This is a genomic window from Acinetobacter lwoffii (genome assembly GCF_024129355.1).
Classification (GTDB): domain Bacteria; phylum Pseudomonadota; class Gammaproteobacteria; order Pseudomonadales; family Moraxellaceae; genus Acinetobacter; species Acinetobacter lwoffii_I.
Genome location: NZ_JAMXXP010000024.1, coordinates 1 through 46,665, shown reverse-complemented (window position 1 = coordinate 46,665; position 46,665 = coordinate 1). Strand labels below are relative to the sequence as shown.

Here is a 46,665-nt window from a genome sequence, read left to right as displayed (position 1 = left end):
ACGACACAAACGGACAAATCGTTTAAGTTGTTTTCAATTGCAAGTTGACGGATTTTGATCGCAGCAGAAAGACCCGCAGGGCCTGCGCCTACGATGACGACGTCAAACTCCATCGATTCACGTTCGATGTGTTCCATGTAGGACTCCTCATATTACTATTCGGTGGCAACCATAACCGGATGGTTGGGTGCTGCCATAAGTGTTCTTGGTTCCTAGACACAAAAATGCTGGTGTCTTTGATAATCTGGGCTAGTATAGTTTTAAAGCCGGTTTTAGCCAATTGGCTGAAACATATTATTTTTCCGTCATTAAGGTCTTCTTTTATGGATAAGCCAGTACCCAGCACAAATCCGACGAAAAAAGTAACTTATCCCGATGATAAAAATTTAATGGATATCGCACAATACTTAAAAGATGCACAGGGCAGTCACAAAAGGTCAATTCCCCCTTTGGAGCAATGGCAGCCAAAGCATTGTGGCGTCATGGATCTGAAGGTTTTAGCCAACGGCGAATGGTGGCACGAAGGTCAATTGATCAAGCGTCAGCCGATGATTGACCTGTTTGCAACGGTACTCTGGAAAGAAAACGATAAATTCTATCTAAAAACACCGGTAGAAATGATTGAAATTGAAGTTGAAGATGAACCTTTATTTGTCAATCAGGTCGATCAGGTTGAAATTAATGGAAGGATTTATCTGCAACTGGGCACGACCACGCAAGACCTGATTGTTGTTGATGCTGAACATCCAATCTTTATGCGTGAATACAAAGGTGAGTTGCGGCCTTATGTGCATGTGCGTTTTGGGATTAATGCCCTGATTCAGCGTGCGGCATTTTTACATCTGGTCGAGATGGGAGAGCTTGATGAAAATCCGGCAGGCGAAACCGTTTTAAGTTTGAAAAGTGGTGATTTAGACTTGCATTTGAGCACCTGAGGTTTAAGCTTGATCGCTAGAAATTTCAAACAAGCTACCTGCAACGTTATGAGCGCTATTCAACCAATTTCCCAGTTATTAGACCAGATGCCCAATGCCACGGCAGATGCGCCTATTGGCATTTTTGACTCAGGCGTAGGCGGCTTGTCAGTCGCCCTGGAAATTGCCCGCCATTTGCCTAATGAACGCTTTGTCTATTATGCGGATACTGCGCATGTGCCTTATGGCCCGAGAGATGATCAGGAAATTCGTGCCTTGACGGCTCAGGCGATTGAATGGCTTTATCGTCAAGGTTGTAAAGTTGCGGTGGTGGCTTGTAATACCGCTTCCGCTTTTAGTCTGGATTATTTGCGTGACTATTATGGTGAAAACTTTCCGATTATCGGTTTAGTACCCGCACTTAAACCGGCCGTCCTGAATACCCAGTCGAAAACTGTGGCGGTATTGGCCACGCCTGCAACCTTCCGCGGCCAGCTGATTAAAGATGTCATTTCCCGTTTTGCCGAACCGGCTCAAGTCAAAGTCCTGCCTGTGACCAGTCTGGATCTGGTGCCTTTTGTTGAGGCTGGAGAGCAGATGAGTGCAGCCTGTTTGCAGACATTAAAAGAGATTTTACAACCAGTTGTAGATCAGGGCGCTGATTATTTAGTATTAGGATGTACACATTACCCCTTCCTAAAATCGTCAATTCAGTATATTTTTGGTCAAAAGCTGACATTAATTGACTCAGGATTCGCGGTTGCAAGACAAACGGCCCGAATTTTAATTAAAAATGGGTTATTATTTGAGCATGAGTCTAAAGAAAGCGTGAAAATTGAATTGGTGGTGAGTGGGCAGAATGCTGAACAGCTCCGACCGATTTTGCAGCACCTGATTCCGGCCGATTTAAAATGGCAGGTCAGTAATATGAGTGCAGTTTAAAACTCATTTTTATAATTTAAAAAGAAAGATATTTTGATTCTGGGGTGGCCATATTGGGTAAAGAAGCATGTGATGATGCATTTTTTACGCAAATGTACAGGAGAAGAGGATAGCCCATGCTGGATAAACGGTACCAAGTGTTCATCTCAACCTCGGGGGCAGAAATGCAACCGGAGCGTATCATTCTGTCTCAAACACTGGTAGGAATGGGGTTTTTCTCGTGGGGACTGGAACAGCGTACACCGCTGAATACTGCATTTGCACGCCGCCAGATTGATGACTGTGATTATGTCGTGATTCTGCTGGGAAGCCAGTATGGGGAGCAGTCGGTATCGGGTGTCGGCTATATGCATCTCGAATATATTTATGCAGTGACCAAGCAAAAACCGATTATTGTGTTTATGCATGATGATCCGGCATCACGTGAAAGTGCATTGCATGATGCCAAACCGGAATTACAGGAAAAATTCAAGGAATTCCGTCAACTGTTACAGCAGGAAGTGGATCAGGTTTTTACTTACCGCAGCCTGCGCGATCTGGAAATGGCAGTGCGTTTTAACATGCCACAAATGCTGGAGCGCTATCCGGTGACCGGCTGGGTGCGTCCGCAAAACACCCAGGCGCTGCATGACGAGATTGATCAGCTGAAAGCTAAAGTGGCGCAACTGGAACGCGATGGCGGAACTGCAGAAGTCGATCCATTCCTGAGCCTGCCCAAAGTGGCGATGCATGAAATTTTTTCTTTTGAATACCGGATGCATGCTTATCAGGATGGTAATTTTAAAGAAATCAAAGTCCATAAAAAACTGACTTGGGCACAATTGTTGGCGTTATTGGGTTCAACTTTTGTCAATCCGACCCCTGAAGAGTTTTTCTCGAAGCGCATGAATGAATATCTGAATGAAACCGGTCTGCAGGATGCACGGGTGCAGATGCCGCGTGCGCATGCTGTCGCGCGTGCCCAGATGAATATTCGTGCCTTGCATAGTTTAAAAATTCAAATGCGCCAGAATGACTGGATTGTGCCATCCGGTCGTGATGACCGACAGCGCATGCTGTGGCAGATCACGCCAAAAGCGCAAAAGTTGCTGGACAGCAGCTTGCTGGATTTAGATCGCACTTTTCAATATAAGTCAGCGTATTAATCCATAGAGAGAATAAATAAAAAGCTGTTAAAGTACAGGGGTTGATATCCTGACGGACGAACTGAATGTATTCTCCTGCTAAAGCGAAAGTGACGATTATATTGGCAAACTTGGGCACACCAGATGAGCCTACGATTCCAGCGGTACGCCGTTTCCTCAAGCAGTTTTTATCTGATCAGCGTGTGATTGAAATTCCCAAACCGATCTGGCAAATCATTCTGCGCTTATTCATTTTGCCTTTCCGTCCAAAGCGGGTATCACAGGCCTATGCGCAAGTATGGGGACAGGATTCGCCGATGCGTGAAATTCTGTTTGAGCAGGTCGCAGCAGTCAAGACGCATCTCACCCAGCTTTATCCGCAGTTTGAACTGAATGTGGTACCTGCAATGACCTACGGCAATCCGAATATTCAGGATGTCTTGGCACAGGTCTCAGCGCAGCCACAGGAACACGTGATTCTATTTCCCTTGTTTCCACAATATTCTGCCACTTCGACCGCACCTCTATACGATGCAGTGGCGAAATGGGTGGTGAAACAGCGCAATTTACCCGGTTTGACAGTGATCCGGGATTATTATCAACATCCTTTATTTATCCAGTCGCTGGCTCAAAGTGTACGTGACTATCAGGCAATTCATGGTCAGCCAGAGAAATTGTTAATGTCTTTCCACGGCATTCCACAGCCCTATGCCGATAAAGGTGATCCTTATGCCGACCGTTGCCGCATCACGGGCAAGCTGTTAGCTAAAACCCTTGGTTTAAGCGAAGATCAATATGCGATCAGCTTCCAGTCACGTTTTGGCAAGCAGGAATGGATCAAGCCCTATACCGATGTTTTGCTCGAAGATTGGGCCAAGCAAGGGGTGAAATCAGTTCAAGTGATGAGTCCGGCATTTTCCGCGGACTGTCTGGAAACGCTTGAAGAGCTGGCAATCGAAAATGCCGAGACTTTTAAAGCAATAGGCGGAGAAAGCTATAGCTATATTCCGGCATTAAATAGCCGTGAAGATCATTTGCGATTGCTCAACAGTCTACTACAGGCTAATCTGGATGCATTGACACAGACACTTGCCCATTAACTTGCCCGAGGTTTTTCACCCCATGTTACAAGTCAAAATTGTTCCAGTTACTGCATTTCAGCAAAACTGTTCCATCGTTTGGGATGCGGACACTAAAGAAGCCATTTTGATTGATGCAGGGGGCGAACCTGAAAAACTGAAAGCTGAAGTTGAAGCGCTGGGTTTAACGGTTAAAGCCTTGTGGCTCACTCATGGCCATCTGGATCATGCGGGTGCGGTGGGTGCATTAAAAAAGGCTTGGAATGTACCGTTGATTGGACCACATAAAGAAGATGCCTTCTGGCTTGACATGATTCAGGAAGTGTCTGCACGTTATGGCTTCCCGATTCCGGAAAAAGTCGAAGTGACCCAGTGGCTGGAAGGTGGTGAAGTACTCAAACTCGGCAATGAAGAGTTCGAAGTGCGTTTTGCTCCAGGCCATACGCCGGGTCATGTGATGTTCTATAACAAAAATTATGACTTGTTATGGACAGGTGATGTCTTGTTCAAAGGCTCAATCGGGCGGACTGATTTCCCGCGTGGTAACCATCAACAGCTCTTAGATTCAATTCAGCGAGAATGTTTCAGCCTGCCAGATGAAACCCAATTCATTTCAGGACATGGTCCGATTAGCACCATTGGTTTTGAAAAGCAGCATAATCCTTTTGTTGCAGGTAAAGCGGGTTAAAAGCGTAAATAAAAGACCAATACCATTTGGTCTTTTATTTTTATTCTGAAAAGGGATTATTACGAAGTTGACGCGTTTGCATGTGTATGAGCCAAGCGGCAAAAGCAAAAAGCACACCCAATACAATAAATAAACTATCTTGTTGGAAAATGCCGACTCCCAACGAAAGAAGTGCGAGTAGACCAACCCCAATTAATATGATTTTTAAAATAATATAACCCATATTATTGCTCTAAAAATAATGTGAAAATTTAGAATAGAACAATAATGCTAAAGCTTTATGAATGATGTTAATTCGTGTTGCTTTATCTAAGTAATTTTATAAAATCCATATGATTTATTTACTTAATTTCGACAAGATTCTGCTTTCAGACAGAATTTTCGACAGGGAAGACATTTTATTCTTCGCTGTTGTCGGCTTGTGGTGCATCCTGAGTAGGCAAACTATATTCCTCATTGGCCCAAGCGCCTAGATCAATCATCTTGCAACGTTCTGAGCAAAAAGGACGGAATTCATTATCTTCCCATGTGGTCAGCTTGCCACAGCGCGGACAGTTTAAAGTGGTAGGCATGGGACGACTCCAAAGAAAAATAAAGGTTCGATTAGGCAAATATAGCCGCACTTGTTAGACTTATGCGGTTTTTATTAGTTTGATCTGATTATGCCGATTCGTCAATTTCAAGCACAGCGTATGCATGCGCCCCGTGATTTTCAAAGCATCAGTCCTGAACCGGTCTGCGTCGAAGTGGGAGCTGGTAAAGGTAAACATGCCTTGTTATTCAGCAAGAACAATCCCGATACTCAACTGATTGCAATTGAACGTACCCGTGAAAAATTTCTGGCGATGCAAAAACAGCATGCTGTTGAGGGTCAAACTAATTTACAAACCGTTCATGCCGATGCTTTACCGTGGATCGTACATGCACTGTATCCGCAGCAGGTAGAACAATTCTTTATTTTATATCCAAATCCTGAACCGCATAATCCGGCACAGCGCTGGGTCAATATGCCATTTTTTGAGTTTCTGCTTTCACGCCTGAAAACCGGGGGAACGATTACTTTGGCCAGTAATATTCCTGCCTATATCGAAGAAGCAGAAATACAGGTGCGAGAGCTCTGGAAGCTGCCTTTTGTCAAAGAAGTGATTGCTGCAGATTCGGCGCGCACCCATTTTGAAATTAAATATCTGGAACGCGGCGAATTATGCCAGCAACTGATCATCAGCAAGCCTGAAAGTTATGTGACACGTTTTGATGATTTCCAGCCTTTGCAAGGGCAGAATGCCACCGTCTCGGAATAAGCAGATGAGCAAACGCATTGCTATTGTGGGCGCAGGCCCCGCAGGCTTAATGGCAGCAGAAGTGCTCAGTCAGTTTGATTATGAGCTGCATGTCTATGAGCAAAAACCGTCTGCTGCGCGAAAATTCCTGATGGCAGGCAAGACCGGCCTGAATATTTCCCATGCCGAGCCTGTGCCAGAGTTTGTACAACGTTATGATCAGGTGGAGTGGTTGTCCCCTTGGATCAAACAGTGGGATGCGGTCTGGATTCAAGACTGGATGAAACAGCTCGGTATTGAACCTTATATCGGTTCATCTGGCCGGGTATTTCCCACAGAGATGAAAGCCGCGCCCTTGCTGCGTGCCTGGCTCAAGCGTTTGGCCAGTCATGGTATCCAGTTTCATTACCGACATAAAGTCAGCCAGTTGCAGCAGCAACAGCTTGAGCTGCATGATCTGAAAAATAATGAATACCGCATTGAAGATTTTGATGCCATTATTCTGGCTTGTGGCGCAGTGTCTTGGTCAGCGTTGGGTAGTGATGGGGCATGGCAAGCCTGGCTGAAACCGGATGAAATTGAGCCATTTCAGGCCAGTAATGCCGGAGTGGAATATCCCTGGTCTCGGTTTATGCAGCCAGTCTTTGGTCAGCCGCTGAAACGTGTTGCAGCATGGGTTGGGCAAGGTGAAAAGACCATCGGCGATATCGTAATTAGCCATTACGGTCTGGAAAGTGGCCTGATCTATAAGCAGGGTCGGGGTTTACGCGAGCAACTAAAACAGGGGCAGCCGATGCAGCTGCATCTGGACCTCTTCCCAAATCAAAGCATGGAACAGCTTGCGCAAAAATTACAGCCAAGTAAGAAGCAGTCTTTAACTAATGTCTGGCGTAAAGCTGGATTGGACGGTGCCAAGGCGGCCTTAGTACGGGAATTGGTAGCCAAAGCGGTATGGCAAGATGCTGCTGAATTAGCCAAAAAAATTAAACATTTGACCCTTCCACTCACAGGTTTCCGCCCGATTGAAGAGGCGATTAGCTGTGCAGGTGGTGTCAAGCGTGAAGTGTTGTCAGAACAGCTACAATTGAAATCTAACCCACATGTATTTCTTTGCGGAGAAATGCTGGACTGGGATGCACCGACCGGCGGTTATCTACTGACAGCCTGTTTTGCCACAGGGCGTGCAGCGGGTGAAGGTGTGCATCAGTTTCTGACAGCAGATTAAGTCATTTTATAGCTAGGATGATCTAGTATTTATACTGAATGCAGACTCAACAGATCCGGCCTTGTTCATTCACGCTGTTTTAAAGCTGCCAGTTCAGCTTAGATTATTTTTGTATTTTATCTAAGCTGTGTGCCAATCTAGCATCCTAGACTATTCCTTCACTTGCCGGGAAGCTGGTTCTTTCTTGGCGAGATCCGGATATTGCGAACGCCAGCGTTCCAGTTGTTCTTGGGCGTGTAGATATTTCCCTAGACCTTTGACATTCTCACTGGCTTCATTCACGGGTGTAGCTTGAGTCTTGGGAGTATTGAGTAATTTGTCCTGATGTTCCCAGTATTGATACATTAAGCCCTGAATATAACGGCCCTGTTCGGTTTTCAGTTCTAAAGCCTTCAACATATTCAATGCTGACTGGACATGATCACGCTGACGTTGCTGGACAAATTCTTCTGTCATATTTTCATCATCGCGCATGCTGTTTAATTCTTTTTCCAGGTCGCTGCTCATTTCCTGAAAGCGCTGTTCATAATCCGTCAATGCAGCAATATCATGTGGATCATCGGCAGTTTTAGGGAAGTCTTTCAGTGGCTCGGTTTTCAGTTCCTGCATGACTTGATCTGAAGCCGTATTATCTGTTGTCGCTTCAGTCGGAGTTTCGGTCGTTTTCTGGTCACATGCCATCAGCAGCATGGCCGCAGCGAACAACAGCGTTCGTGTCATTCCTGGTATTTTATGCATGATCGCCTCCTGTTTTTAATTACTTTTCTTGAACACATAGATATGGGTGACATAAGGAAAATCGATCATTTCCTCTGCGCTTTTGGCTGTATATTGCTGGATGATCTGTTCAAATTGTTGTTTTAACTGTGCCTGCTGCTGTTCAGGCATGGCTGCAATAAAACTAGTCGAGAGCAGCCGCTTGGATACCACCTGCTCGACACTGCCATGCTGTTGCTGGGTCATTGTGGTTTCTGCATAGGGCTGAAATAGCGTTTGCTGTGCAAAGACCTCGCGCCAGGTGCCGCTATGATAGCGCGGCGTATCGCCTTCCAAGGGGGCAATACAATCGGCCAAGGCCTGAACCCAGTCTGTCCGAGTATCGCGCTGATTCCAGATTAACACCAGATACCCCTGCGGTTTGAGTACCCGGTCTAATTCTTGTAAGGTAGCAGAATCGGCAAACCAGTGAAATGACTGTGCACAAAATACCGCATTCAGGCTATGATCGGGCAGGGGAAGTTGATGGCTAACACCTTCAAGAGCATGAATGTCCGGATGCGCCTGTTTTAATTGAGCCAGCATTTCCGGAACAGGATCAATCGCGATAATGTGCTTACTGAGCGGGCGTAAATAGGGAATAAACTTGCCGGTGCCACTACCCAAATCCAAAAGATGCACATCTGCAGGCAAAGCCAGCGTTTCACTCAGCCATTGGCTGATTTCTGCCGGATAATCGGGACGCACTTGCTGATAGAGCTCAGCCGATGCACTAAAACCCCGTTTTGCTGCAGGATGTAATGATTGTGTCATATTTTGCGCTTTTTAATCTTTTTGATCGATATAAAATAGCATATTCACTTTTTTGACAGCGTTCATTGACTGAATTGTTGTGGAAGGGTTCGATTTACCAGCATGGGAAAGTTATGGACAAGCAGATTGTTTTTGAAGATGAACATATACGCGCGATTTTTATGCCGGGATCCTCTTCAGAACTGATTTTTTCATTTGGCGATTTGATTACCCGTGCCAAGGGCCTCAACATCAATGCAGAAAAGTCATTGGCGAAATTCGAGTTTAATGTGCTTGGCATTATGCCCAAGCATAAATCCTGGTTTCCGCAAGGTTCCATGTGGAACATGTTGCAAGCCATCGCAGATCTGATTGCGCCGTTTCAGCAGCGTATTGCCTATGGTGGCTCGATGGGTGGCTATGCCGCGATTAAATATTCCCGTGCCTTGGGCGTACAACGGGTGGTGGCGATGGTGCCGCAATACTCGATTGATCCGGAAGATGTACACGATGCCCGCTATAACATGTTCTATCAGCCAGAGCTGAATACAAATATGCGGGTTGCAGCCGAAGATATCGATAATGCCTGCGAATATATTATTGTCTATGATCCTTACTGTGCCGAAGATCGGGCCCATTATCTGAAATTAGAGGCGCTGATTCCGCATCATCATGTGCTACATTTGCCTTTTACCGGACATGATGCGATCGCAGTTTTGGCCAGTTCCGAGTTGCTCTATGACTTCTTGGTGCATGAATATGAGCCAAGCTATTTCTATCAGAAAATGCGTCGGGTCAAGAAAAACAGCAAGTTCTATTATCGAAAAGTGATTGAAAATGTCTTGCCACGACACCGGATGGCCTTAGGACACATTCTGAAAAATAACGATCTGCAACTGGATAACCAGTTTTTTGATGCCAGCCAGAAACAGGTAATTTTACGGGAACTTTTGCGCAATAAACAGGTTGATCAGCATGACCTGCTCAAACTGGGCATTCATGTGAATTTGCCGCAGGAAAATCGTCAGTTGCTGTTGGACCAGTATGGGCATGGTCTGGTATTTAATGTCATCAGCCATAAAATCGAAAGTTATGCAGAAGGCGCAATTGCCCTGAACCATAAATTCCTGATTCCGATTTATGCCAAAGGTAATGGTTTATTGAGCATTAACCTGAATGATGAACGTTATCTGGTGGTGATGAACGACCGGCATATCATGAAACTGATCAAGGAACAGGATGAGCTCAGTCTGGGTATGCACCCGATTTTAATGAAGCGTTATAGCGATTTTTATATGTTTAGCTATAAGCAGCTGAATCTGAGTACCAATGAGTATGGTGCTGCTGCTTTTATCAACGATAGTGACAAAAATACGCAGTTTATGACGCACAGCGAGATAGATTAACTAAAATTTTTATAAAAAACAATTACTTGACTTGTTATGAGCTTGGCATAATATAGAGATAAGCGGTATAAATAATAAACCAATTATATCGTTCCCGATGGTTGAAACGAAGAAGGGGATCTCTATGATGCAAGCGACTCGGATGATGCAAGTATGTTTTATCTTCGGTTTGGTTCTACCCAATCTGGCGCATGCAGAAACTGTGCATCCTGCAGTGATCATGGTCAGTGCGTCCATCATCTTTATGATTATTCTGTCTGTGTATGTGGTGTATCGAATTCGCAAGTCACTACGTAATCATATGGATAAACCGCTGGATTAATTGCATCAGGCTGGAAACAGGTTGAAAAGCCTCAATGACTTGTTTTAAATGACAGACATAAATTGTCAAACAGGATTGAGGGAATAGCCATGAAAGCCGTTTATTTAGACTATGCTTCTTTAGACCAGCAGGATTTGGACTTTCAGGCACTGCATGCAGTATTTGATTCACTGGTTTTGTATCCGGCGACCTCGGCTGCCGAGATTGCATCCCGTGTAGCTGGTTTCGATGTCATCATTACGAATAAGGTGATGATCGATGCAGCTACGATTCAGCAATGCCCTCAACTCAAACTCATTTTAATCTCTGCAACCGGCACCAATAATGTCGACCTTGAGGCGGCCAAAGCGCAAGGGATCGTCGTGTGTAACTGTCAGGCTTATGGCACTTCGGCAGTCGCGCAGCATACCATCATGTTGATGCTCAATCTGGCGACTTCATTCCTGTCTTATCAACGTGCATTAGAACAAGGCGAATGGCAAAAAGCCAGTCAGTTCTGTTTGCTGGATGCGCCAATTGTCGAGCTGGCCGGAAAAACATTGGGCATTGTGGGTTATGGCGAACTGGGTCATGCGGTGGCGAAACTGGCCGAGGCCTTTGGCATGAAAGTGCTTATTGCCGCGCTGCCAAATCGTCCGGCGGATGCATCCCGTATCCCATTTACCGAGCTGCTTCCTCAAGTCGATTTTTTAACTTTGCATTGTCCACTCACTGAAGATACCCACCATTTAATCAGTCATGCTGAACTGGATGCAATGAAAAGCAGTGCATTTTTAATTAACTGTGCGCGTGGTGGAATTGTTGATGAAGCGGCATTGGTTGAGGCTCTGCGTGCAGGCAAGATTGCCGGTGCAGCGACGGATGTACTCACGGTAGAGCCACCGAAACAGGGCAATGTACTACTTGATTCAACGATTCCCAACCTGATTGTGACACCGCATAATGCGTGGGGCAGTGTTGATGCACGACAACGGATTGTGGATCAGATGGTGGAAAATGTAGCAGCATTTAAACAAGGTCAGCCGATTCGACAGGTCAATTCATAAATCGTATCGATACAAGGTAATAGTTTTATTTTCTAAAAATAAGAAAAGCCCATCATGGGCTTTTCTTATCAATCGGTTACCGCATAACTGGTCGCTGAACCTGAATCAGATTGAGGCTGCATTTGTGGGGTGGTTGTTTGTTGTGGGGCAGCAGAGGACTCACTTAAAGGCTGCTGAACAATAGGCGCCTGCTGTGAATTGCCACGCCAAACTTCTTTGGTCTGCTGAATTTTCTGACCGGTTTGCTGGGCTGCCTGAGTTGCACCCTGATCTACTTTTTGCAGTGTATCCGAGGTTGCAGACTTGGTATTACTCCAGGCACGGTCTACCCCTGGCTTGATTTTAGCAATGCCTTTTTCCGTTGCTTCACCGACTTTCTCGGCAGTATTAATCACGCCTTCCTGTGCTTTATAAGCAAAGACATGCAGCAGGTTCGGATTTTCACCATAAGGCTTAACCGGTTTAGCAGACTGAGTCGTGGTTTGTGCAAATGCTGGAACAGAAAGCATCAAAGCTGTCGTTAAAATAATTGGGGTTTTGATATTCATTATGGATCGACCTCGAATTCGTCTAAGTGCGGTCTGAGTTTGTTTTTCAGTGTAACGGATAATTGGTCAAAAACAATGAATATCCTGTGAAGAGTGCAGAGCTTTCAGGTTGATCTGTGCCGAAATATTGTAATTTTTAAAGAAAGGGCAGTAGAAATTAGCCCAAGTGTCGAATTGATTTTTAGCAAAATAAAAGCCCTGTTCTTAGACTAGAAACAAGGCGATCTTTTTAGTCACATTGTGTCAGGGCATCTTTGGCGAAATGTTCGCGTAAGCTGACAAAGTTCTTCTGTACCCCTGCATCGTGCAGGTCAAATTTTTGTGCAGTGCTAGTACCGTCGCGCTGGAAAGTCGCTGAGCCGGCATCGATTAGAGTCATGCCTTTAAATGACCATTGTTCAATGACACGGTTATTGCCGATATCGCCGGTAAATTCAATCACGCATTTGTCGAGGAATTTGGTCAGTTTGGCCTTGTTGTTGGTCGTGGCTGGAACTACTTCGAGGTTTTGGACTTCCTGTAAGACGCCAACCTGAAGCTGTGGGATTTTGGGTGCAGATGTACAAGCTGTAACTGCGATACTCGCAAGACCAGTCAGAATGAGTGTTTTAAATTTCATATGATTCTTTCTTGTTGAGTGTTGTTAGTTTGAGTATAGGGAATTGTATGAAATTTCGCTACTTGGATATTAAATCAAACATACAGAACAGCCGAACCGATCTCTACTCCTAAAATAAGAACCTTTATAACCTAAAAGAGTAAGCATATATTGTCGCAGTAAATCACTTACATTGTGTAAGTCTTCAATTGCTGTTTGTGAATAAGTAGGATCTGAGAATGCTAATAAAATACCTTCGTGAATGATTTTATTTCGCTTTTTTAAAATAGTACTTATCTCAGCTCGTCGAATTCTAATAAATTCAAACATCCTTCTCGTCATTTCACTAGAACCACATTTTCCATACTTTTTGTGTATCCATAAACCAGTGTTTTCATCAAAACAATACTCAGTTTTGTCAGGGCATAAATGATTAAGATTTGGATAAGTTGGATGAGAAAAAGATCCACCTTTTTCTTTGTATCCCTGATCTTTGGCAAAAGTATATTTTAGATTTTCAATTAATACGTAATGCAAAATGAGTTTCGATTCTAGTGCTAAATGATACTTATTGGCTTCACATAAATATCCAAAAACAGTGGTTAAAAGACGAGTAGCTTTAATTTTTATAAATCTTTCATAGACTTGTTCAATAAAGAATTTTATGCATTTTCCTCTATTTTCAATAATGTATTTCGGGGGATTAATTAGGATAGCTGAGCAATTTAAGGATTCTATTTTTTGGTTGCTTATTTTGTAGTTACAGCGATAAATTGGACATTGTTGGGCAAAAGATAATAGCCAACATATATTATCTATTGTTTCTAAAACTTTTTCGATTTCTTCTTTAGGAATATTGTTAATACTGACAGTAGTAGTGATTAATGTTTGATTGCAAAAATTAATAGGTTTTAGATTAATATCATGTTGTTTGAATTTAAAACTATAACCATTGCAGGTTATGATCGTCGTATCTTTATATCCATGACCTGAATCATTAACTGAAAACTCCTCACCAGTCATAAACAGATTTATAAGATCAGCTTCTAAATTTATCATTATCCATTTTTTATGAAAAACCCCACTAATTTATAGCGGGGTTTTGTTTAAACTTCAAGCAATTAAAGCTTAGTGCTGTAACACCGAAATATCAGCCACTTTTGTAAACAAGTCACGAAGCTGAGCAAGCATACGTAAACGGTTTGCTTTCAGGTCAGCATCATCAGCCATCACCATTACGCCGTCAAAGAATGCATCCACTGGCGCACGAAGAGCAGCAAGTGCAGACAAGGCAGCAGTGTAGTCTTTAGCAGCAAATAACGGCTCAACCACAGGCGTGATTTTCGCAAGTTCAGCGAACAATGCTTTCTCAGCATCTTCAACCAGATTCGCTTCAACCACAGCACCTTCAGGTGTTGCTTCTTTTGCAAGAATATTCGCAACACGTTTGTTCGCAGCAGCAAGCGCAGCCGCTTCAGGTAATGCACGGAAGTGATTGACCGCATTTACACGTTTGTCAAAATCAAGTGGAGATTTTGGAGACAAGGCTTGAACCGCTTGAATCACATCAACAGCCACGCCTTGGTCTTCGTACTTCGCACGGTAACGACCTTCAAGGAATGCAACAGCATCCGCCAAAGTCTTGTCGTGATCTTTCAATACATCGCCATAAGCAGCCAAAGCCAGCTTGATTAGGTCTTCGATTGACACATCAAGTTCGTTTTCAGTGACAAGACGAAGAATACCAATCGCAGAACGACGAAGTGCAAATGGGTCTTTCGAACCTGTTGGTGCTTGACCAATACCGAAAATACCTGTGAGCGTGTCTAAACGATCCGCAAGGGCAATCGTTGTACCTGTCTTAGTTTTCGGTAAAACGTCGCCAGCGAACTTCGGTAAGTATTGCTCGCCTAAAGACTCAGCCACTTCAGCATTTTCACCTTCAAGACGTGCATAGTAAGTACCCGCAATACCTTGAAGTTCAGGGAATTCACCTACAAGCTCAGAGGTTAAGTCACACTTCGCAAGAAGGGCAGCTTTTTCAGCATCAGCAGCGTTAGCACCTGTAATTGGCGCAAGCGCAACAGCCAATTTCGCAATACGTTCAGACTTGTTCCAAAGCGTACCAAGCTCAGCTTGGAATACCATGTTTGCAAGCTTTTCTTTACGCGATGCAAGCGGTTGCTTTTGATCTTGTAAGAAGAAGAATTCAGCATCTGACAAACGTGGACGAACAACTTTCTCGTTACCTTCAATAATTTGTGTCGGGTCTTTTGACTCAATGTTTGACACAGTAATGAAGTATGGTTGAAGTTTATTGTCAGCATTTACCAAACAGAAGTACTTTTGGTTGTCCTGCATGGTCGTGATCAATGCTTCTTGAGGAACAGCAAGGAAGCGTTCTTCGAAGCTTGCACGAAGCGCAACAGGCCATTCAACCAATGCGGTTACTTCGTCACGAAGATCTGCAGGGACGATTGCAATCGCATTCACTTCATCAGCAAGCGCTTTGACCTGTTGATCGATGATGGCTTGACGCTCTTCAAAAGAAGCCACAACGTGAGCTGCTTTAAGCTTGCTTAAGTATTCGTCAGCGTGCGTTAAAGTGATCGCTTCTGGCGCGTGGAAACGATGACCAAAAGTCACGTTACCGGCTTTGTGATCTTGAATCGTCGCATCAACTACGTCGTTGTCTTTTAACAACACAACCCATTTCACAGGACGTACGAATTCAGTACGGCTCGCCGCAGAACGCATGCGTTTTGCAATTGGCAGGTTGTCTAAAGCATTTTGTAAAATTTGTGGCAATAAAACGTCAAGGCTTTGACCTTTTACGTCTTTTAGATAGCAAACTTTTTCAACTTTACCGGCTTGGAAAGTCGATACTTGATCAACTGTGATGCCTTGACCACGCATAAAGCCTTCAAGTGCTTTAGTCGGGTTGCCTTCAGCATCAAAGGCTGCTTGTTTAGCAGGGCCGTCAAAACGTTTTTGTGTGTCTGCTTGTGCAGCATCAACATTGACGATTTTAAGTGCAAGACGACGTGGTGCTGCATAAGCTTCGATTGAATCAAAAGCAAGACCAGCATCTTTTAAGCCTTTTACGGTTTCTGCATGTAAAGCATCACGTAATTTTTTTAAGCTTTTTGGTGGAAGTTCTTCACAACCCAATTCGAACAAAACGGTATGTTTAGACATTATTTGCTCTCCTTGTTTGCTTCTTTCGCTTCTGCTTCAACTTGCGCTTTTAATTGTGCCAACACTTCATCACGTAATGCGGGTTCAGCCATTGGGAAACCAAGTTCCGCACGTGCTGCTACATAACTTGTTGCAATTGAACGTGCCAAAGTACGTACACGTAAAATGTAACGTTGACGTTCAGTCACAGAAATCGCGCCACGCGCATCCAATAAGTTGAAGCTATGCGATGCTTTCACGACTTGCTCATATGCAGGAAGTGGAAGTTTCGCTTCAATTAAACGTGTTGCTTCAGCTTCATAGAAATCGAACAATTCAAACATTTTTTCAACGTTGGCATATTCGAAGTTATAGGTCGATTGTTCCACTTCATTTTGATGGAACACATCGCCATAAGTTACCGTACCGAACTGGCCTTTGGTCCAAACCAGATCGTAAACTGAATCTACACCTTGCAAGTACATTGCAAGACGTTCAAGACCGTAAGTGATTTCACCAGTCACTGGGTAGCATTCAACACCACCGACTTGCTGGAAGTAGGTGAACTGAGTCACTTCCATACCGTTTAACCAAACTTCCCAACCTAAGCCCCAGGCACCCAGTGTTGGAGATTCCCAGTTGTCTTCTACAAAACGAATGTCGTGTACCAGTGGGTCAATACCGATCGCTTTTAATGAATCAAGATAAAGCTGCTGGATGTTATCCGGGTTTGGCTTAAGCACCACCTGGAATTGGTAATAATGTTGCAAACGGTTCGGGTTTTCACCATAACGGCCATCTTTCGGACGGCGTGACGGTTGAACATAAGCGGCATTCCAGGTTTCAGGACCCAGTGCACGAAGGAAAGTCGCAGTGTGGAATGTCCCTGCACCCATTTCCATATCATAAGGTTGCAAAATGACGCAGCCTTGCTCCGCCCAGTAAGTTTGTAAGGCAAGAATTAAGCCTTGGAAGGTATCAATATGCGATATGGCGCGACTCATGGTCATCCACTTAAAATTAGAGAAAAATTGTGCTCAATTATAAGGACTTTGCAGGGGAGTGGCAAAGGGTTAATGTACGGATACTTTTTTGAAAAAAATAAAACAGGCTTAAAGGATACGCGGCATTTAGAAGCTTACTGCGATTTTAGCTGTACTGGCCGATACAGGCTGATCTGAAAATCAGGAATAAATCAGATGTATGGCATGCTGTTAAGCGGAGAGTCATAAAGTTCAACGGATCTCATACGATTGCGACTCTAAAATTAGTTTAATATTCACGCAATATAATAATGCTTAAAAATAAGGAACTTCATGACCACTTACCAAATTCAATGCCATTTAAAATACAAGGTCGTGCAACCGACAGAATTTATTTTTATGCTTCAGGCGGCACATCATCCTGATCAGAATATTCTCGAAGAAAAACTTAGCTTTAATCTGCCCGTAGCATGGCATGAATTCCAGGATACTCAGCATCAAAACCGTCATGTTCGGCTACAGGTCGAACCCTGTGAGGCTTTTGAGCTGAATTATACGGCGACAGTGGTTCGTCAACCGAGCCTCTCTCTGGAGCTACAGCAAGGTCTGAAAGAAGTAGCCATTCCTAAGCTGCCCGATGAAGTATTACCTTATTTGCTGGCCAGCCGTTATTGTAATTCAGATTTATTGCTGGAAATGGCGAAACGCTCATTTGGCTGGATGACACCGGGCTATACGCGTGTCAAGGCGATTGAACAGTGGATTTATAACAATATTTTTTATGTGTCTGGCAGTTCCGACCAGTTTACCACTGCCACAGATGTACTAGTGCATCGTGCAGGCGTATGCCGTGACTTTGCCCATTTAGGCATTGCGCTGTGCCGTGCCTTGGGAATTCCGGCACGCATGGTGGTCGGTTATGTGGAAATTGAAAAGTTTCTACCCGATTTTCATGCCATTTTTGAAGCGTATTTGGACGGTGGCTGGGTGCAGTTTGATCCGACCCGTTTGGCTCCGGTCGAAAATCTTATTCGGATCGGTACTGGAGTCGATGCCGGAGATGTGGCATTTTCAACCTATTATGGTGAGGTCGAACTGTTAAAAATCCAGCCTCTGATTCAACCTGAAATGAGCCAGTAGGTTGTTTTAAAAATTTTTTGAACAACGATTTAAGCAGCATGGTAAAAAGGATTTTTCTATGCAAATGACTATCGGTGATGAAGTGATCATTCTATAAAAAGTAGGATGAATGTTTTAACCTGAGTGAAATATTGTTTTAAAAAGCATGTATTCGCGAATGGTGAAAAGATGTAAAACACAGATGCCTTTCCTCCTGCTTGGTTCTATAATGCCCAAAATCTATAAACAATAAGATCAGGCGCATTGTGTTTCACTCCCATCTCGACTGGCTCAATACTTTAAAACCCAATTTCAAAGTCCTTCCACTCAAAGACCGGTTGCTCTGCGGAGCTGGCGCACTATTGGGTTTGGTAGTTTCGTCTTTGCTGAGTTTATGGATTCTGGGGGATTTTGAAGCCTGGTATATTGCTCCGATGGGCGCATCCTCGGTATTGCTGTTTGCGGTGCCGGCCAGTCCTCTGGCACAGCCCTGGAATATTCTGGTCGGGAATACCATTGCTGCGGTGATTGGGGTGAGTTGCGCTTTATTCATAGCTAGTCCGACTGAGGCTTTTAGTGTAGCCGTGGCCTTGGCGATCGTCCTGATGATGACCACGGATTCCCTGCATCCACCGAGTGGCGCCGTGGCCATTACCGCAGTGCTGGGTGGCCAGCCGGTGCATGAACTGGGTTATGCCTTTGTATTTTATCCGGTACTGCTCAATTCAATTTTGCTGATGGTGATTGCCATTGTCTTTAACCGAATGATTGGCAAGGATTATCCGCAGCAAGCTCAATTAAATACTCGTTCCAAGGATCCGACGCCGACCCAGAAAGTCACCATTCAACCGCAGGATATTCAGGAAGTGCTGGATCAGCGCACCGAGCTGCTGGATATCAGTGAATATGACCTGCAAAAAATCATTCTGGAGGCACAAAACCGCGCCAATGCGCGTGCGGTACATGAATTTAGCTGCCAGGATATTATGACGAAGGATGTGGCAACGCTGCATGAAAATGATGATATCCAGCATGCCCTGGACAAGTTCAAGCAGATGAACCTGATGAGCCTGCCCGTCGTCAATGCTAATGAACAACTGGTTGGCACGCTGGCGATGTATCAGGTGGTGGAATGGTTCAAGCGCGCTGCCGATGTGCGCAGCAGCTGGGAGTATCAGGTCAAACATATCATGACCCGTAAGGTAATTACGGTGCAGCCTTTACAACCCATTCAGGATCTGGTGCCGTATTTTGTTGAGCGTTCGTTCAACTATATTCCGGTGGTGAGCGAGCAGCAATTGGTGGGAATTATCAGTCGGGCAGATATGATTGCCGCACTGAATCAGGAGCTGAATCATTTTAAAATGAAAGTTTAAAACCGAATTAAAACGGAATTTAACAGAGCATGTGTGATCAACTCTGGTCAGCTTGCCGGCTGAGAAAACTGTAAAATAGTGCCATCGGCAGGGAAAAACACAGCAGAAACAAAAAATGGGAACTAAAATTTTCACTTGAAGGATGCGAGATATAGGCCAGAATCAGGGTTCCCAGTACGCAGCTCATTAAAATCGTCATAATATTAAACAGCTGATAATGGCGTAGCGGCAGGTGAGTCACCAATAGAAAAGGAAAGACCATCACCCAGTAAGTCAGGCAGACAAAGAAGCTAATAAAAAGCGCTGAAAACAGGCTCTTGAAAATGGAGAAAATCCCATAGCTGGCTTCATGAAATAGCGCATAAGGGAATAAAATTACAGCTATGATCAGAGGTGCAAGCGCGAGGTTAAATGTCATTTTCCAAGGGGAATTCTGGATCGGTTGAGAGATTAAGTGAAATATCCTGTCCACTATCTATCTGCTACTTTTTGATGTTTTTAATATAAAGACTTTATCTTTATCATTGTTAAAAGCATATTATTTTTCGATGAGAGAAAGATTCAACATATAGGCGATTGATACGACAAAGCACACCGGAGTGTGCTTTGTAGAGGGTGTGATGTTTAAGAGCGGTAATGATTAAATAAAGAACCAGTAAATAAACAGTGAAATAATAAAGATACACATGATATTCAGCACAAAACCAACTTTCATCATTTCGCTTTGCTGGATATGACCGGTTCCAAAAACAATCGCATTTGGTGGGGTGGCTACCGGCAGCATAAAGGCACATGAAGCACCAATACCAATGACGATCACCAGAATTTCTTTGGGCATTCCCATCTGATCCGCAATTGCGGCAAATACTGGTACTAGCAGGGCAGCCGAAGCGGTATTACTGGTAAATTCAGTCAGGAAGATAATAAAAGTAGCGACTACAAAAATAATCATCAGCGGGGAGGTATCACCAAAGGCATTGGCCAGAGTTTGACCCAGTACCAGCGAACTGCCTGAATCCTTTAGAATGGCACTCAAGGTCAGACCACCACCAAATAGATATAACACCCCCCAATCAGTATTTTCTGCAATCTGTTTCCAGCTTGCGGTACCCAGAATCACAACCATACAGGCAGCCGAAATTGCAATCCAGGTATCCGGCTGGGAAATACCAAAAATTTCAGTGAATTTTTTACTGAAAATCCAGGCAATTGCAGTACAAAGAAAGAGGATCATGGTGGCTATACGAGTGCTGGTCCAAGGAATATCTTCGGTCGCAAATTGTATTTTATGATTCAGTTTCGGACGTAGTACCAGATATAAACTGACCAGCATGGCAGGAAGAATAATGAACATCATCGGCAAGCCGATTTTCATCCAGTCGGCAAAATCATAGCCGAGGGCCTTGGCGGCAATGGCATTCGGAGGGGAACCGACCATGGTGCCCAGTCCGCCAATACTGGCCGAATAGGCAATGCCGAGCAGGATAAAGACAAAAGTTTTACGATCCTTGCTGACATCCAGATGTGAAAGCAAACCCAGAGCCAAAGGCAGCATCATGGCAGCAGTCGCCGTATTGGAAATCCACATGGACAGAAGCGCTGTCACGGCAAAAATTGCCATGACAGAGATACCCAGATGCCCTCTGGACATGGAGATGATCCACATAGCAATTTTCCGGTCCAGTTTCTGGATATGCAACGCCGTTGCCAGCGCAAAACCACCAAAAAACAGGAAAATGACAGGATCGGCAAAAGTGGCCAAAGCGGCTTGTGTGGTAATCGGAACCAGTTCCTCACCAGAGGCCATTGGCATGGCCAGCAATACCGCCATCACGGGGATGAGTAAAGCTGTAATCGTGATATGAATGGCTTCAGTCAGCCATAAGATACCGATAAAGGCTAAAAGGGCCAGTCCTTTATTGGCATTCTGGTCATAGGGCAGGTAAAGATATAAGCCATAGGCTACGATGGCTGCGACAAGAATAAGGATCCAGCCTTTCAGCAGTCCTTTGGGCATGGCATTGGTCGGGGTAGCTAGGTTGGTCTGAGTCATATGCTCTCCTTGCAAGGTGTTTATTTACGTCATTTTTATATGCCAGCTTTGAATTTGTAATTTTGATTTGTTTAAAAAATATCCTATTTAAAGATACTATAACCAGATTGTTGCAATAATCCAGCACTTTGCCAGAGAGCATACAAGCCCAAACCCAGAAGTAAAGCCAGGACAATCCATTTGAAGTGCTGCTGAGATAAACGATGGCGTATTTTGCCTCCAATCCAGACACCAGCAAGGGCGAATAAGCTGATCCCGATCAGAATATGCTGTTGATGGGTTTCCAGTGTGATCAGAATTGGAAACAGTAAAACCAGCTGGATCAGTTTACCGGCAATGAAATTGAGATTACTGATAATGACAATATCTGTTTTAGAGAGTTGGCAACTCATCAGATACATCATCAGAAAAGGTGCCATGGCATTGGTTGCACCTCCAATAATGCCGGCCAGTAAACCAAAACAGAGCATGCTGGAAATATGCGGACTAACTTGTAAGGGGCGTGCCCGTAACTGGTCCAAGACATAAAATATAATTACCAGACCCAATAACAGTTTTAAATAAGCCTCATTTAGCCAAAGTAATAGCTTGACCCCGAGTACACTGCCGACCAGGCTACTAAGCATTAATGGCCAATAACGTTTTATATAATAGCCAATACTATTCAACAGGCTATGCGCAGGGTCAGCATTCAGCATGATCAGATTCAGCAGCAGGCAGGGCAGAATGACAAGCGTAACCGCGATACTAAGCGGATATGCACTGGACAGAACAGCCGTACTCATCATGGGAAAGCCAAAGCCGCTTAAACCATGCAGCAGGGCTGCTAAGGCACAGAGCCACAGCATCATCCATTCTGCCTGAGTCATGTGAAATCCATTTCAAAAATTGGAATCTTGAACTTATCGTGAATTCAACTAAGAAAGAAAGTGAAAAGCTGTAATACAGCAAAGAAATAACAAAAAATATAGGCAAAAAAAGCCACGATAACTTGGGGAAATTACCGTGGCATCAAAATTTCATCCCATTTAACCGGGGTGAAAGAGGAAGCTCTGCGATGAAACTGGTTAAGAACGCTTGTTAAAAATGACTGTACAGCTTAATAGCGTTTATCCTGATTCACTGTACGCACAGGATTTTGATAGCCCTGAGGTTGATGAACGCTGTCATGATCAATTCTGTACTGTTTTTTCGGCATGATTAACCACAGCACCAGATAAACCAAAATACCCGGGAATGCGGCACTCATGATTGAAATCACCACAAAAATCAGACGTAATAAATTCGCGTTCCAACCAAAACGTTCAGCAATACCACCCATCACACCTGCAATCATGTTTGAGCGGTTAGAGCGATATAAACCAACATTGGCCATTAAAATCTCCTGATTAAAAATAGGTTTGAATCCTAAAACGGATCCATACTTAAAGAAATGGAGTTTGCTTAAGCTTTTTAAAGTGCTGATTAAAAATAAAATCGTTAAGTAATGTTAATAAAGATTAAAACCAGATCTAAGAGCTACTAACATAGTGAAAATTCTATTGAACTCTTGTGTAAAGTTCAGCAGCTTTGCTGTGTGCTTTTTGCTCGCCATGTTTCCTATTTAGGTTTATTAAAAATGAAATTGGATGTATCACGTTGTACATTAAGCAGTTTTTTTAAATGTAGCCTGGTGTTGGGGAGTATAGTGATTTTGCAGGCTTGTGATCAGCAACAAGTCAAACCTGAACAGGAAAGTCAGGCGGCCTCAGAAGAGGGTGTTAAAATTTCCGCTGCCAATACGAAGGCCGATGTAGTGACCGTCAGTGCCAAATCCTTAACTCAGGTCGCAGGGCAGGCGACTCTTCCGGCAGAAGCTGATTTAAACCCTGCAACTGTACCAGAGGATGCCAAGGCGTTTATAGGCCGTTATCATACTGAAATTGATTGTGATGGCCGCTTTGCCCCTTGCACTGAAGGCAAGGCAGAATTTATTTTAACTCTGATGCCGGACGGTACCGTGCATCGCAGCATTTTACAGTATGGCAAAGTATTTATTGATAATACCAAAAACAGCACGGCTCACAATATCACCTACCGTAAAGACCGCTGGTTTATCAATCCGGAACGTACCGATGTGGTGGTGAATCGCAAAGAAGGGGCGAGCTTTTACTATAAGATTAAAGATTCAAATCACTTAGTCATGAATCTGGAAAAAATCTATAGTGAAAAGGAAAGAACCAACCGGGAATTATTTGATCGCGGTTATCCGGCACCTTCAAAAGCCTATGAACTGGTCAAAGACACATCCTTTCATATTCAAAAATAATGCCCGATAAAAATCGGCTGATCTGGTCGAAAGCTTAATTCAAATATGATTTAGATTAGACAATAAAGGCGAGTGGTGGGAACGCGTGAGCATAAAATCTAGGCGCAGAAATACACGACCAAAACATCGCAATTTAATTAAAATATCATGAGGGGAATTAGAGAAACATTCTAAGGAAAGAATGGTGGGTCGTCCGCGATTCGAACGCGGGACCAACGGATTAAAAGTCCGCTGCTCTACCAGCTGAGCTAACGACCCTGAGGAATAAAAATGATGACCATTTTTATGACGCAAGAGTGTGGTGTACTTTTACGTGATCCTTTCGGAAGATGGTGGGTCGTCCGCGATTCGAACGCGGGACCAACGGATTAAAAGTCCGCTGCTCTACCAGCTGAGCTAACGACCCATCAAGGAATATCAAATAAGTGGTGGGTCGTCCGCGATTCGAACGCGGGACCAACGGATTAAAAGTCCGCTGCTCTACCAGCTGAGCTAACGACCCTGAACCATCATTCAAACCAGGTTTGAATGTGCAGTGCAAGTCAAGCTAAATAGCTTAAAGCACCACTTTGTTTGATGGAGCGTATTGTAGCAAGATCTCATTTCAGCGCAAGCAAAAAATAACAAAGTTGCCCATGTTTGATTATAAATACAACAATTATGCTTTATCTAAACAAAAAATAGGCAACTTCAGTACTTAGAAGCGATATTGATAGGCCTGTATATTGGCAAAAATCTCTGCGGTGAGCTCAGAATATGCCGTTGCACTTGGCAATAATACCAGCAAGCGTTCATCGGTTTTACTCGGATCAAATGCTTGCTCTTTCAATTTATTTTTCTGGTATTTAAAGGTACCTGTAGTTTCAACCTGCTGTTGTATACGTAAAAATACCGGTATCGCATAAGCTGGCAAGCATTTTTTAAAGCAAGCGGCCATGGCTGCTAAATCTGCATCATCCAATTTTACATCGGGTTGCAGGGTAATCGCGGCCATACCGGCACGACCATTGGTATTGGGAATTTCCACGCCATAGACCACTGCTTCAACGATTTTGTCATACTCAGTCAGCATATTTTCCACTTCAGTGGTGGAAACATTTTCACCTTTCCAGCGGAAAGTATCGCCTAAACGATCGACAAACTGCGCATGACGGAAGCCGATATTGCGCACCAGATCTCCGGTATTGAAATAAGCATCACCTTGGGTAAATACATCCTGCATGATCACTGACTTGTTTTTTTCCGGATCGGTATAACCATCAAAAGGTGAGCGGCGGGTAATTTTACCAATCAGTAAACCGGTTTCGCCTTTTTTCACCCTTTTGCAATGGCCTTTAGCGTCCCGTACCGGCTCATTTTTATCTTTATCAAAGGCAATAATCGCATACGGTGTGGGTGAGAAACCGACAGTATTGTCAAAATTGAAAATATTGCTAAAACCGACATTGCCTTCACTAGAGGCATACAGTTCCAGCACTTCCTGAATGCCAAAACGGGATTTAAATTTATCCCAGATATTTGGGCGCATGCCATTCCCAATCATCTTAGTCACGCGGTGACCTTTTTCCAGTTCAGATGGGGGAGCATCCATCAAATAGCGGCACAGCTCACCGACATAACCAATCGCAGAGGCATCAAATTTTTGCACATCCTTCCAGAAAGAAGAGGTCGAAAATTTACGGCGAATAGCCAAGGTGCTGCTACCCGCAATAACACCGCACCAGCACACCACCATGCCTGTGGCATGATAAAGCGGCAGGGTACAGTACATCACATCATCTTTATTGAGATTCAGCACATGCCCATAAGTGCCATAAGCGAGGGTCCAGCGACCATTGGTAAAAATCACCGCTTTAGGTAGGCCCGTGGTGCCCGAGGTGTAAATATAGAACAGCCCGTCTTTACCCTGCACTGAATGGGTGGTTGATGGATTGAATTTAGGGGAAAGATCGGTTTTTTCAGCCAGGTTGATAAAGCCTTCAGGTGTCTGACCCGGATCAGCTTGAGTATTTTGATCCGCAAACCAGTGCAAGCGGTCATTGCTAATATTCAGGTCATTACGAATCTCGTTGACTGCATGACGACATTCTTCACCCACAATCAGGGCAATCGGTTTGACCAGATTGATACTGTGGGTCAGCACTTTGCCGACTTGAGAGGTATTGACCAGAGCGGTCGTCACACCCAGTTTAGCCAGACCAATCACGCTGGCAATCAGCTCAGGGCGGTTCTCGACCATCACGGCAACGACATCACCTTTCTTGGCGCCCAAGGATAGATAGAAATGGGCAATCTGGTTGGCCCAGGCATTGAGAGCAGCATAGCTATAGCTTTGCTCTTCAAAACGCAAGGCAATGCCTTCCGGGTTACGCTTGGTCGCTTTTTCGAAAGCCAGACCCAGGCCGGCCGGTGTGTTCGGAGTACGTAAATATGCCTGTCTTAGACCAGTGAGCAAATTGGGCACTTTGGTCAAGAAGGCCGGGATTTTGGCAGCGACATCTGCAATCCCAATCAGATCGTGTGGTTTCATTTGGGTCATGAGAATCCTATTTATTTTTCGTATCCGATACGTTTAATTTATATACAGTAGACGAGCTATCCATCTTTTAGCGTTAAAACACTAGTGCAATCAACCTATTCTGACTAAATCTAGCAAAAAAAACCTAGTCACCGAAATGACTAGGTTTTTTTAGATGACTGCAATTGAGCAAATTATGATTCAGTTGCAGTATTGGCTTTTTTCGGTGGACGACCACGTGGACGACGTGGACGAGCAGCCTGTTTCTCCGCTTTTTCAGCTTCGCTGGCTTCAGTGTCCTCTGTTGTCACTTCAGCCTGATCCTGCGCTTCTGTAACAGGAGCTTTTGATCCAGCATTTGCTTCAACTGGAGCAGCATCTTCAGATTGAGCTTCAGTCACTGAAGCCTCTTCTACAGGAGCTGCATCTACTGGTGCCGTAGTTTCAGTCGCTTGTTCAGCTGGCTGAGCATTTACGGTTTCTTCAATAGCGATTTCAGTGGCTACTGGAGTTTCAGTTGCTGCTGCTTCAGCAGACTCTGCTTGCGCTTCTGCCGCTACAGGTGCTTCCGGTGCAGTTTCTACTGCCGGAGCTGTTTCTACTTTAGCCTGTTGCTTGGCTTGTTGTAGAGCCTGTTCTGCAGCCTGTTTAGCCAGACGGCGACGCTCACGTGGATCGTTTGCGACACGTTTGTCCGACACCGGTTTTGGTGGAGTCAGGTCCAGAACTGGAGCAGGCTCTGCTTCAACCTTGGCTACGGTCACTTGAACATCACGGGTAACCGGTTTTTTCTCTGCGGCAGGCGATGCTGCAGCCACCAGACTCGCGTTGTACTCTTTTGTGAACTTCTCTAGAGCACGGTTGAAGGTTGGCAATAAACCAAACTGTTCAATCAGTACGGAGCAGTCTTCACCATAAACATGGCGAATCAGGCTACCAATGGTGAACTGACCCAAAGTTGGTACTTGTGACGGAGTCAACTTTTGAACTGTAGCCTGTTGAGGCTGTCCTTCACGCTGCTGACGACGACGCTGACGCGGATCATTGCTGGCACGTGGTTTTTCAGCGCTTGATTCTTCAGCTGGCACAACTTCTTCAACAGGGGCTGTCAGTGCAGCTTCCACTACATTTTCAGCAGCGACTTCTTCAATTGACGCATCTGCCGGTGCAGTAACTTCAACTGCTGGCGTTGCAACTGCAGCATTGTCATTCAATGCCACGATTTCGCTTTTCGCCTGGTCAATATTCACGACCATAGCTGTTGGCATCACGTCTTGACGTGGCGCATCGACCAACTCAACACGAAGCTGCTTGTCGTTGACTGCTGGCGCTTCAACGACTGCAGGTGCTGCTTGTTGAGCCTGCTCATTCAGCACGCTTGGATCGCGGTGGCGATTTGGACGTTCCTGACGTGGCTGGTTACGGCGGTCACGACGTGGCATTGCCTGTTGTGGCTGTTGTTCATTGTTTTGAACATCATTTTGCTGAGATGGCTCGTTGTGATGCTGACGGCGAGAATTACGCTTGTTTTCACGTGCTTCATGACGTTGCTCTTGACGAGAGACCTGAACCACTTCTTCATGCACCTGATGTTGCTGAGGAGCGGAAGCTTCAGACTGAACCTGCTCACGCGGTTCTTTGTGCTTCGGATTGCGTGGTTTTTTGTTGTTATGCCGCGGCGCTCTTTCATCACGCTCTGCCGGTTTTTCAGCATCACGTTCCTGTTTTTGCGCTACAGTCGATGGTGCCAGGTAAGCATTGCTGCTTGCCGGAGCAGCAGGTTGAGACACTTGCTGTGGAGCAGGTTGTGCCACCGGTGTAGACAATTGACCGAACTGACCACGGCTCACCGCACCGCCATTGATCATTTGTTCAATCGCTGCAGCTGCATTGTTGGCAGTACGGGATTGATCAACAGTCGCTGCCTGTTTTTGAACAAACAGGTTTTCTAACCAAGCACATGGGCTAGATGCAGGAGCAGCAACTTGTGCTTGGGCAGGAGCTTGTTGTGCAACAGGTGCTTGCTGTGCATTTTGGTTTTGCTGGTTACGGCGTTTATTGTTTCTGCCGTTGTTTTGCTGTTGAGCAGGCGCTGGAGCAGCAGCATGCGTATGTTCTTCTTCTAAATGCCATTCAGATGACTCATAGCCCAACTCTTTTTCACTTGAACGTGTTGCTTCAGTACGTTCATAGCTGGTTGGTGCAAAGCCTTCGGCATTATAAGTGATTTCATAATGCGGTGTTTCCAGATGCGGATGCGGCAACACAGTCACACGTACATTTGAAGTCTGTTCCAAATATACCAGGGTATGACGTTTTTCATTCAATAAGAAAGCCGCGATTTCGACTGGAACTTCGACTTGAACTTCACCATGACGTTCACGTAGCGCGATCTCCTCCACTTTACGCATAATCGAAAGTGATAAAGAGCGAAGATCACGAACCATGCCGGTACCATGACAGCGTGGGCAAACATAGCCAGTCGCTTCTTCAAGAGAAGGACGCAGACGTTGACGGCTCATTTCCATCAAACCAAAACGTGACAATTGACCGAACTGAATACGGGCACGGTCACTTTGCGTCGCTTCACGCAGCTTCGCTTCCACCATACGCTGGTTGCGGTCTTTGGTCATGTCGATGAAGTCGATCACCACCAGGCCACCGATATCACGTAAACGCAATTGACGCGCGATTTCTTCTGCCGCTTCAATATTGGTATTTAACGCGGTGTCTTCAACGTCGCTACCGCGAGTCGATTTTGCTGAGTTAATGTCAATTGACACTAAAGCTTCAGTTTGATCGATCACGATCGAACCGCCAGAAGGCAATTTTACTTCACGTTCATAAGCGGTTTGAATTTGACTTTCAATTGCGAAATGCGCGAATAAAGGTTCATTTAAGGTATAAGTTTTCAGTTTTTCTAACTGACGTGGCATCACCGCTTTTACGAAGTTATAGGCTTCGTTATAGGCTTGTTCTGAGTCAATCAGGATTTCAGCAACATCATCACGCAGGTAGTCACGAATGGCACGTGTCACCACGCCCGCTTCCTGATGTACCAACATTGGTGACGGACCTGAACTTGCTGTGCTCTGGATTTGTGCCCACAGGTCTAACAAGTGTTGTAGGTCGAGTTGCAATTCTTCTTGTGAACGACCGATCCCGGCAGTACGCACAATCACGCTCATACCACGTGGCACGTTCAGTGTCGCCAGCATTTCTTTCAGTTCTTCACGCACTGAACCAGAAATCTGACGGCTGATACCACCACCTTTTGGGTTGTTCGGCATCAAGACCAAATACCGGCCAGCAAGTGAGATAAAAGTAGATAGGGCAGCGCCTTTATTGCCACGCTCTTCTTTTTCCACCTGAACCAGAAGCTCGGTGCCTTCAGTGATCAGTTCACGGATATTTGAAGTTTGGCGAGGGTCGGCTTTGTAATAAGAGTTTGCGATTTCACGCATGGACAGGAAGCCTTGGCGACCTGCACCGTATTCAACAAATACAGCTTCTAAAGAAGGCTCAACGCGAGTCACGTGACCTTTGTAGATATTGGATTTTTTTTGTTCACGGGTACGATTTTCTAAATCAAAATCGTAAAGACGCTGACCAGTGACAAGTGCAACGCGAATTTCTTCGGCATGTGTTGCATTAATCAACATACGTTTCATGGGTGTAACACCTTATAGTGATACACAGCAAAAAATCGCTATACACGTAGCGAACATCACACATCACGGATCAATGGCTCAAATCTGCAATGAATTTCATTGTGGTTTGAGTCTTTTATGACCGAGCTCTATTTAATATAGATGGGCTTCGGTTTTTGATTCACGTATTGATGATGGCAATACGGCTTCAATCTTTAAACGGATTAAAGTCACCTGAACGCTTCACTGGCGGACGAGCGGTGCATTGGATGTGTGTAACTTTCACTGTCACATTGCTCGAAGATCATCCCTTCTTTATAGAAAGTGTCTTGATACGGAATTGTCGTCGTATCTTTACAAACTGTGCAGATCCAATGCATCAACGCTGTAGCCTGAAGTCGTCTTCAGGTTGCGACTAATCTGATGTGTATCAGTTTACGTTTAAAAACCAACAAAGTTGGCGACATATTTTTTAAGACAAACTGATTTATGTACCTGAGGTACAATTAAACGCAACAGTTTGCTTTGTTTGCCGATATAATAAGCCTTCGGCGTGGCATAATTCTTTGGGGACCTTCCCGTATCATGTGAGTCTTTAATTGAACAATCAAGTTCAGAAAAATCTGAAATGATTCAACTTTTACTCACAAACGATGGTTTCCGTGCGCTGACTATATCAAACCTTGCATCATCTGCCTATGGGCTAAGCTTATGTTTCTTGTGTAAAGCATAACCTAAGTGATCAGTTTTTAATCAATTTTAGTATTTTTTGGGTCATAGTAACTGTATGAATTCTACGCAACAATGGCAAAACGTCACTTGGTTTGAAGTGGATGAACATCAAGATGGACAACGCATCGATAATTTCCTGTTTAGTCGTCTGAAAGGTGTGCCAAAAAGCCGTATCTATCGTCTGATTCGTGAAGGCCAGGTTCGCGTTAATAAAAAACGCATTAAAGCAGAAACCAAACTCGCAATCGGTGACCAGATTCGCGTTGCGCCGATTCGCTATGAACAAAAAGATGAATCTGCTGCACCTGTTTCTGACAAAGTGGCACAAGGCTTATTGGCCCGTGTGATTTATGAAGATGAAGGTTTGATGGTCGTGAATAAACCTTCCGGGATTGCTGTGCATGGTGGTAGCGGTGTGGCCTATGGCCTGATTGAGGGCTTGCGTGCCGCAACCGGTAAAAAGTATCTGGAACTGATTCACCGGATTGACCGTGATACTTCCGGTCTGGTGATGATTTCCAAAAAGCGTAGCGTGTTGAAAACATTACAAGATATGTTGCGTGAACATAAAATCAAAAAAACCTATGCCGCTGTAGTAAAAGGGCAGGTCAGTCTGGATAAACAGCTGATTGATGCACCTTTACATCGTTACGAGCTGGCCAATGGTGAACGTCGTGTCTGCGTGTCCCCGAAAGAAGGTAAAGAGTCTAAAACCCAGTGGAATGTGCAGGAACGTTTTATGCATGCCACACTGGTGTATGCATCTCCGCTTTCTGGTCGTACCCATCAGATTCGTGTTCATGGTTTGAGTATTGGTCATCCGCTAGTAGGCGATGAAAAGTATGGTCATGAAACAGAATATCGTGGGCCAAAACCACGCCGTTTGTGTTTACATGCAATGCGTCTGGACATTCCGGGCTATCCAGCAATTGAAGCACCATTGCCAGAAGATATGCAGAGTCTGGTGGCGCAGTTAAGAGCGCAGAAAGCGGATAAACCGGCTGCCCAATAAGGACTTATTTTTTCTTTTAATAAATTTAATCCACCCTCACCCTCCTTTGAAAAAGGAGGGAATTCCCCTATTTCTTAAAGATGAGGAACATTGTTCCGCAAGAGGGGAGATTAAATTTCGAAAGAATCCTCTCCCTAAGCAGCACTGCTGAGCAAGTCTCCTTCTTGCACGTCGTTTAAAGCAGTGCTTTAAACTCGTTCAGGAGAGGGAACGTTACTTATTAAATAGTAATGTTGAATTAAAACTTCATTGATAATTCGACTTTATTGGTTCTTTTATTAAAGTCATTTGCTTAAGAATGAAAAATTCCTTCTCCTTGTAGGAGAGGGCTTCAAGACTGAATCAAATCTAGGAAATTTTTTATGAACTCACCTGTAAAATTGGTCATTTTCGATTGGGATGGCACTTTATTTGATTCAGTCGGTCAAATCGTGGCGAGTTTGCAGTTTGCCGCACAGCAGTTTCAGCAGCCGTTAACGGATGCAGATGCGAAAAGTATTATTGGACTGGGTTTGCCAGAAGTCGCACAGCGACTTTTCCCAACCGTGCCAGATTTACATGCAGATATTTTGCAGGCTTATTCAGATCATTATGTTGCCAACTCATCAGGAGATTCCTGGTTTGAAGGCGTAGCGCACATGCTCGCAGATTTACAGCAGCAAGGCGTAAAGCTGGCAGTAGCCACAGGGAAAAGTCGTAAAGGTCTGGATCGTGTATTAAAACAGACGAACAGTGAAGAGCTGTTTGTGAGTACGCGCGCAGCCAGCGAAACCCATTCTAAACCTCATCCACTCATGTTAGAAGAAATTCTGGCGGAAACCGGTGTGCAGGCTGAACATGCGATTATGGTCGGTGATACGTCTTATGATCTGGAAATGGCGCAAAATATTGCCATGCCAAGCGTTGGGGTAAGTTATGGTGTGCATGAACCTGAACTTTTAGCACAATTTAATCCAGTCTGTATCGTGGATGATGTGGCTGCTTTGCATAGCGCTTTGTTGGCTAAAGTCCAATGGAAACAAGCAGTTTAATCCAGTATCTTGGTTGTAATGAAAAACAAGCAGTTCCCCGGTTTAAATTGGCTGGGGAATGCTGCAGATTTAAGCGCTGGTTCTTATCTTTTAGTCTAAAGTCGTAATTGTACTGATTTTATTCGGTCATATTATGGCAGTTATTTTGCTAAATAACGATGTGTTTTAAACAATAAGATTTTGTTTTATTTAATTTTTTATAAATTATTCTTATAGATAATAGCTATAGCAAAAAATAAAATAACTATTGGCACAAACGCCGGATTTTTCCCATCCTAAAACTGTTTATTCCTATGCTCGCTCTGAGAAAGGCAGTCCATGCGGATGATCAGCCTGATCATTTTCATATTTTCTGTCCTTCTTAGATCCCAGCATAAGCCTAATTTTTGCAGTTTAAGGAAACATTGATGTCGAATTCTGCTGTTGTTGAATCAGTTGCACAAGCACTTCGTAGCGCTGAATTATCACAAACTGCGATTACACCGATTCGCCCGGAACTTGGCGGTGAAAGTGCTGACGTAGATATCGCCTATGCCGTTCAGGAAGTGAATACCGAGCGTGCTTTGTCTGAAGGTCGCCGTCTGGTGGGTCGTAAAATCGGTTTGACGTCTAAAGTCGTTCAAGCGCAACTGGGTGTAGATCAGCCGGATTTTGGTATGTTATTTGCCGACATGGCTTATGGCGATGGTGAAGCAATTCCAGCCGGTTTCCTGATTCAGCCAAAAGTTGAAGCGGAAATCGCATTGGTGATTAACCAGGATTTAACCAAAAAAAAACACACGTATGCAGACATTATCAGCGCAACTGATTATGCATTGCCTGCAATTGAAGTGGTCGATAGCCGTATCGAAAATTGGAAAATTAGCCTGATTGATACTGTGGCGGATAACGCATCTTCTGCTGCATTTGTCTTGGGTTCTCAGCCGGTTAAGTTAGAAAAACTTGATCTTGTGAACTGCAAGATGGTGATGACGCGCGGTGAGGAAGTCGTTTCTCAAGGCGTGGGTAAAGCATGTCTTGCAAACCCACTCAATGCTGCGGTTTGGCTTGCAGATGAAATGGTGCGTCGTGGCCGTCCATTGTTGGCAGGTGACATCATCTTGACGGGTGCTTTAGGTCCAATGGTTGTGGCGCAACCAGGTGATGAATTCAAAGTTGAAATTGAAGGCTTCGGTTCAGTAACCGCTGCATTCGCTGCTGAATAATCAAGATTCCAAGAGAGTACATTCATGAAAAAGATTAAATGTGCAATGATCGGTCCAGGGAATATTGGTACTGATTTGCTTTATAAATTACAACGCAGCGAATGGTTAGAGCCTGTTTGGATGGTGGGGATTGACCCGACTTCTGAAGGTTTGGCGCGTGCTGCGAAAATGGGTTTAAAAACCACAGCTGAAGGCGTTGATGGTCTTCTTCCTCATGTGATTGCTGATGACATCAAAATTGCATTCGACGCAACTTCTGCCTATGTCCATGCTGAAAACAGCCGCAAGCTGAATGAACTTGGCGTGTTGATGATCGACTTAACGCCTGCTGCGATTGGTCCATTTTGTGTACCACCAGTCAACCTTGAAGCATTACTACAAGCGGGCGAAGTACCAAACGTGAACATGGTGACATGTGGCGGTCAGGCAACGATTCCGATGGTGGCTGCGGTTTCTCGCGTTCAACCTGTTGAATACGGCGAAATCATTGCAACTGTATCGACTAAGTCGGTTGGTCCGGGAACGCGTAAAAACATTGATGAATTCACACGTACTACTGCAGGTGCCATTGAGAAAGTCGGCGGCGCGAAACAAGGTAAAGCGATCATCATCATTAACCCGGCTGAGCCACCTCTAATGATGCGTGATACTGTTCACTGTCTAGTAGAAGGTGAGCCGGATCAGGCAGCGATCACTGAATCTGTACATGCCATGATCAAGGAAGTTCAAAAATACGTACCAGGTTACAAGCTTGTAAATGGTCCTGTATTTGATGGCAACCGTGTATCAATTTACTTGGAAGTTGAAGGTCTGGGTGACTTCCTGCCGAAATACGCAGGCAACCTGGATATTATGACTGCAGCAGCTGCACGTACTGCAGAAATGTTCGCAGAACACGTGTTCAACATCGCTGAAGCTTAAAGGAATACCAAAATGTCTAAGATTATTGTTCATGATATGACTTTGCGTGATGGTATGCACCCGCAGCGCCATCAAACGACTGTTGAGCAAATGATTGCAATTTCAACCGCACTTGATGATGCAGGCGTACCTTTAATTGAAGTAACGCACGGTGACGGCCTGGGCGGTTCATCAGTGAACTACGGTTTTGCTGCTGCAACAGATGAAGAATATTTGTCTGCTGTTGTGCCACGTATGAAAAATGCAAAAATTTCTGCATTGCTTCTTCCTGGTATCGGTACGGTTGACCATTTGAAAATGGCACATGAAATTGGTGTATCTACCATTCGTGTGGCGACGCATTGTACTGAAGCGGATTGTTCTGAACAGCACATCACCGCTGCACGCAAATTAGAAATGGACACCGTGGGCTTCTTAATGTTGGCGCACATGGCATCTCCTGAAAAATTGCTTGAAGAAGCAAACAAGATGGTGTCTTACGGTGCAAACTGTATCTATGTAACTGACTCTGCAGGTTATATGCTTCCTCAAGACGTTATTGATCGCGTAGGTCACTTACGTCAACACTTGGATTCAAGCATTGAGCTTGGTTTCCACGGTCACCACAACTTGGGCATGGGTGTGTCGAATACTGTTGCTGCGGTTCAAGCAGGTGCAGTACGTGTCGATTTGGCATCTGCAGGTTTGGGTGCTGGCGCGGGTAATACACCACTTGAATTGTTCATCGCTGTGGCAAACCGTATGGGTATGGACACTGGCGTTGACTTGTTCAAAGTACAAGATGTTGCTGAAGATCTAGTGATTCCAATGATGCACAACCCGATTCGTGCAGACCGTGATGCGGCTACTTTAGGTTATGCGGGTGTTTACTCTTCATTCCTGTTGTTTGCTAAACGCGCTGAAGCGAAATATGGCGTATCTGCACGTGAAATCCTGATGGAACTTGGTCGCCGTGGTACGGTAGGTGGTCAGGAAGACATGATTGAAGACCTGGCATTAACCATGTCTAAAGCGCGCGAGTTACAAGCTTAATTTTTAATGCATTCGTATTAAAATAAGGCTAATAAAAAAGCATCCGATTTGGATGCTTTTTTATTATTAAGTAGATTTAATAATATATTAAAACTCTGATCTCAGATATTTTAGTTATAGTGCTATGTGGAGATTATTTCAGTTTAATTTTTTCCTTAAACATAAAAACGATAAATAAAAAATATTATCTTAAAGTTTTTAAAAAAATTGCGCTTATTAATAAAGGAAACAGAAATTTGAATTAAATATCTGGTCAAATTTTTATTTTCATTAATCGGTTTAAAATCTAAGAGATTGAGTGCTTAAATCTGGGCCCGGAATATGCAGAGCTAAAAGAGCAAAAGTTTAATACTGTGGTCGGATTTTTTATTTAAACCGACTTGCGCATGATGGCTGCATGGATTTTATCAGCTGAATGGGGAACTCATCATGCGTCGTCACAATTTATGGATTGCAATGCTTGCTGCGACAGCAACTTTAGGGACAACTGCAACGAATGCAGACTTTATTGACGACAGCAATGTTCAACTTAAATTTAAGAACTTTTATCTAGACCGTCAGTATCAAGATGACTATTCATCACGTAATTGGGGTTCTTGGTCACAAGGCGTGACTCTGGATGCCAAGTCCGGTTATCACGATATCGGTGGTGGTGTGCAGGTTGGTGCAGATCTTCTTATTCAGCATGCGTTCCGTTTGAATGGTCGTGATAATAATCCTGACTGGGTTTTACCGCATGAAGGACCAGGCAAAGGGCAAAAAGATAATTTTGGTAAAGTTGGTGCGACCTTAAAAGCCAAAGTGTCACAAACTGAACTGAAAGTCGGCGAGTTATTGCCGGTATCTCCAGTCTTGGTATTCGATCCATCGCGTCAGTTATTGACGACGTATAGTGTTGCCTGGTTAGAGTCTAAAGACCTTAAAGATACCAAGTTAACTCTTGCGTATATTGATGGCATTAATAACCGTTATGACAACCAGTTCCGCGACTTAACTAAATTTGCTCCACCAAGTTTCTATGATACGGGTGCTGAAGCTGATGGCATGTGGATTGCGGGTGTAGACCACCAGCTTACTAAAGAAGTAGGGGCGAGCTACTGGTATGCCGATGTTCAAGACATTTACCAACAGCATTATCTGGGTGTCAATTACAAAACTGCGCTCGGTGAAAAAACCAAATTAGATAGCCACATTCGTTACTTCGATAACTCGGAGTCAGGTGACAAGCTGTATGGTGAGATCGATAACCAGGCATTATCTGTCGCTGCAAAAGTGAATCATGGTGCACATAGCGTAGGTGTGGGTTACCAGCAAATGTTTGGTGATAGTGCATTCCCGACATTGGGTGGCTGGGTGCCACAGCCTTATCTGGCGAACTGGGGGGTAGCGACCTTTACCGCACCAGAAGAAAAGTCATGGAGTGTTTCTTATGGCTATGACTTCTCTGAAATGGGTGCAAAAGGCCTAAACGCAACAGCAGTATATTTCAAAGGTTATGATCAGAAAGGTACTGGGGCGTATCAAGGTCAGAACTTCAATACGGATGAAGTGAATGCCATCGTGAACTACACTGTGCCAGAAGGTAAATTAAAAGGTTTGGGTGTACAGGCGATGTATATTGATGTGAATTTTGCCAATCCAGCAAAACCAGACCTGCAAGAATACCGTGTCGCCACCACTTATACCCATAAATTCTAATACCCCTATATTTTAAAAGCAGTCAGTCTTCTGGCTGCTTTTTGGTTTAAGAATGCAGTTAAAACCTTAGTTTATGCAGGGTTTAATTTATAAAAAAATATATAAAATAAACACTTAAATTATATCTATTTTGTTGGGTGCAATCGTAATTTTGTATCAGTTTGCTGCGGTTGAGCGGTTAATATAAGGGTGTACACAAGTCATTTTAATGAGTCAACTTGACGTCGAATTCTTGAAAATAGAGGGACACGCAAGCGAAAGACTGTAAGAGGAAGCAATATGAGCACTGTTCAAATCCCTGACTATCAAACAGATCCATTCTTTGGCTTAGAAGACAAATGGATTGAAACTGCTGAAGGCGAGTTGACCCATTACCACGAAATTGGTGAAGGTACGCCTATTTTATTTTTACATGGTTCAGGTACAGGTGTATCGGCTGCGGCAAACTGGTGGTTAAACCTGCCACAAATTGGTGAGCAGGCACGTTGTATCGCGATTGATACCATTGGTTATGGCCAAACTGTAGTTGCACCGGGTACTGAATATGGTATTCGTGCTTGGGTAGATCATGCGATCCGTACGCTAGACGCTTTGGGTATCGAAAAAACCTGGTTGGTGGGTAACTCTCTGGGTGGTTGGTTAGCATTCCAGATGGCACTGGATTATCCAGATCGTATTTTGGGTATCGTGTCTATGGGTACAGGTGGTGCGAAACAGACAGCTGCACTTAAAGCTCACGCAAACCCAGTTCTTACAGAAGAAGGGATCAAGAAAACTCTTTCTATGTTTGTCGTAAATAAAGATCTAATTACTGATGAACTGGTAAAAGTACGTTTTGCTTCTGCTGCAAATGACTATGCATCAAATCGTTTAATGGATGTGGTTGGCGCACGTGACCGTGACCGTTTCGAATTCCCATTAGACTTCGAAAAAATGAAAGACATTACTGTGCCTGTACTATTGATTCATGGTACGCAAGACGTGGTGATTCCGGTTTCTCGTACTTGGGACATCCTGAACCTCGTGCCAAATGCTGATGCACATATCTTCAGCCAATGCGGTCACTGGTCTCAAGTTGAAAAAGCAGATGAGTTCAACACTGTGATCAAAAACTACCTGGCTGTTCACGGCGTAAAATAAGTTTGATACAGTTTTAAAAAAGGATGGCTTTGGTCATCCTTTTTTATATCGGAAATATTTAAGGTAGCGCACCTAAGTGAGTTTGATTCTCATTTATTTGAATAAATATAAAAATCTAATAATTTTTATAGGTTTGAGCTATTTAAACTGAGAAAAATCCGAATGAAACTTTATTAGACTTAAGTGGTAAATGCAGTACATTTAGAGCTAAAAATACACAATTTGGGTCAAGGGCAAGTGACAAATTTAAGCGCCAGAAATAGATTCTTTATTATAAAATAGAATTAAAAATGGATTCTTAAGCATAAAATAATAAAACAAAAAAAGCACATGCCTATCATAAGTTGAATGGCATATGCCTAATGCAGGGAAGAAATAGGATTAATTTTGTTCGCTACGGTTAATATCCAGATAGAACACACGGGTCAAAAGCTCAAGAAATTTGCTCACGACATAGGATTTGTTGTTTTTATGGTAGCTGACATACAGGTCTAAATAGGGCAACTCCACGTCCAGCGGACGAATCACGGTATTATCCATGGTTAGTGGTGCAATATAGCCAGGCAAAATGGTACAGCCTAGGCCCATTCCGATCGAGTTGATATTAAATAAAATATTATCGGCCTTTTGCACGATATTGAGTTCAATGCCGTTGGCTTTGGCAAAGTCCAGAATAGCCTGGTTCAGGGTCAAGGACTGCTCTGCTGATGGAATAATAAAATCAATACCATTCAATGCTTTAACAGGAATTCTTTCGTATTTTGCTAAGGGGTGATCTTTAGGCAGGAGAAAAATCAGCGGTTCACGAATCACGAACTGGCTTTCAATTTCATCACTATTGAAATTATGACGGGTAAATGTCAGATCTAGATCACCTTTTTTTAACAAACGCATCTGCTCATTGTTGTTCAGGCTGAGCAGTTCAATTTTTAAATCTGGGTTCTGTACACGTAGATTTGGCAAGATATAGGGGAAGATTTTCATCTCGGCTACCGGTACAAAACCGATACGGAGCATTTGCTGTTTGGCCTGTGACACCTGACGTGCCATGGCAACGGCTTTGTCCGCCTGTGCAAGGGTGAGACGGGCCTGTTCCAGGAATACGGCGCCTTCTTCGGTCAGCTCTACTTTACGTTTGGTCCGGTTGAGTAGCTTTACCCCGACATCTTCTTCCAGGTCTTTGATTTGCTGGCTAAGTGAGGGTTGAGCCGTATAAAGTTTAAGTGCTGCCTTACTAAAATTGAGCTCTTCAGCAACGGTGATAAAGTAGCGAAGGTGTCGTAATTCCATGTCATCAACCCAAAGAGTAATCCAAAAAATGTCTTACTATAATTTCCTCAAAGTATAATCTATAAACAACTATGTCGTGAAGATTATTTTCCCATTCATAAACTAAATGCTCTGGCGGGATTAATAGATGTTTTAATATAAAAATTCACGTGCTTAATAATTGTTTTAAGCTCTTAATTGAAACAAAAAAAATATTTCCCGAAAAACGCTGTCAAATCCATCATCGTTGAAAAGTTGAGTCTATTACTTTGTGCCAAAGATAGGTCACAGGAGAGCTTTTCATGAGTGGAAAAATTGATGTGCGCGAAATCGATGCTTTAGTCGATGCACAAAATGGACGTATTACGCCATCTATTTATACAGATCCTGACATTTACGAATTAGAACTCGAACGTGTTTTCGGTCGTACTTGGTTATTCCTTTGCCATGAAAGCCAAATTCCTAAGGCTGGTGATTTCTTCAATACCTACATGGGTGAAGATCCAATCATTGTGGCACGTCAAAAAGACGGCTCAATCAAAGCATTTTTAAACCAGTGCCGTCACCGTTCTATGCGTGTGAGCTTCGCTGACTGTGGTAATACCCGTGCATTTACTTGCCCATACCACGGCTGGTCATATGGCATTGACGGTTCTTTAAAAGATATCCCGCTTGAAGATCGTGCTTACCCGCATGGTGCATGTAAAGAGCAATGGGGTCTGGTTGAAGTGAATCGTGTGAAGTCTTACAAAGGCTTGGTATTCGCTTGTTGGGATGAAACCACACCTGATCTAGAAGAATACATGGGCGATATCGCTTGGTATTTAGATGGCGTTGTTGACCGTCGTCCAGGTGGTACTGAAATCATCGGTGGTGTACACAAGTGGGAAATCGAGTGTAACTGGAAATTTGCGGCTGAACAGTTCGCCTCTGACCAATACCACGCATTGTTCTCTCACGCTTCTGCGATCCAAGTATTGGGCGCAAAACCAGACGATCAATCATCTAAAAAATTAGGTGCTGCGCAAACTGCTCGTCCAGTTTGGGAAACGGCTAAAGACGCGATCCAGTACGGTTCACGTGGTCACGGTTCAGGCTTCTTCTTTACTGAAAAACCAGATGCAAACGTATGGGTTGACGGTGAAGTTGCCAATTACTTCCGTGAAACTTACGACGAAGTTAAAGAGCGCCTAGGCGAGACTCGTGCACTGCGTCTTGCAGGTCACAACACCATGTTCCCAACTTTGTCTTGGTTGAACGGTACTGCAACACTTCGCGTATGGCATCCACGTGGTCCAAACAAAACTGAAGTGTGGGCATTCTGTATCGCGGATGCTGAAGCATCTCAAGAAGTGAAAGAAGCATTCGAACGTTCTGCAACGCGTGCCTTTGGTCCAGCCGGTTTCCTGGAGCAAGATGACTCTGAGAACTGGATCGAGATTCAAAAAGTTTTACGTGGTTACAAAGCGCGTCAAAACAAACTCATTATGGAAATGGGTAAAGGCAACGAAAAAGTACGTGAAGATGGTATCCCGGGTATCACCAACTACATTTTCTCTGAAACTGCAGCACGTGGTATGTACCGCCGCTGGGCAGATTTATTGATCTATGAAAAATGGGAAGACGTAGAAAAAGCAGCTGACGAATATGAGAAGGAGCTTATGAAATGAGTCAAATCAGCTTAGAACTTCATCACCAAATTAGTCAGTTCCTGTATCGCGAAGCAAAATTGCTAGACGATTGGAAATTCCGCGAATGGTTAGATACCTTAGCTGAAGATATTTCTTACACGCTACGTACCACACCAAACGCACAAACCCGTGACCGTCGTCGTTCAGTTGAACCACCTACCACTTGGGTGTTCAACGATACGAAAGATCTTCTGGAACGTCGTGTTGCACGTCTAGAAACTGGTATGGCTTGGGCTGAAGAGCCTCCATCACGTACCACTCACATGGTGAGCAACGTGATTGTTGAGCCAACTGAAGTTGAAGGCGAATACGATGTGTACGTGACATACCTACTGTACCGTACCCAGAAAGAGAAAGACGTTACGATTTACTGTGGTAAACGTCATGACAAGATCCGCAAAGTTGAAGGCGGCCTGGGCTTCCAGATCTTCAACCGTAAGATCACGCTTGACCAAGTTACTTACAGTTCACATAACCTGAGTGTGTTCTTCTAATGAATAAGATTTTTGTATGCCAAGTTGACGAATTAGACGAAGGCGAAGCGTTAAAAGTAGATTGTGGCGTAAACGGTATCGAAGCGCTTGCTGTATTTAACAATGGCGGTGAATTCTTCGCTATGAACGATAAATGCAGTCATGGTAATGCTTCTATGTCTGAAGGTTACCTTGAAGATGACTGTACTGTGGAATGTCCATTGCATTCAGCACGTTTCTGTTTAAAAACAGGTGAAGCATTGTGTCTACCTGCAACTGATCCAATCAAAACATTCCCAGTGATTGTTGAAGATGGCCAATTGTTTGTAGAGATGGCAGGAGAGTAAGCATGGGTTGGCTACAGGGCGAAGTTGCACTTATTACTGGTGGTGGTTCAGGCTTAGGCTGGGCTTTGGTAGAACGTTTTATTGAGGAAGGTGCGCAAGTCGCTGTTCTTCAACGTTCAAAAGCTAAAGTAGATGCATTAAATGAACACTTCGGTGGAAAAGTTCTTGCGATCGAAGGTGATGTAGCCAGCTATGCAGATAACGTTCGTGCAGTTCAAGCAACTGTGGAACGTTTCGGTAAACTCGATTGTTTCGTTGGTAATGCCGGTATCTGGGATCACTATGCCGATATCGTCAATACCTCTGGTGAGCAGCTGGAGAAAGCCTTTGACGAGATTATGGGGATTAATACCAAATCTCTGATCTTAGGCGCGAAAGCTGCACTTGATGAGTTAGTAAAATCTGAAGGTTCGATCATTTTCACGCTGTCAAATTCTGCATTGTATTCTGCAGGTGGCGGTCCAGTTTACACAGCATCGAAACATGCCGGTGTAGGCATTATGAAAGAACTGGCTTACGAACTAGCGCCTAAAGTCCGAGTCAATGCCGTTGCGCCATCAGGTATGAATGTGAACATCAAAGGTGCTGCATCTTTAGGTCAGGAAAATCTTGGCCTGCTCGATGCACGTGATCCTGAGAAAATCGCCCGTGGCATGCCACTGAATTTCTTACCTGAGCCGGAAGATATGACTGGTTCATATGTGCTCTTGGCATCTCGTCAAAATAACCGTCCTCTGACTGGTGTTCTGATCAACGCAGAATGCGGTCTAGGTATTCGTGGCCTACGTCAGCCACGTGCCGGTTTCTTTGACGAATAAAAATCTAGTCTGAAATGGACTTTTCGGCAGTCTGTTCTTGGCTGCCTTCCTTTTAAGGAGTCTCTCATGGCCGTTAAACTTATTTGTGCATCGCACAGTCCTTTAATGGAATTTGCTTCACCGCAGGAAAAATGCAAAGAACAGGCTATTCGTGAAGCGTTTGAAAAACTGTCTGCTGAAGTAAAAGCTTACGACCCAACCCTGATCATTACCTTTGGTCCAGACCATTTCAATGGTTTCTTTTATGACCTGATGCCAAGTTTCTGCGTGGGTATTCGTGCGACTGCTGCAGGGGACTGGGACTATGGTAAAGACAATGCACACATTGATGTACCAGAAGACAAAGCACTGGGCTTGGTCCGTCGTGTACTCGATGAGGGTGTGGACATTGCATATTCTTACCGTATGCAAGCCGACCATGGCGTGACTCAGCCATTGCACTTCCTGTGCGACGGCAAACTTGATCGTTATCCAACGATTCCAATTTTCATTAATGGCGCTGCAGCACCAATGCCAACCACGAAGCGTACCATCGCTTTAGGCCGTGCTGTAGGTCAGTTCATCAAATCTCTGAACCTTGAAAATGAGCGTGTACTGGTTCTGGGTACAGGTGGCCTGTCACATGATCCACCGACTCCGCAAATGGGTTCTGTACCACCAGAAGTGGAAGAGTTCCTGATTGCTGGTCGTAACCCGACACCTGAAGCACGTAACGCGCGTCAGTCAAAAATCATTGCAGTGGGTCAAAAGCTGGCAGCAGGCGATACCTCTGTAGCCGTGCCTTTAAACGCTGAATGGGATGTTGCCTTGCTTGAAACCTTCAAGAAAGCCGATTTTGCAGCGCTTGAAGCGATGACTGAAGATGAGATTCGCCGTGATGGTGGTCGTGGTGGTCAGGAAGTCCGTTCTTGGATGGCTGCCTTCGCTGCCTTAAGCGAAATGGGTGAGTATGAAATGACCACGCATTGCTATGAAGACATCAGCGAATGGATTGCCGGCTTCGGTATCGTATCTGCAGAGTTAAAAGGTTAAGAAAATGAGCAACGTAAACAACATCGTGATCGTAGGTGCTGGCCAGGCAGGTGCGAGCGCAATTTTAGAACTTCGTGGCAACAAGTATGAAGGCAAAATTACCTTAATTGGTGATGAAAGCCATCTTCCTTATGAGCGTCCACCGCTGTCTAAAGATGTGATTCTAAAACCTGAAGAGACCAAGATCGAAATCCTGTCAGAACAGAAACTGGCAGATTTAGGTGTGGAAACAATTCGCGGTAATGGCGTGGCGAAAATCAATGCCGAGGCGAAAACGGTTGAACTCCTCAACGGTGATGTTGTTGCTTATGACAAACTCTTGCTTGCAACAGGTGGTGCCGCGCGCCGTTTGCCTAATTTCGATGCTTTGGGTAAACACGTCTATACCCTGCGTAACCTGGAAGATTCACAGGCACTGGTGCCTGTACTTCAAGCCGGTCGCCGTATCATCCTGATCGGTGGTGGCGTGATTGGTCTTGAGTTGGCATCATCTGCACGTTACAAAGACTGTCAGGTGACTGTGATCGAAATGGGTCCGATTGTTATGGGTCGTTGTTCACCACAAATCCTGAGCGAATTCCTGCTAGAGCAGCATCGTCAAAACCAGGTCGATGTGCGTCTTGAAACCAAGATTACAGATTGCCGTTTAGATGGTGAAGAAGTGGTGGTAACGCTGGAAGGCGGTGAAGAACTGCGTGCCGATGCTGTAGTTTACGGGATCGGGGTCGTGCCAAATGCACAGCTTGCCGTAGATGCAGGTTTGGACGTTGATGTTGCGATTAAAGTCAATGAAAACTGCCAAACCTCGAATGCTGATATTTATGCAGCAGGCGATGTTGCGACTCAGTTACGTGACTGTGGCAATCACCGCCGTGTGGAAACCTGGGAAAATGCTAACCTGCAAGCAGGCATCTTCGCGCGTCACGTGATGGGGGTGGAACATCCGAAAGCCAATCCGGCCTGGTTCTGGACGGATCAGCTGAATATCAACTTCCAGTTTGTCGGCAATATGGCCGCAGCTGAATGGCATATCCGTGGTGAAATGGATGCAGCCAAAGGTGCAGACAATTCATTCGTGATGTACGGTGTGACTGATGGTCAGATCGTTGGCGGGATTACCGTGAATGCAGCCAAAGAAATGCGTCATTTGAAAAAAATGATCAGCAAAAATACGGCGTTTGATGTTGAAAAACATTTAGATATCGCGCAAGACTTACGCAAAATTGCTTAAGTCGTATTGAGATATCTTGGGACAGACCTATGTTTTGCATAGGTCTGTTTTTTATGCACGAAACTTGATGAATTTATCAAAAATTAAAACTTCATCTCAGCATGAATTCGCTATACGCTATTTTTGAAGTTGCTGATCCAGAACTTCTTGGCCTCGTCTAGGAGACTTATGAGTTCTTCATCTTCATTGCCAGTCACGGCAAGTATTTACGCTTTATTGGTACTGATCTGGGCAGCAACGCCACTGGCGATTGTCTGGAGCGTGGCCGAGATTCACCCGATGTGGGTGCTGATCATTCGCTATTTTGGTGCCTCGATTATTGCGCTATTCCTGCTAAAGATTATGCGCGACCCGCTGCCTTTTGACCGTACTTCAATGAAAAGTTATCTGGCAGGCAGTTTGAATTTAATCGGCGCGCAGCTGTTTATTTATCTAGCGGCCAATTATTTGACCTCAGGGTTGATGGCACTGATTTTTGGTTTTTCACCGCTGATCGCCGGTTTAATCAGTCATGTGATTTTAAAAACCCATAAACTGATCTGGCTGCAATGGCTCGGCATGGCAGTGGCCGTCGCCGGTTTTTGTTTTGTTTTTGCCGACTCGGCAGACAGCAAGATCAATCCTTGGGGTGTAGTGCTGATGCTGATCAGTATGGTGTCTTATATCAGCTCGATCTTCTGGGTTAAACAGATCAGTGCCCCCTTGAGTCCGATGTCGCAAGCTACAGGTTCATTGCTGGTCTCCGTGGCTGGTTCAGTCATTTTAGTGCCGTTTATCTGGCAACATATGCCGACTCAGTTACCTAGCACACAGGCCATGATCGGTTTTATATTTACCATGATCATGTCTTCGATTGTGGCAATGCTGTGTTATTTCTGGCTGATTCGCCGTCTAAATGCTTCGACTGTCTCATTGAGTAATGTGATGACGCCGGTGATTGCTCTGGTATTGGGAGCAACCTTAAATCATGAAATTATCAGCAGTCATGCTTTTGCGGGAATTGCTGTGGTGATGTTCGGGATCATCATGTATTTCTGGAAGGAGTGGCGCGAGCAGTATTTTTCTAAGCATTAAAACTAGATCTCTTGCGAAAGTTAATTTAAGAGCATCCAATTCACCATTCCAGCAATTAAATTCATTCTTAGACCAAATCGTTTCCGTCTATTTC

The 46,665-nt window shown here is 44.3% G+C and carries 44 protein-coding genes and 3 tRNA genes; 27 read left to right on the top strand and 20 right to left on the bottom strand.

All coding sequences use genetic code 11. The features are described from left to right. Positions 1 to 137, bottom strand: a 137-nt coding sequence (locus tag NI468_RS11560) for an FAD-dependent oxidoreductase (RefSeq protein ID WP_253102010.1), incomplete at its 3' end; no start/stop codon positions are given. Between the two features lie 186 nt (positions 138 to 323). On the opposite strand from NI468_RS11560, the gene NI468_RS11555 reads away from it, so the two are divergent. The 5 genes from NI468_RS11555 (at position 324) to NI468_RS11535 (ending at position 4,747) form a co-directional block, all read left to right on the top strand. Further along, a complete protein-coding gene (locus tag NI468_RS11555) occupies positions 324 to 935 on the top strand; it encodes a DUF1285 domain-containing protein (protein WP_180038063.1) in 612 nt (203 codons plus the stop codon). 48 nt (positions 936 to 983) lie between these two features. Beyond that, complete coding sequence (murI, locus tag NI468_RS11550; protein WP_253102007.1) at positions 984 to 1,856, top strand: glutamate racemase; 873 nt, start codon at positions 984 to 986, stop codon at positions 1,854 to 1,856. Positions 1,857 to 1,972: 116 nt separating this feature from the next. Next, the gene (locus tag NI468_RS11545) at positions 1,973 to 3,001 is read left to right on the top strand and encodes a DUF4062 domain-containing protein (RefSeq protein WP_005267549.1); all 1,029 of its coding nucleotides are present in this window, start codon (positions 1,973 to 1,975) and stop codon (positions 2,999 to 3,001) included. 65 nt (positions 3,002 to 3,066) lie between these two features. Then, positions 3,067 to 4,080, top strand: a complete 1,014-nt coding sequence (gene hemH / locus NI468_RS11540; protein ID WP_086044181.1) for a ferrochelatase — start codon at positions 3,067 to 3,069, stop codon at positions 4,078 to 4,080. Positions 4,081 to 4,102: 22 nt separating this feature from the next. After that, positions 4,103 to 4,747 carry an MBL fold metallo-hydrolase gene (locus NI468_RS11535; RefSeq protein WP_086044180.1) on the top strand — a complete coding sequence of 215 codons (645 nt, stop codon included), beginning with the start codon at positions 4,103 to 4,105 and terminating at the stop codon, positions 4,745 to 4,747. 40 nt (positions 4,748 to 4,787) lie between these two features. Here NI468_RS11535 and NI468_RS11530 read toward each other — a convergent pair whose 3' ends face one another. Next, positions 4,788 to 4,970, bottom strand: coding sequence for a hypothetical protein (locus NI468_RS11530; RefSeq protein WP_086044179.1), 183 nt, complete (start codon positions 4,968 to 4,970; stop codon positions 4,788 to 4,790). Positions 4,971 to 5,145: 175 nt separating this feature from the next. Continuing rightward, complete coding sequence (locus NI468_RS11525; RefSeq protein WP_004278554.1) at positions 5,146 to 5,319, bottom strand: DNA gyrase inhibitor YacG; 174 nt, start codon at positions 5,317 to 5,319, stop codon at positions 5,146 to 5,148. 84 nt (positions 5,320 to 5,403) lie between these two features. Between NI468_RS11525 and NI468_RS11520 the strand changes: the two genes are divergently transcribed. Then, positions 5,404 to 6,048, top strand: a complete 645-nt coding sequence (locus tag NI468_RS11520) for a class I SAM-dependent methyltransferase (RefSeq protein ID WP_171248517.1) — start codon at positions 5,404 to 5,406, stop codon at positions 6,046 to 6,048. Between the two features lie 4 nt (positions 6,049 to 6,052). Further along, a complete protein-coding gene (locus tag NI468_RS11515) occupies positions 6,053 to 7,252 on the top strand; it encodes a TIGR03862 family flavoprotein (protein WP_253102005.1) in 1,200 nt (399 codons plus the stop codon). A gap of 150 nt (positions 7,253 to 7,402) precedes the next feature. On the opposite strand, the gene NI468_RS11510 is transcribed toward NI468_RS11515, so the two are convergent. Beyond that, positions 7,403 to 7,990, bottom strand: coding sequence for a hypothetical protein (locus NI468_RS11510; RefSeq protein ID WP_004647351.1), 588 nt, complete (start codon positions 7,988 to 7,990; stop codon positions 7,403 to 7,405). 15 nt (positions 7,991 to 8,005) lie between these two features. Beyond that, a complete protein-coding gene (locus tag NI468_RS11505; protein ID WP_253102003.1) occupies positions 8,006 to 8,782 on the bottom strand; it encodes a class I SAM-dependent methyltransferase in 777 nt (258 codons plus the stop codon). A gap of 113 nt (positions 8,783 to 8,895) precedes the next feature. Here NI468_RS11505 and NI468_RS11500 point away from each other — a divergent pair, with 113 nt between their 5' ends. The 3 genes from NI468_RS11500 to NI468_RS11490 all read left to right on the top strand — a co-directional run bounded on the left by NI468_RS11500 (position 8,896) and on the right by NI468_RS11490 (position 11,535). Beyond that, entirely contained in the window at positions 8,896 to 10,167 is a 1,272-nt protein-coding gene (locus NI468_RS11500) for a hypothetical protein (RefSeq protein WP_253102000.1), read from the top strand. A gap of 124 nt (positions 10,168 to 10,291) precedes the next feature. Beyond that, a complete protein-coding gene (locus tag NI468_RS11495; protein WP_082180547.1) occupies positions 10,292 to 10,489 on the top strand; it encodes a hypothetical protein in 198 nt (65 codons plus the stop codon). A gap of 89 nt (positions 10,490 to 10,578) precedes the next feature. After that, on the top strand, positions 10,579 to 11,535 hold the full coding sequence (locus NI468_RS11490) for a 2-hydroxyacid dehydrogenase (protein WP_243474294.1): 957 nt from the start codon (positions 10,579 to 10,581) through the stop codon (positions 11,533 to 11,535). 68 nt (positions 11,536 to 11,603) lie between these two features. On the opposite strand, the gene NI468_RS11485 is transcribed toward NI468_RS11490, so the two are convergent. The 5 genes from NI468_RS11485 to glyQ form a co-directional block, all read right to left on the bottom strand. Beyond that, positions 11,604 to 12,083 (bottom strand): hypothetical protein, encoded by a 480-nt coding sequence (locus NI468_RS11485; protein WP_253101997.1) that lies wholly within the window; start codon positions 12,081 to 12,083, stop codon positions 11,604 to 11,606. Positions 12,084 to 12,312: 229 nt separating this feature from the next. Further along, positions 12,313 to 12,702: a hypothetical protein gene (locus tag NI468_RS11480; RefSeq protein WP_004278545.1), complete on the bottom strand. Its 390-nt coding sequence runs from the start codon at positions 12,700 to 12,702 to the stop codon at positions 12,313 to 12,315. A gap of 69 nt (positions 12,703 to 12,771) precedes the next feature. Continuing rightward, positions 12,772 to 13,740, bottom strand: coding sequence for a hypothetical protein (locus tag NI468_RS11475; protein ID WP_044111799.1), 969 nt, complete (start codon positions 13,738 to 13,740; stop codon positions 12,772 to 12,774). Positions 13,741 to 13,809: 69 nt separating this feature from the next. Continuing rightward, the gene (glyS, locus tag NI468_RS11470) at positions 13,810 to 15,879 is read right to left on the bottom strand and encodes a glycine--tRNA ligase subunit beta (protein ID WP_253101994.1); all 2,070 of its coding nucleotides are present in this window, start codon (positions 15,877 to 15,879) and stop codon (positions 13,810 to 13,812) included. Further along, a complete protein-coding gene (glyQ, locus tag NI468_RS11465) occupies positions 15,879 to 16,862 on the bottom strand; it encodes a glycine--tRNA ligase subunit alpha (RefSeq protein ID WP_004278542.1) in 984 nt (327 codons plus the stop codon). The genes glyS and glyQ overlap by 1 nt, the downstream gene beginning before the upstream one ends. A 312-nt stretch (positions 16,863 to 17,174) precedes the next feature. On the opposite strand from glyQ, the gene NI468_RS11460 reads away from it, so the two are divergent. Together NI468_RS11460 and NI468_RS11455 are read left to right on the top strand one after the other, a co-directional pair. Then, entirely contained in the window at positions 17,175 to 17,981 is an 807-nt protein-coding gene (locus NI468_RS11460) for a transglutaminase-like domain-containing protein (protein WP_253101992.1), read from the top strand. 245 nt (positions 17,982 to 18,226) lie between these two features. Next, a complete protein-coding gene (locus NI468_RS11455; RefSeq protein ID WP_253101990.1) occupies positions 18,227 to 19,336 on the top strand; it encodes an HPP family protein in 1,110 nt (369 codons plus the stop codon). A gap of 37 nt (positions 19,337 to 19,373) precedes the next feature. Here the strand turns inward: NI468_RS11455 and NI468_RS11450 are convergent, their stop codons facing one another. The 4 genes from NI468_RS11450 to NI468_RS11435 all read right to left on the bottom strand — a co-directional run bounded on the left by NI468_RS11450 (position 19,374) and on the right by NI468_RS11435 (position 22,764). Next, positions 19,374 to 19,808 carry a hypothetical protein gene (locus tag NI468_RS11450; RefSeq protein ID WP_253101987.1) on the bottom strand — a complete coding sequence of 145 codons (435 nt, stop codon included), beginning with the start codon at positions 19,806 to 19,808 and terminating at the stop codon, positions 19,374 to 19,376. Positions 19,809 to 19,976: 168 nt separating this feature from the next. Beyond that, positions 19,977 to 21,389, bottom strand: coding sequence for an SLC13 family permease (locus tag NI468_RS11445; protein WP_253101984.1), 1,413 nt, complete (start codon positions 21,387 to 21,389; stop codon positions 19,977 to 19,979). A gap of 83 nt (positions 21,390 to 21,472) precedes the next feature. After that, positions 21,473 to 22,258: a sulfite exporter TauE/SafE family protein gene (locus tag NI468_RS11440; RefSeq protein ID WP_253101981.1), complete on the bottom strand. Its 786-nt coding sequence runs from the start codon at positions 22,256 to 22,258 to the stop codon at positions 21,473 to 21,475. 230 nt (positions 22,259 to 22,488) lie between these two features. Continuing rightward, the gene (locus NI468_RS11435; RefSeq protein WP_004278536.1) at positions 22,489 to 22,764 is read right to left on the bottom strand and encodes a PspC domain-containing protein; all 276 of its coding nucleotides are present in this window, start codon (positions 22,762 to 22,764) and stop codon (positions 22,489 to 22,491) included. 243 nt (positions 22,765 to 23,007) lie between these two features. Between NI468_RS11435 and NI468_RS11430 the strand changes: the two genes are divergently transcribed. Next, entirely contained in the window at positions 23,008 to 23,697 is a 690-nt protein-coding gene (locus NI468_RS11430) for a hypothetical protein (protein WP_004729397.1), read from the top strand. Between the two features lie 182 nt (positions 23,698 to 23,879). On the opposite strand, the gene NI468_RS11425 is transcribed toward NI468_RS11430, so the two are convergent. The 5 genes from NI468_RS11425 to NI468_RS11405 all read right to left on the bottom strand — a co-directional run bounded on the left by NI468_RS11425 (position 23,880) and on the right by NI468_RS11405 (position 29,886). Continuing rightward, positions 23,880 to 23,955, bottom strand: a tRNA-Lys gene (locus NI468_RS11425). 72 nt (positions 23,956 to 24,027) lie between these two features. Next, a tRNA-Lys gene (locus tag NI468_RS11420) sits at positions 24,028 to 24,103 on the bottom strand. Positions 24,104 to 24,123: 20 nt separating this feature from the next. After that, positions 24,124 to 24,199, bottom strand: a tRNA-Lys gene (locus NI468_RS11415). A gap of 195 nt (positions 24,200 to 24,394) precedes the next feature. Continuing rightward, a complete protein-coding gene (locus NI468_RS11410; RefSeq protein WP_253101978.1) occupies positions 24,395 to 26,236 on the bottom strand; it encodes a long-chain-acyl-CoA synthetase in 1,842 nt (613 codons plus the stop codon). 173 nt (positions 26,237 to 26,409) lie between these two features. Then, on the bottom strand, positions 26,410 to 29,886 hold the full coding sequence (locus NI468_RS11405; protein ID WP_253101975.1) for an Rne/Rng family ribonuclease: 3,477 nt from the start codon (positions 29,884 to 29,886) through the stop codon (positions 26,410 to 26,412). A gap of 766 nt (positions 29,887 to 30,652) precedes the next feature. On the opposite strand from NI468_RS11405, the gene NI468_RS11400 reads away from it, so the two are divergent. From NI468_RS11400 to NI468_RS11370, 7 genes are all read left to right on the top strand, one after another. Further along, positions 30,653 to 31,609: an RluA family pseudouridine synthase gene (locus NI468_RS11400; RefSeq protein ID WP_004278531.1), complete on the top strand. Its 957-nt coding sequence runs from the start codon at positions 30,653 to 30,655 to the stop codon at positions 31,607 to 31,609. Positions 31,610 to 31,971: 362 nt separating this feature from the next. Beyond that, a complete protein-coding gene (locus NI468_RS11395; RefSeq protein ID WP_253101972.1) occupies positions 31,972 to 32,640 on the top strand; it encodes an HAD-IA family hydrolase in 669 nt (222 codons plus the stop codon). 407 nt (positions 32,641 to 33,047) lie between these two features. Next, complete coding sequence (locus tag NI468_RS11390) at positions 33,048 to 33,845, top strand: 2-keto-4-pentenoate hydratase (RefSeq protein WP_253101969.1); 798 nt, start codon at positions 33,048 to 33,050, stop codon at positions 33,843 to 33,845. A gap of 24 nt (positions 33,846 to 33,869) precedes the next feature. Then, positions 33,870 to 34,766 (top strand): acetaldehyde dehydrogenase (acetylating), encoded by an 897-nt coding sequence (locus NI468_RS11385; protein ID WP_071850451.1) that lies wholly within the window; start codon positions 33,870 to 33,872, stop codon positions 34,764 to 34,766. Between the two features lie 12 nt (positions 34,767 to 34,778). Continuing rightward, entirely contained in the window at positions 34,779 to 35,798 is a 1,020-nt protein-coding gene (dmpG, locus tag NI468_RS11380; RefSeq protein WP_005245890.1) for a 4-hydroxy-2-oxovalerate aldolase, read from the top strand. Positions 35,799 to 36,227: 429 nt separating this feature from the next. Continuing rightward, positions 36,228 to 37,496 carry an OprD family outer membrane porin gene (locus NI468_RS11375; protein WP_253101966.1) on the top strand — a complete coding sequence of 423 codons (1,269 nt, stop codon included), beginning with the start codon at positions 36,228 to 36,230 and terminating at the stop codon, positions 37,494 to 37,496. A gap of 279 nt (positions 37,497 to 37,775) precedes the next feature. Further along, entirely contained in the window at positions 37,776 to 38,636 is an 861-nt protein-coding gene (locus NI468_RS11370) for an alpha/beta fold hydrolase (protein WP_253101963.1), read from the top strand. A 381-nt stretch (positions 38,637 to 39,017) separates the two neighbouring features. Here NI468_RS11370 and hcaR read toward each other — a convergent pair whose 3' ends face one another. Continuing rightward, a complete protein-coding gene (hcaR, locus tag NI468_RS11365) occupies positions 39,018 to 39,926 on the bottom strand; it encodes a DNA-binding transcriptional regulator HcaR (RefSeq protein WP_044111817.1) in 909 nt (302 codons plus the stop codon). 281 nt (positions 39,927 to 40,207) lie between these two features. On the opposite strand from hcaR, the gene hcaE reads away from it, so the two are divergent. The 7 genes from hcaE to NI468_RS11330 all read left to right on the top strand — a co-directional run bounded on the left by hcaE (position 40,208) and on the right by NI468_RS11330 (position 46,571). After that, the gene (gene hcaE / locus NI468_RS11360; protein ID WP_253101960.1) at positions 40,208 to 41,575 is read left to right on the top strand and encodes a 3-phenylpropionate/cinnamic acid dioxygenase subunit alpha; all 1,368 of its coding nucleotides are present in this window, start codon (positions 40,208 to 40,210) and stop codon (positions 41,573 to 41,575) included. Beyond that, on the top strand, positions 41,572 to 42,090 hold the full coding sequence (gene hcaF / locus NI468_RS11355; RefSeq protein ID WP_253101957.1) for a 3-phenylpropionate/cinnamic acid dioxygenase subunit beta: 519 nt from the start codon (positions 41,572 to 41,574) through the stop codon (positions 42,088 to 42,090). The genes hcaE and hcaF overlap by 4 nt, the downstream gene beginning before the upstream one ends. Next, entirely contained in the window at positions 42,090 to 42,416 is a 327-nt protein-coding gene (gene hcaC / locus NI468_RS11350) for a 3-phenylpropionate/cinnamic acid dioxygenase ferredoxin subunit (RefSeq protein WP_253101954.1), read from the top strand. The genes hcaF and hcaC overlap by 1 nt, the downstream gene beginning before the upstream one ends. A gap of 2 nt (positions 42,417 to 42,418) precedes the next feature. Then, positions 42,419 to 43,234, top strand: a complete 816-nt coding sequence (hcaB, locus tag NI468_RS11345; protein ID WP_253101951.1) for a 3-phenylpropionate-dihydrodiol/cinnamic acid-dihydrodiol dehydrogenase — start codon at positions 42,419 to 42,421, stop codon at positions 43,232 to 43,234. A 66-nt stretch (positions 43,235 to 43,300) separates the two neighbouring features. After that, positions 43,301 to 44,266 (top strand): 3-carboxyethylcatechol 2,3-dioxygenase, encoded by a 966-nt coding sequence (locus tag NI468_RS11340; protein ID WP_253101949.1) that lies wholly within the window; start codon positions 43,301 to 43,303, stop codon positions 44,264 to 44,266. A 4-nt stretch (positions 44,267 to 44,270) separates the two neighbouring features. Beyond that, a complete protein-coding gene (gene hcaD / locus NI468_RS11335) occupies positions 44,271 to 45,497 on the top strand; it encodes a 3-phenylpropionate/cinnamic acid dioxygenase ferredoxin--NAD(+) reductase subunit (protein ID WP_253101947.1) in 1,227 nt (408 codons plus the stop codon). A 168-nt stretch (positions 45,498 to 45,665) separates the two neighbouring features. Continuing rightward, positions 45,666 to 46,571, top strand: a complete 906-nt coding sequence (locus NI468_RS11330) for a DMT family transporter (protein WP_253101944.1) — start codon at positions 45,666 to 45,668, stop codon at positions 46,569 to 46,571. The last annotated feature ends 94 nt before the right edge of the window (positions 46,572 to 46,665 follow it).

Excerpts from the sequence above, each read along its gene's own strand:
- hcaF (WP_253101957.1), top strand. The coding sequence starts at position 41,572 with ATGAGTCAAATCAGCTTAGAACTTCATCACCAAATTAGTCAGTTCCTG.
- hcaD (WP_253101947.1), top strand. The coding sequence starts at position 44,271 with ATGAGCAACGTAAACAACATCGTGATCGTAGGTGCTGGCCAGGCAGGT.
- NI468_RS11525 (WP_004278554.1), bottom strand. The coding sequence starts at position 5,319 with ATGCCTACCACTTTAAACTGTCCGCGCTGTGGCAAGCTGACCACATGG.
- NI468_RS11405 (WP_253101975.1), bottom strand. The coding sequence starts at position 29,886 with ATGAAACGTATGTTGATTAATGCAACACATGCCGAAGAAATTCGCGTT.
- NI468_RS11555 (WP_180038063.1), top strand. The coding sequence starts at position 324 with ATGGATAAGCCAGTACCCAGCACAAATCCGACGAAAAAAGTAACTTAT.
- NI468_RS11430 (WP_004729397.1), top strand. The coding sequence starts at position 23,008 with ATGAAATTGGATGTATCACGTTGTACATTAAGCAGTTTTTTTAAATGT.
- NI468_RS11475 (WP_044111799.1), bottom strand. The coding sequence starts at position 13,740 with ATGATAAATTTAGAAGCTGATCTTATAAATCTGTTTATGACTGGTGAG.
- NI468_RS11370 (WP_253101963.1), top strand. The coding sequence starts at position 37,776 with ATGAGCACTGTTCAAATCCCTGACTATCAAACAGATCCATTCTTTGGC.
- NI468_RS11390 (WP_253101969.1), top strand. The coding sequence starts at position 33,048 with ATGTCGAATTCTGCTGTTGTTGAATCAGTTGCACAAGCACTTCGTAGC.
- NI468_RS11340 (WP_253101949.1), top strand. The coding sequence starts at position 43,301 with ATGGCCGTTAAACTTATTTGTGCATCGCACAGTCCTTTAATGGAATTT.
- NI468_RS11490 (WP_243474294.1), top strand. The coding sequence starts at position 10,579 with ATGAAAGCCGTTTATTTAGACTATGCTTCTTTAGACCAGCAGGATTTG.
- NI468_RS11435 (WP_004278536.1), bottom strand. The coding sequence starts at position 22,764 with ATGGCCAATGTTGGTTTATATCGCTCTAACCGCTCAAACATGATTGCA.
- NI468_RS11510 (WP_004647351.1), bottom strand. The coding sequence starts at position 7,990 with ATGCATAAAATACCAGGAATGACACGAACGCTGTTGTTCGCTGCGGCC.
- hcaB (WP_253101951.1), top strand. The coding sequence starts at position 42,419 with ATGGGTTGGCTACAGGGCGAAGTTGCACTTATTACTGGTGGTGGTTCA.
- NI468_RS11395 (WP_253101972.1), top strand. The coding sequence starts at position 31,972 with ATGAACTCACCTGTAAAATTGGTCATTTTCGATTGGGATGGCACTTTA.
- NI468_RS11545 (WP_005267549.1), top strand. The coding sequence starts at position 1,973 with ATGCTGGATAAACGGTACCAAGTGTTCATCTCAACCTCGGGGGCAGAA.
- NI468_RS11385 (WP_071850451.1), top strand. The coding sequence starts at position 33,870 with ATGAAAAAGATTAAATGTGCAATGATCGGTCCAGGGAATATTGGTACT.
- NI468_RS11445 (WP_253101984.1), bottom strand. The coding sequence starts at position 21,389 with ATGACTCAGACCAACCTAGCTACCCCGACCAATGCCATGCCCAAAGGA.
- glyS (WP_253101994.1), bottom strand. The coding sequence starts at position 15,879 with ATGTCTAAACATACCGTTTTGTTCGAATTGGGTTGTGAAGAACTTCCA.
- NI468_RS11460 (WP_253101992.1), top strand. The coding sequence starts at position 17,175 with ATGACCACTTACCAAATTCAATGCCATTTAAAATACAAGGTCGTGCAA.
- NI468_RS11410 (WP_253101978.1), bottom strand. The coding sequence starts at position 26,236 with ATGACCCAAATGAAACCACACGATCTGATTGGGATTGCAGATGTCGCT.
- NI468_RS11375 (WP_253101966.1), top strand. The coding sequence starts at position 36,228 with ATGCGTCGTCACAATTTATGGATTGCAATGCTTGCTGCGACAGCAACT.
- hemH (WP_086044181.1), top strand. The coding sequence starts at position 3,067 with ATGTATTCTCCTGCTAAAGCGAAAGTGACGATTATATTGGCAAACTTG.
- NI468_RS11515 (WP_253102005.1), top strand. The coding sequence starts at position 6,053 with ATGAGCAAACGCATTGCTATTGTGGGCGCAGGCCCCGCAGGCTTAATG.
- NI468_RS11500 (WP_253102000.1), top strand. The coding sequence starts at position 8,896 with ATGGACAAGCAGATTGTTTTTGAAGATGAACATATACGCGCGATTTTT.
- murI (WP_253102007.1), top strand. The coding sequence starts at position 984 with ATGAGCGCTATTCAACCAATTTCCCAGTTATTAGACCAGATGCCCAAT.
- NI468_RS11330 (WP_253101944.1), top strand. The coding sequence starts at position 45,666 with ATGAGTTCTTCATCTTCATTGCCAGTCACGGCAAGTATTTACGCTTTA.
- hcaE (WP_253101960.1), top strand. The coding sequence starts at position 40,208 with ATGAGTGGAAAAATTGATGTGCGCGAAATCGATGCTTTAGTCGATGCA.
- NI468_RS11400 (WP_004278531.1), top strand. The coding sequence starts at position 30,653 with ATGAATTCTACGCAACAATGGCAAAACGTCACTTGGTTTGAAGTGGAT.
- NI468_RS11495 (WP_082180547.1), top strand. The coding sequence starts at position 10,292 with ATGATGCAAGCGACTCGGATGATGCAAGTATGTTTTATCTTCGGTTTG.
- hcaC (WP_253101954.1), top strand. The coding sequence starts at position 42,090 with ATGAATAAGATTTTTGTATGCCAAGTTGACGAATTAGACGAAGGCGAA.
- NI468_RS11535 (WP_086044180.1), top strand. The coding sequence starts at position 4,103 with ATGTTACAAGTCAAAATTGTTCCAGTTACTGCATTTCAGCAAAACTGT.
- hcaR (WP_044111817.1), bottom strand. The coding sequence starts at position 39,926 with ATGGAATTACGACACCTTCGCTACTTTATCACCGTTGCTGAAGAGCTC.
- NI468_RS11505 (WP_253102003.1), bottom strand. The coding sequence starts at position 8,782 with ATGACACAATCATTACATCCTGCAGCAAAACGGGGTTTTAGTGCATCG.
- glyQ (WP_004278542.1), bottom strand. The coding sequence starts at position 16,862 with ATGAGTCGCGCCATATCGCATATTGATACCTTCCAAGGCTTAATTCTT.
- NI468_RS11480 (WP_004278545.1), bottom strand. The coding sequence starts at position 12,702 with ATGAAATTTAAAACACTCATTCTGACTGGTCTTGCGAGTATCGCAGTT.
- NI468_RS11440 (WP_253101981.1), bottom strand. The coding sequence starts at position 22,258 with ATGACTCAGGCAGAATGGATGATGCTGTGGCTCTGTGCCTTAGCAGCC.
- NI468_RS11530 (WP_086044179.1), bottom strand. The coding sequence starts at position 4,970 with ATGGGTTATATTATTTTAAAAATCATATTAATTGGGGTTGGTCTACTC.
- NI468_RS11485 (WP_253101997.1), bottom strand. The coding sequence starts at position 12,083 with ATGAATATCAAAACCCCAATTATTTTAACGACAGCTTTGATGCTTTCT.
- dmpG (WP_005245890.1), top strand. The coding sequence starts at position 34,779 with ATGTCTAAGATTATTGTTCATGATATGACTTTGCGTGATGGTATGCAC.